We start from the raw sequence: 44,497 nt of genomic DNA on the forward strand, positions 1-44,497 counted from the left end.
GGAATGGCTCCGATCCAGGCCCGGGTCGCGCTCGCCCGCAACGCTTGCCGCCTGATCTACCGCATGCTCGTGACCCAACAACCCTTCGACGAACAGGCGCATCTTCGAGGAAGGCTCAGCCGCGGACGGTGACGGCCACGTTAGCTATGCCGCTCGACGGCGCAACCTAGCTTGCCGCCCGCCCGCGCTGGGCCGCCCTCACGGCGCACACGAAAGCCTGCCGCAGCACGGCGCCTGATCAGCCTGCCGGACCCCGGGCGGCCCACCTTCCAAAGACGAGCACCTCTCGTCGCGATCACAGCCCAGCTACTCGGCGGGGCCGCTCCCGCACGCCCAAACTCAGGGTTGACTCGCGCCGTGAAAGCTAGCGCGCCTTCCTCAACCAGCGAGTCGGCTGAATTGCTCGGCCCGCTCCTCGCGCTCCTCGCGGTGCAGAGCGCGCACCGCGTTGAAGGTCCAGACCTTGTTGAGCACGAACGAGAGCGGCATGACCATGCCGATCACGATCAGCTGCGCCCAGTAGAGCCGGGTGCGCAAGCCCGAGGAGTCGTCGAAGACCGAGGTCGGCAGGGCGACGGGGGACTGCGGGTGCATCAGGGCGGTCAGCAGCAGCAGGCCGACGGCCTGGCCGAGCAGTCCCACGGCGAGGAAGGGCCAGTACTCCTTCCACCAGCCGGCGTGCCGTGAGGACTGGAAGGCCCAGGTGCGGTTGAGCTGGAAGTTCCAGAGGTTGGCGACCAGGAAGGCCAGGGTCGAGTAGACGTGGTACCAGCGCACGTTGAAGTCGCTGAGCGGCAGGCCGACGACGGGGGTGTCGTGTCCGGGGCCGAGCTTGTAGGCGACGATCAGGGCGATCATGTTGACGATCACCCCGGACAGCCCGACGGCGCCGAAGCGGGCGAGCAGGATGAGGTTGCGGCGGTGCCTCACCAAGACGAGGTCGCGCAAGCCGGTCACAGTCCGAGGCTATCCGGGCCCGCCACGTCGGCGAGGCGATACGTTCGGAAACATGGCGTCGACCCTGCGTGTCCGAGGACCGGTGCTCCCCGACGGCGAGGTGCGCGATCTCTACCTCGTCGACGGGCACGTGACCCTCGAGCCGCAGGCCGGGGCCGAGACGGTCGCCGAAGGCTGGGTGGTGCCGGGGCTGGTCGACGCGCACTGCCACATCGGGCTCGACGACCACGGACCCGTCAGCGACGAGGAGTCCGAGGCCCAGGCCCTCCAGGACCGCGATGCGGGGGCGTTGCTGATCCGCGATGCCGGGTCACCGGCCGACACCCGCTGGGTCCAGCAGCGTGACGACCTACCGAGGCTGATCAGGTGCGGACGTCACCTGGCCCGCACGAAACGCTACATCCGCAACTACGCCGACGAGGTCGAGCCCGTCGACCTCGTGGCCGCCGCGGTCCGCGAGGCTCGCGCGGGCGACGGCTGGGTCAAGCTCGTGGGCGACTGGATCTCTCGTGAGGAGGGCGACCTGGCGCCGTCGTTCCCGCCCGAGGCGTTCGCTGCCGCGATCGCGGCGGCCCAGGCCCAGGGGGCCCGCGTCACGGCGCACTGCTTCGGAGCGGCAGTCCTGCCAGGCCTGATCGAGGCCGGCATCGACTGCATCGAGCACGGCACCGGTCTCGACGCCGGCCTGATCGAGACGATGGCATCTCGCGGCACCGCGCTGGTCCCGACCGTCATGCAGCTCGACAAGTTCCCCGAGTACGCCGAGGCGGGCGCCGAGCGGTTCCCGGCCTACTCCGCGACGATGAGCGACCTCTACGAGCGGCGCCGGGCCACGCTGATGGCTGCCCACGACGCCGGAGTGCCGATGTACGCCGGGTCCGACGGTGGCGGCGTCAGCCGTCACGGCAACCTGGCCGGAGAGGTGGTCGCGATGGCCGAGCTCGGGATGCCTGCCGACTACGCCCTGGGGGCAGCCTCGTGGCGGGCTCGCGAATGGCTGGGCTGGAACGCCGCTCTCGACGAAGGTGCACCCGCCGACCTGGTCGTCTACGACCGCGACCCGCGCGAGGACCTGTCGGTGCTGTTCACCCCGGCCCGTGTCGTGCTGCGCGGCAACGTGGTCGGCTGATGGCCGACCCCACCACGCTGACGCCCGCCCAGGCGGCCGCTCTCATCCGTCCGGGCCAGCGGGTCTTCGTGGGATCGGCCTGCGCCACGCCACGCGCGCTCATGCGCGCCTTGGAGGAACTGGCGGAGCCGCCCGCCGGCGTCACCTTCGTGCACGGCCTCACCGACCGCGTCGGTCTGTGGTCCGACGAGGGACCGCCCACGACGTCGTACCGGCACCGGGTCTTCTACGTCGGCAGCGACGTGCGCGACCTCCGGCCCCGCGACGCCGTCGAGTACGTCCCGGTCTCGCTGCCCGACGTACCCGCGATGTTCACCGACGGTCACCTCCCTCTCGACGTCGCCCTCGTCCAGGTGGCGCCACCGGACAGCGACGACACGTGCAGCCTGGGCGTCTCCGTGGACATCACCCGGGCAGCCGTGCTGGCTGCGCGAACGGTGATCGCCGAGATCAACCCGGCGATGCCGCGCACGCGCGGCGACAGCCGCATCCCCCTCGACCGCATCGACCACTTCGTGCCGGTGGACACACCCGTGACCGAGTACGTCCACCCGCCGGTCGAGGGGGTCGCCGAGCAGATCGCCCGCTACGTCGCGCGCCTGATCGATGACCGGTCCACGATCCAGGTCGGGCTCGGCCGCGTCCCCGACCGGATGGTCCGGCACCTGGGCAACCGACGTGACCTCTCGGTCCACTCCGAGGTGCTGACCGACGCCGTCGTCGACCTCGTCGAGCAGGGCGTGGTCACCGGCGCAGTGGTCGGCAGCTGGGCGATGGGCACGCGTCGTCTCTACGACGCCCTCGATGCCGACGAGAGGTACTCCCTGCTGAGCATCGAACAGGTGTCCGACCCGGACGTGATCGCCCAGCACGAACGCATGGTCTCGGTCACCCAGGCGTTCACGATGGACCTGTCTGGCCAGGTCTGCACCGAGCGGCTCGACGGGCAGCTGTACGGCGGACTGTCGACGGGGCCCGACTTCCACCGCGGCGCCCTCAAGGCGCACCGCGGAACCCCCGTCATCTGCATGGCCTCGCGCACGCCGGCGGGTGACTGCGCGCTCCGTGTCGTGCTGAGGCCCGACGAGCCCGTGGCGCTCGCGCGGGCACTGGTCCGTTGGGTGGTCACCGAGTACGGCACGGCATACCTGTTCGGCAAGACCCTCGCCGAGCGCGCCCTGGCCCTGATCGGGATCGCCCACCCCGATGATCGCGAGTGGCTCCTGACGGCTGCGAGGGAGCAGGGCATCGTCGCGCCGGGTCAGGAGCTGCGCAGCACCTCGGCCTACCCCGTCGACGAGGAGCGGGAGATCGCCCTGCGCGACGGGCGGCGCGTGCTGCTGCGACCGACGCGCGCCGTCGATCGCGGAGCGCTGCAGGAGCTGTTCCACCGGCTGCCCGAGAAGGACGTGCAGACCCGCTTCTTCCAGAAGCTGCGGTCGCTGACCGACAGCGCGGCCGACCACCTGTGCAACGTCGACTACCACGACGACATGGCGTTCGCCGCCGTGGTGGGGGAGGCCGAGCACGAGCAGATCGTGGCGACCAGCAGCTACCACCTCGACCCGCGCGACGGGCTCGCCGAGGTCGCCTACATGGTCGAGCCGAGCTGGCAGGGCACCGGTCTGGCCACGACCCTGCACGCGAGAACAGCCGAGTACGCCCGCGCCCACGGTGTGCGTGGCTTCACCGCCGACGTGCTCATGGAGAACCTGGCCATGATGAAGGTCTTCCGCCGCGGCGAGGGGTACGACCTGCGGCGCGAGCTCGACGACGGCATCTATGAGGTGCGGATGCTCTTCACTCCCGAGACGTAGCCCGCGCAGTGGCCCGTGGTCACTCGTCGCGACCTTCGAGGAAGGCTCAGCGGGAGCGGTAGTGACGCACGCCGGTCACGGCCAGGACCGCCGCCCCGGCAGCCCCGAACACGAACGGCGCCAGCACCGCGCCGAGGATCGAGCCGACCAGTCCCCAGGTGTTGAAGACGTTGGCCACGCGGATGGCACCCGGTGGGCCGTCGCAGTCGAGGATCACGTGGCCGTTGCCGGTCGAGAAGGTGCCTACGCCCACCCACTCGTCGTCGTTGATGCTCACGGTCACCGACCCGCTGGGCTCCAGCGGCAGGTCGCGCCCCGAGGTGTCGGTCGTCGTGCAGGACCGGCTGTCTCCCGGCCGGGCCCAGACCATCTTCTCCTCGCCGGGCGGTAGGTCGACCTGGCTGCTGCCGGGTACGGCGACGTCGATGGCCCCGGAGAACACCCGCAGACCCGAGGTGACGGCCACCCCGATCAGCACCAACATCAGCACGAAGCCGAGGGCGATCAGGCCGGTGCCGATGAGGTACCAGGCCTTGCGCGAGACCCGGCGCTGCGTTGCTTCGGGATGTGGCGCGGAGGAGGTTGCGTGGCTGCTGGCGCCGCGAGCGGGCTGCGGTTCCGGGTCGCCGTACGGCCAGCCGGGCGGTGGCTGCGCGGAAGGCTGCCCCGGGGGGACCTCGGGGGCCGCGTCCTGGTGCGCCATGCCGGGAAGGTAGCGCCTTCACGCGCCGATTTAGCCGCCTTCCGGCCCTCTGGCAGAATGACGCGCTGAGTTCCGTGACGGGCTGGACCCTCTAACCACTACCCGCACACGGCGCCCCGAGGACTCTCACCCGGTTCCCCACCTGGCCGCGGAGTCCTCACCACGACAACTTCCGAGGAGACACCACAGACGTGGCCGTCAAGATCCGTTTGAAGCGCCTGGGCAAGATCCGGGTGCCGCAGTACCGCATCGTCGTCGTTGACGCCCGCAAGAAGCGCGACGGCAAGGTGATCGAGGAGATCGGCAAGTACCACCCCAAGGAGCACCCGTCCTACATCGACGTGGTCACCGACCGGGCCCAGTACTGGCTCGGTGTGGGCGCGCAGCCCACCGAGGCCGTCGAGCAGCTGCTCAAGATCACCGGCGACTGGCAGAAGTTCAAGGGCCTGCCGGGCACCGAGGGCACCTTGAAGGTCAAGGAGCCCAAGCGCGACAAGCTCGAGATCTTCAACGAGGCCCTCAAGGACGCCGCGAGCGAGCCCAAGGCTGGCGCGACCACCGCCCGCAAGCGTGCCGAGAAGAAGGTCGAGGAGGCTCCGGCCGCCGAGGAGACCCCGGCTGCCGAGGCTCCGACCGAGGCGCCCGCCGCTGAGGCTGTGGCCGAGGACGCGCCCGAGCAGGCGCCCGCCGACGAGGCCGCGGCTCCTGTGCCGGCCGACGAGACCCCCGAGGGCGCGGCCGAGGCTGCCGAGTCGGCGGAGACCGACGACGAGGAGGCCGGGTCCTGAGCGCGATGCTCGCCGAGGCGCTCGAGCACCTCGTCCGCGGCGTGGTCGACAACCCCGACGACGTCACGGTCCGCGACCGTCAGCAGCGTCGGGGCTCGGTGCTCGAGGTGCGTGTGCACCCCGATGACCTCGGCAAGGTGATCGGCCGCAACGGCCGCACCGCCACCGCGTTCCGCACGGTGATCAACGCCCTCGCCGGCCGCGGCGGGGCGCGCGTCAACTTCGTGGACGTCGACGGCGGCCGCTGAGAGCTTGACCTGAGAGCTTGACCTGAGAGCTTGACCTGAGAGCTTGACCTGAGACCTTGACCTGAGACCTTGACGACGACCGGGCGCCACCCAGACGGGTGGCGCCCGGTCGTCTGTCCTGGGGCCGTTCCTAGACTCCCCTCGTGAGCAGCACGGTCGAGGTGGTCGTCGGGCGCATCGGCAAGCCCCACGGCGTGCGCGGTGAGGTGACGGTCGAGGTGCGCACCGACGAGCCCGAGCGCCACTTCGTCGTCGGGGCCACCCTGAGCGCCCAGCCGCCACGAGGCTCGGCGAGCGGCCTGACCTCGCTCGAGCTGCAGGCCGTGCGGTGGCACGGGACCACGCTGCTGGTCAGGTTCGCCGAGCTGGGCGACCGCACCGCGGCGGAGGCCGCACGCAACACCCTGCTCGTGGTCGACGTGCCCGCCGACCGGGAGCCCGAGGATCCCGAGGAGTTCTACGACCACCAGTTGGTCGGGCTCGCCGTGGTCGACCTCGACGGGCAGCCGATCGGCGAGGTGACCGGCGTGGCCCACGGCGCCCAGGACCTGCTCGAGATCCGGGCCACCGACGGGCGCGAGACCCTCGTGCCGTTCGTCTCGGCGCTCGTGCCCGAGGTCGACGTACGCGCAGGACGCCTCGTGGTCGCCGACCGACCGGGACTCGTGGCCCGGTTCGAGGAGGACTGAGGTGCGGCTCGACCTGTTCTCGATCTTCCCCGCGTACTTCGACGCGCTGGAGCTCTCGCTGGCCGGCAAGGCACGCGAGTCCGGACTGCTCGACGTGCACGTCCACGACCTGCGCGACTGGACCCACGACCGGCACCGCACGGTGGACGACACCCCCTATGGCGGTGGCGCCGGCATGGTGATGAAGCCCGAGCCATGGGGCGAGGCACTCGACAGCGTGCCGATCGGGCCCGGGGGCGCGACGCTCGTGGTGCCGACCCCGGCGGGGGAGCGGTTCACCCAGGCTGTGGCGCGGAACCTGGCGACCCGCCAGCACCTGGTGTTCGCGTGCGGGAGGTACGAAGGGATCGACCAGCGGGTCATCGATGAGGCGTCGGCCCGGTTCGAGGTCCTCGAGCTGTCCGTGGGCGACTACGTGCTCAACGGAGGTGAGGTGGCCTCGCTCGCGATCTGCGAGGCCGTGGCCCGCCTCCTGCCGGGGTTCATGGGCAACCCGGGGTCGTTGGTCGAGGAGTCCCACGAGGACGGGCTGCTGGAGGCGCCGGTCTACACCAAGCCAGCGCTGTGGCGCGGTCACCAGGTCCCGCCGGTCCTGCTCAGCGGTGACCACGGCGCGATCGCCCGGTGGCGCCACGAGCGGGCTCTTCGGCGCACGGCCGAGCGGCGTCCCGACCTGTTGCGTCCGTCGGCAGTGCTCGACTCGTTCGTGGTGCGGCGCGCCGTGCCCGCCGATGCGGGGGAGCTGCTCACCTTGCAGCTGGCGTGCTGGGTCACCGAGGCTCACGACAACCCCGGCGTGCCGATACCCGCCCTGGACGAGACCCTGGCCGACGTCCAGGCCTGGCTCGGCGAGGGGTCGGTCCTGGTGGCTCGTGCGGAGGACCGTCTCGTCGGCGCCGTGCGCGCCGTGCAAGACGGCGAGGTGTGGCACATCGGCCGGCTGATGGTGGCGCCTGACCTGCGAGGGCGTGGGTTGGGGCGATCGCTTCTCGCGCGGATCGAGGGGGACGCGCCGCCCGAGGTCACGTCGTACGCGTTGTTCACCGGGAGGGGCAGCAAGCGCAACCAGCGGCTCTACAGGTCGGCCGGGTACCGCGTCACCGGAAGCCCCTCCACGGGCGTCGTCTCGATGGCGAAGCGACGGATTCGGTCACCGGGCTGATCTCTGGCAGACTTGTGCGTCGGCCCAGTCGGCCGAAGGGTCGCCCCGGAGAAAGGTCCGGAGGACCTGCGTCGGGCACCTGCCACAGGGGGCGCTGACGCCGCCGGCCACGAGCACCTCAACTGGGACCGCAACCAACTGCACACGCATCGATCCGCGGCTGACCTGTGGCAACCGTGAGGAGAGACCATGAGCCCCCAGAAACTGTCGCCCGGGAACTTCGCCGCCGTTGCCGAGCTCGGCAACGCCCTCAAGCGCGATGACCTGCCGGCCTTCCGTGCCGGTGACACCGTCAAGGTGCACGTCAAGGTCGTCGAGGGCAGCCGCTCCCGCGTCCAGATCTTCCAGGGCGTGGTGATCCGCGTGCACGGCTCCGGTGTCGGTCGCACTTTCACCGTCCGCAAGGTCTCCTTCGGCGTGGGTGTCGAGCGCACCTTCCCGCTCCACTCGCCGATCTTCGAGACCGTCGAGATCGTCACCCGTGGTGACGTCCGCCGCGCGAAGCTCTACTACCTGCGCAACCTGCGGGGCAAGGCCGCCAAGATCAAGGAGCGGCGCGAGGCCTGAGTCGGTCGACCAGGCATCTCGGACTACCACCCCCTGACTAGGCTCACCCGGTGACCAGCGAGCACCCCGACGGTTCGGTCGAGCTCGAGGCGAACAAGCCCAAGAAGCAGCTTCCGCTGTGGCAGGAGACGGCCCTGCTGCTGGTGGTCGCTCTCGGCTTGGCCATCTTGATCAAGGCGCTCCTGGTCCAGGCGTTCTACATCCCGTCGGAGTCGATGGAGCCGGGTCTGGTCCGCAACGACCGGATCCTGGTGCAGAAGGTCTCCTACTGGTTCGGCGGCACGCCCCAGCGCGGCGACATCGTGGTGTTCAAGGACCCCGGTGGCTGGCTGGGCGGCGCCGAGTCGGTCGGTCCGCCCAACGCCATCACCAAGGTGATGGCCAAGATCGGGCTCTATCCCTCGGGCGGTCACCTGGTCAAGCGAGTCGTCGGCGTTGCCGGCGACACCGTCAAGTGCTGCGACGCCAAGGGTCGCATCATCGTCAACGGCGTCTCCATCAACGAGAAGGGCTACGCCCGCAAGGGCGGTGCCGACTGCTTCGGCCCGCTGCGCAACTGCAACTGGGAGGTCGGCCCGGTGCCCGAGGGGCACATCTTCGTGATGGGCGACAACCGCAATCACTCGGCCGACTCCTCTGCCCACATCTGCGATGACGACTCGCCCACGTGCACTCCGGGCGAGGAGTTCGTGCCGGTCGACCTGGTCGTCGGCAAGGTGTTCGTCCTCCTGTGGCCGCGCCAGCACTTCACCTGGATCCATCGCCCCGACAGCTTCGACGACGTCCCCAGCCGCGGATGACCGCTGGTTAGGCTCTGCTGGTGACCACCGATCGCACCGGGGACGCCGCTGAGCGTGAGGTCGGGGGGTCGACGCCGGAGCCTTCTGCCCTCCGCGGACGCCCGCATCGCGAGCAGGCCCTGCAGCGCCGACACCTGCCGCTGTGGCAGGAGACGATCCTGCTGATGGTGGTCGCACTCGGCCTGGCCGTGCTGATCAAGGCGGTCCTGGTCCAGGCGTTCTACATCCCGTCGGAGTCGATGGAGCCGGGTCTGGTCCGCAACGACCGGATCCTGGTGCAGAAGGTCTCCTACTGGTTCGGCGGCACGCCCCGGCGCGGCGATGTCGTGGTGTTCAAGGACCCGGGTGGATGGCTGCCGCCGCAGGACTCGGCCGGTCCGACCAACACGGTCGCCAAGCTGATGGAGAAGGTCGGCCTGTATCCCTCGGGCGGTCACCTGGTCAAGCGGGTGATCGGCGTCGCGGGCGACACCATCACGTGTTGTGACAACCAGGGCCGGATCGAGGTCAACGGTGTCGCGATCGACGAGAAGGGCTACGCCGTCACCGACGGCCAAGCCTGCTACGGGCCGATGATCACCCGCTGCAACTGGCAGGCCGGCCCGGTGCCTGCCGGGCACATCTTCGTGATGGGCGACAACCGCGCCCATTCGGCCGACTCCTCCTGGCACATCTGCCAGGGCACCGACTGCACCCACGGCGACGAGTTCGTCTCGACCGACCTGGTGGTCGGCAAGGTCTTCGTGCTGCTGTGGCCACGCGACCACTTCACGTGGGTCCATCGGCCCCACAGCTTCGACGACGTGCCCGATCGGTCGCCGAGCTCGGCGGGCGCGCCGTGAGCAGCCTGCCTCGGGGCGCCACGGTCCGCAGCGACGCCGGCCTCTACGGCTACGAGCGGGCCCTGCGGCGCGCCGGTCTGGTCCGCATCGCGGGGGCCGACGAGGCCGGCCGCGGAGCCTGCGCCGGCCCGCTGGTCGCCGGTGCGGCGATCCTGTCCGACACCCAGGGTGGCCGGATCCCGGGGCTGGCCGACTCCAAGCTGCTCACCGAGAAGGCGCGTGAGCGCTGCTACGACCAGATCCTCAAGCGCGCGGTCTCGTGGTCGGTGGTGGTCGTGGAATCCGAGGAGTGCGACCGGCTCGGCATGCATGTCGCCAACGTCGAGGCCCTGCGCCGCGCGATCGCGCTGCTCGACGTGCCGGCCGACTACGTGCTGACCGACGGGTTCCCCGTCGACGGGCTGGGGGTGCCCGGCCTGGCGGTCTGGAAGGGCGACCGGGTGGCTGCGTGCATCGCCGCCGGCTCCGTGCTGGCGAAGGTGACGCGAGACCGCATCATGTGCCAGCTGCACGACCAGTGGCCGGCGTACGACTTCAAGACCCACAAGGGCTACATCACTGACACGCATGCTGCGGCACTGACCGAGCACGGGCCGTCGCCGGTCCATCGGATGCGGTTCGTCAACGTGCGCCGGGCGGCCGGGCTCGAGCCGCCCCTCGACCCGACGGTGGCGGACCTTGTCGAGAGCACTAACGTCGGGTCAGACCCTGGGACATCAGTCAGAGCCGAATGCGGGGAGTCAGCATGAGCGCCGAGGATCTCGAGAAGTACGAGACGGAGATGGAGCTGACGCTCTACCGCGAGTACCGCGACGTCGTCGGCATCTTCAAGTACGTCGTGGAGACCGACCGCCGCTTCTACCTGTGCAACCAGGTCGACGTGAAGGCACGCACCGAGTCGGGTGATGTGTTCTTCGAGGTGTCGATGACCGATGCCTGGGTCTGGGACATGTACCGCCCGGCGCGGTTCGCCAAGAACGTCAAGGTGCTCACCTTCAAGGACGTCAACGTCGAGGAGCTCAGTCCCTCCGAGATCGACCTGCCCAAGGAGTGACCCGGCAGTGACCATCGGGCGTGGTCCGAACGGGCCAGGCCCACTAGTCACAAAGGACTATGCGGTCCGTCTAGACCGATGATGTGCCTTCGGCGAATTACCCACCTGTTGCCTTCCCTACCGGCAGCATCGGTGGTGCGCGACCCCCCCCGAGGGTCGCCGACCTCGGAGGACCCCCCTGTGAGCACGTTCTTGAGTAGGTCTCGGCCACGCCGGACGGAGTCCGGAGCATCCGCCCTGGAGTTCGGGCTGATCGTCGGCACCATCCTCATCCCGCTGTTGTTGGGCGTCGTCCAGTACGGGTGGTACTTCTACGTCGCGCAGACCACCGGTGGTGCGGCGACACACGTCGCGCGCAGGCTCTCGGTCGGGGACTGCTGGGGGAGCAACGAGGCGCTCAACTTCGCCAAGGCCGAGGTCGCCTCGAAGCCGAGCCAGACCACACTGTCCAAGTCCCCGACGTCCAACTCCACAGCGGTCATCGGCACCACGCAGCTGACCGTCACGGTGACCGCCAACGGAGACCTGATCGGGTTCTTGCCGATGCCCAACGGCGGCACGATCACGCGGACCGTCAAGACCATGATCGAAGACACCACCTCGAGCGGCACATGTTGAGGCTCGGTGGGCGCCGCCTGCGCCTCCGCGTGCGTCCTCGCAGCGAGCGCGGCGCGACCGCGATCATCACGGCTTTCATGGTCGTCGTGCTGTTCGGCATCGCTGCGCTGTCGGTCGACCTCGGCAATGCCTTCGCCCGGCGCACCGACAACCAGACCCAGGCCGACTACGGGGCACTCGCCGCTGCTCGCAAGCAGACCACCACCGCCAAGTCGTCGATGACGATCACCACCGACATGGTCAACGCGGTCGTCACGGCGATGAACAACAACCAGCCCCAAGACGACACCAGCACGTGCTGGACGACCAAGACCTGCATCACCGCCACGATGCTCACCGACGGCCAGCTGGCCAACGGCGAGATCCGCTACTGCGGCACCGGTGGCCCGAGCTGCGGCACCAACTACGCCTCGACGGTCAAGGGCGTGCAGGTGTTCGCGCCAAGGAACAAGATCGACTACGGCTTCGCCAACCTGCTGGGCGTCAGCAGCGGACACGTCCAGGCAGACGCCCTGGTCAACGTGTTCACGGCCGGCAAGCGCGTGATGCCGATGTACGCCGTGCAGGGCTGCGACTACGGTCTGCAGACCCTGGCCGACCCCGCCAACAACGTCTCCACTCCCGTCGTCCCGACCTTGGCCTACAACGCCGACACCAACAACACCAACCTCGCGGCGGCGAGCGGTGTCATCAAGGATGCCTCCGGCACCGTCAGCGCCAACGTGCCGCTGAACTCGACCAACTACACGTTCACGTTCACGGCCGGCAAGTTCGCGAAGACCCGCTACATCGGGTTCTTCCGCGGCGACGACAGCGACCCGTTGAAGGTGCAGAAGACCAAGGTCTTCTGGCTGGACGGTGACGCCACCAAGACGCCGCTGAACCCGGTCCCTCCGGACACCGGCTACGACCCGGGCAACCAGAACCAGACGGTCACAGTGACCATCCCGGCAGCCGTGGCCCAGACGCCGGCGATCTGGTGGATCCGCGTGTTCGACGACCCGGACGCGACCGGCAAGTGGTCCAAGGCCTCGGAGGCTCTGCCGATCCGGGTGGGCGACACCGTTCTGGAATGCGCATCGGGCCCCAGTGCCGGCAACTTCGGCACCTTGAAGTTCCCTCGCACGGACGTCACCTCGTCCGAGGAGATCCCGGCCAACATCGCCAACGGCCTCCAGCCGCCGATGACCGCCGAGGTGCATCAGTGGGCGGTGCAGAACTCGACCTCGACGGGCTTGTGCACCGACGGCCTGGACGGCGCGGTGGTCTCGACGACCACGCTGCGCGCCGGAACGAACTGCGTCGACACCGACACCGGCCTGTCCGCACAGTTCGCCACCAAGGGCCTGGTGCAGGGCGGGGGCGCCGCCTACGCAGGGGTGCTGACCACCCAGAACACCCGCACCGGCTGCTCGCCCAACGGCAGCAACAGCAACCGCAACATCAACCTCAACAGCGTCGGCTACAGCATCAACGACGACGTGCTGAGCTGTTACTTCACCGACACCAGCACCTCGATCTACGACATCGCCAAGGCGAGCTACACCGCCGGCGTCAAGCTGGACCCCGCGATCCTCAGATCGCCCCGGTTCTTCTACGTGCCGGTGCTCAAGATCCAGCCCGGCAGCGGTGGCTCGCAGACCTACTCGATCATCGACTTCCGGGCGGCGTTCCTCACCGACGAGACCGCGACGACAAGCGCGACCAAGGGCTCCCACACGGGCACCAACAACAACGGCGTCGTGATCCAGGGGCAGGACATCAAGCAGCTCAAGGTCGTCTTCTTCAACGACGATGCCCTGCCCGTCGACGGCGACATCCCGCTCATCGACTACCTCGGCTCCGGCAACCGTGTCATCCGGTTGATCGACTGATCGAGGCAGTGCAATGTCCTTGTCCGCAGCCATCCCCGCATCGACCACGAAGGCTTGGTGAAAATCCCCCGATACCCCCCCCAAAAACCCGGTTCGGGCCGGTCACACAGTCCCCCTGCTGGGGGTGACACGCCCCACCTCGGTCTGGTAAAAGGTCTAGACCGAGGCTAGGCGGCATTTCAGTTTCGTCTCTCGGAGCCTCTTCAATAGTCCTAGCATCCGTTCGGGCAGAGCCTGTCTCGGGCTTTGCTACGGGGGGTAACGGGGCTCGGAGGCAATGGTGTTGAGACGTTTGAGGACGCGCAGAGCCGCTGGTGAGCGCGGCGCTGCCGCGCTCGAGTTCGGGTTGATCTTCGGCATCGTGTTCATCCCGCTCGTGCTCGGGGTCATCTCCTACGGGTGGTACTTCTATGTCGCTCAGACAACGGGAGCCGCGTCATCGCACATTGCCCGTCGGCTGGCGGTAGGGGACTGCTGGACAGGCACGAAGGCCTCGGACTACGTCAAGGCCGCGATCGCTTCCCGGCCGAGCCAGACAACCTTCAGCAAGAGCCCCTCCAGCAACAGCGGTGCCGTCATCGGCACGACTCAACTCACCGTGACGGTGACGGCCGACGGTGACCTCATCGGGCTCTTCCCGATGCCCAACGGCGGGACCATCACTCGTTCGGTCACGACCATGATCGAGGACACCACGGACAGTGGTGCCGCATGCTGACGCGCCACGGTCGGTCGCCCGCGCGACGAGGCCGTCGGGATGAATCTGGCGCGTTCGCCATCATGTTCGCGCTGATCGTGACCTTCGTGGTGTTCCCGCTGGCGGCGTTGGGCGTGGACCTGGGCAACGCCTACGCGCGCATCACAGACACGCAGACGCAGGCCGACTACGGGGCCTTGGCCGCGGCCAGATTGCAGACCGAGAGCGCCAAAGCGGGCATGACGATTCCGACAGCCATGGTCGACGCTGTCCGCGACGCCATGAACACCAACCAGCCCCAAGACGACAAGAGCAAGTGCTGGACAACCAAGACCTGCATCACATCGGCTCAGCTGACCGACGGCAACCTGACCAACGGCGAGGTGCGCTTCTGTGCGGGCGCTACATGTGGCACCGGGTACGCCACGACCACCAAGGGCATCCAGGTTCTCGCGCCGTATAACAAGGTCGACTACGGCTTCGCCAACATGCTGGGAGTCGGCAGCGGGACCGTCGACGCCGACGCCCTGGTCAACGTCTTCACCGCTGGCAAGCGCGTGATGCCGATGTACGCCGTCACGGGCTGTGACTACGGCTTGCAGACGTTGGCCGACCCTGCGGGTGGCTTCGCCACCCCTGCGCCGCCGACCACCCTCGCGTTCCCGTCCGACAGCAACGGCTCCACCCTCACGTACAGCCAGACGTCGACGCCTCCGAGCCCCCAGTTGAAGGACTCGAGCGGCACCGTCGTGACCTCCCTGGTCCTCAACTCGACCAACAACACGGTCACGTTCTCGGCCTCGAAGTTCCGCAACGTGAGCAAGATCGGCTTCTTCCGGGAGGACGGGTCGGCACCCGTCGAGGTGACCGAGTTCCGGGTCGGCACCTCCCCAGGCCCGCCGTACCAGACGGTGCCCTGGGACCCCAACGCCGCAGGCACCATCACTGTTGCCGTGCCGAACTCCGTCGCGGCGATCGGCGAGGTGTGGTGGATCCGCGTCTACAGCAGCGCCAACCCGGGCGCCAACCAGTGGTCCGATCGCACCCAAGCCCTGCCGATCCGTGTCGGTAACGCCGTCCTGCAGTGCGCCTCCGGCTCCACGGCCGGCAACTTCGGCACCTTGAAGTTCCCTCGCACCGACGTGGCGACGGCCAACCAGATCCCGGCCAACATCGCGCTCGGCCTCCAGCCGCCGCTGTCGCCGGTCGTGCACCAGACGCCCGCAACCAACGGCCTGTGCTCCGACGGGGTCAACGGCGCCAAGACGGCACCGAGTGGTGGCGTGACCCTCGTGGTGGGGGTCAACTGCGTCGACACCGACACCGGTCTGGCAGCCAACGTCGCCACCGAGGGGTTGGTGACGGGCAGCACCTACGGCACTGGCGTCCTCAGGACCAAGAACACCCGCGCCGGCTGCGACCCCACGGGTGGCTCCTCCAACCGGACGCTTCCGATCACTGGTAACCCCAGCATCAACGACGACGTACTGACCTGCTACTTCACCGACGGCACGACCTCGATCCAGACCATCGCCCAGGCCGGCTACAACGGTGGACCGGTCCTCGACCCGGCCATCTTGAGCTCGCCACGGTTCTTCTACGTGCCCGTCCTCAAGGTCCAGCCGGGCTCGGGTGGTTCCAACCGCTACTCGATCATCGACTTCCGGCCAGCGTTCATCACCGACGAGACAGCGAGCACGGCGTCGGTCAAGGGCGCACACACCGGCACATCGGACAATGGCTTGACCGTGCAAGGCAACGACATCAAGCAGATCAAGGTGGTGTTCTTCAGCCTCAATGCGCTCCCGAGCGAGGGCGACATCCCGCTGATCGACTACCTCGGTGTCGGATCTCGCGTCATCCGCCTGATCGACTGAGTTTCCCCGCACCCCCCAACCCTGCACAACGCCGCTTCCCGCGGGCCTGATCCACAGGACCGCACCACGGGAGGCGGCGTTGTCCATTGCTGCGACCAGGCTGTTCCGCGAGGAGGCAGCCAATGGAAGAGAGACAGAAGGACAGGCGCAAGCAGGGACTCGGTGCCTACGGCGAGTCGGTGGCCGCGCGGCACCTGACGACGGGCGGCATGGTGCTGCTCGATCGCAACTTCAGCACGGCGACCGGCGAGGTCGACCTGCTGTTGCGCGACGGTGACGTGCTGGTGGCGTGCGAGGTCAAGACCCGCACGGGCGACACGGGCGGCCTCCCTCACGAGGCGGTCGACAACGCCAAGGTCGCGCGCCTGCGGCGGGTGGCCGAGGAGTGGGTCGCCTCCCACGTCGCCGAGCCGCGCGACCTGCGCGTCGACCTGGTCGCTGTCATCCGGCCGCCCAAGGGCCGGGCGCTCGTCGAGCACGTTCGGGGCATCGGCTGATGTCGGTCGCCACCGCCCACGCCACCTGGCTCCAGGGCGCTCAGGGCCACCTCATCGAGGTCCAGGCCGACGTCTCGAACGGGGTGGTCGGCACGACCGTCGTCGGCCGGGCAGACGTCGCCATCAACGAAGCCCGCGAGCGATGTCGGATGGCCGTGGTCAACAGCGGGCTCGAGTGGCCGGGGACCAAGCGGATCACGATCCTGCTCTCACCCGCCGACCTCGCCAAGCGAGGCACGCACTTCGACCTCGCGATAGCGGTCGCCGTGCTGGCGGCCTACGGCAAGGTCAAGACCGGAGAGCTCAGAGAGTCGCTGTTCATCGGCGAGCTGACGCTCTCAGGCGGTTTGCGATCGGTTCCGGGAGTGCTGCCGATGGTGCTGGCCGCCTCGCGCCACGGGATCCGCCAGGTCTTCGTCCCGGAGCCACAGGTGCGCGAGGCCGCCATGGTGCCCGGCATGGTCGTGTTCGGGATGCGCTCGCTCGCGCAGGTCTCGGCGCAGCTCAACGACGAGCCTGTCCCCGACGCGCCGCCCGTCGCCGGGCTCTCGCCCGGTGACCTGCTGACCTGGCGTGGCCAGTCGCGGCTCGACGAGCTCGACCTGATCGACGTCGACGGCGTGGCCGATGCCAAGTACGCCATCGAGGTGGCCGCTGCCGGTGGCCACCACCTGATGCTCATCGGCCCCAAGGGAGCCGGCAAGACCACGCTGGCCGAGCGGCTTCCGGGATTGTTGCCCGACCTGACCCCGGAGGAGTCGCTGGAGCTGACGGCCCTGCACTCGCTGGCCGGTGCACTGGTCCCAGGCGATGACCTGATCGTGCGACCGCCGTTCTTCGCGCCCCACCACGACGTCAGCAAGGTGGGCTTGCTCGGCGGAGGCAGCGGACGGGTCAGGCCCGGTGACGTGAGCCGCGCCCACAACGGGGTCCTCTTCCTCGATGAGTTTCCCCTGTTCCGCTCCGATGTGATCGAGTCCTTGCGGCAGCCTCTCGAGAGCGGTGAGGTCACCATCACCCGAGGTGAGGACAGCGCCACCTATCCCGCGCGTGGACTCGTCGTGATGGCGTGCAACCCGTGCCCGTGCGGCAACTACCACCCCCAGCACGGTCGCAACAGGTGCGAGTGCCTCGAGCCCGCGCGCAAGCACTACCGCGCCAAGATCACCGGGCCGATCACTGACCGTGTCGACATCACTCGTCAGGTCGAGCCGGCTCTGCCCCACGAGCGCAACGACAGGTTCGCGCTGCGAGAGACCTCCGAGCTGGTCCGACTGCGGGTCTCGGCCGCCCGTGCTCGTCAGCATGAGCGCTACTCCGACCGCAGCTGGCGGCTCAACTCGCAGGCCCCCGGTCCTGTGCTCCAGCGGGAGTGGCCACTGGCACCGGAGCTGCAGCACAAGGTCGACGACGAGATCTTCCGTGGCCGTCTCACCCGTCGTGGTGCGACTCGCGTGCATCGCCTGGCCTGGACGATCGCCGACCTCGACGGGGTCGACGCTCCGGGCTTCGCGCAGCTCGACGCAGCGATCCGGCTCCGCTCGGGGGAGCCATTGCTCGACGCCCACCTGCGACGGAGGGCGGCTGGATGAGCGAGACCGGAGATCGCGAGCCCGAGCGGCTCGCCCGGGTGGCTCTCGGCTCGCTGGGCGAGCCCGGCGACCCGCGGATGGCCTCCCTCGTGGCCCAGCTGGGTGCCGTCGCGGTGCACGACCACCTCGCCCGTGAGCGCGACCCCGGACACGGGATGCTCGCAGACGTGGCCCTTCGCCTCGCCGCCACCCAGCCGGCTCGGGACCTCGAGCAGGCTGACCGCGACGGCATCCGGTTCGTGGTCCCGGGTGACGACGAGTGGCCGGCGCGTCTCGACGACCTGATGTCGGCCGGGCTGCTCCACGGTCGCGGGGGACCGCCACTGGGACTGTGGGTCAAGGGGCCGTTGCGCCTCGACGAGCTCGAGGAGTCCGTCGCGGTCGTGGGCTCACGCTCCGCGACCTACCAGGGCTCGTCGGCGGCGAGCGAGATCGCGGCCCGCGTCGCGCGCGCGGGCTACACCGTGATCTCCGGCGCGGCGTTCGGCATCGACCATGCGGCCCACCGAGGCGCCCTCGCCGCCGCGGGCCGCACGGTCGCCGTCCTCGCGTGCGGGGTCGACCGCAGCTACCCCAAGGCCCACCACAAGCTCCTCGAGCACCTCGGTGAGACCACCGCCGTGGTCTCCGAGCTGGGCCCGGGTCGCTCGCCGACCCCCTCGCGGTTCCTGACCCGCAACCGGCTGATCGCCGCGTTGGCACGAGGCACCGTCGTCGTCGAGGCCGCGATCCGCAGCGGCGCTCTCAACACCGCCACCTGGGCCTCGCGCCTGCATCGACCTCTCATGGGTGTGCCGGGAGCTGTCAATGCCGCCCAGTCCGAAGGCGTGCACCAGCTGCTTCGCACGGGGGCCGCGACCTTGGTCACCAACGGCGAGGAGGTGCTCGAGATGCTCGGTCCCAGCGGCGAGCACCTGGCGACCCGGCGCCGTGCGCGCAGCCGCCCCCGAGACGACCTGCCGGAGCGTCAGCGGCTGGTGTTGGAGGCGGTGCCGCTGCACAGTCCGGCAGGGTCCGACGCCATCTCCCGCACGGCGGGCGTCGGCCTCCTGGAGACGCAGTCGACCCTCAACCGACTGCAGGCGGGCGGGTTTGTCGAGCACACCCCGCGCGGCTGGGTGATCAACGACGACGAAGGTGCTCATTCGGCTGCGAAAAGTCGTGAAGTTCCTACGATTGACCCATGACCTCTGCGCTCTCCCCCCGAGCACGGTCTGAGTACGTCGCCACCGTTCTGCAGTCCGGCGCTGCCGGCGAGGTGACCCCCGGATCGACCCTCCACCGGACAGGACCGATCGCACGCGCGCTCGGCACCGTCCGGCACGCCACCGCGCGCATGCGCGGCCGGCAGTCCAGTGTCGGCTTCCTGGCCGTCATCCGCCGCGCCGACGGGGCCTTCGTGGTCAACGTCGACGCGGGCACCCGTGACCACGCCGCTGACCTGCTGCACCTGGTGCGCGAGCAGCTCGCGACGATGACCGTGTCGCAGTTCGAGCGGGCGTGGGGGATCGACAAACGGGCCGAGACGATCATCCAGCGCCACCTGGACCGTCAGGAGCTGGGTGCGCCGATCCGCGGTCGCCGCTCGCTACGCTCGGCTGGGTGAGCCGCGCCAGCACCCAGACGCCGGACGGCGAGCGATCTGCTGACCTGTCCGAGACGATGGCCGCGACCCTCGCGGCCTTCGAGACCCACCTGGCGGTCGAGCGCGACCTCAGCGCGCACACGGTGCGTGCCTACCTCGCCGACGTCACCAGCCTGGTGGTCCACGCATCGCGGCTCGGGATCACCGATCCGGGCGCGCTGCAGTTGCGCACCCTCCGCAGCTGGCTGGCCAACCAGCAGGTGACCGGTCGCTCGCGGACCACCTTGGCGCGCCGTGCCACCGCGGCACGGGTCTTCACGGCCTGGCTGGCACGCACCGGACGTGCGGAGTGCGACCGCGGGGCCAGCCTGGGATCACCCAAGGCCCACCGCACCCTGCCGCCCGTGCTGCGTGCCGACGAAGCGGCCCAGCTCGTGAGTCGTGCGGTCGAGGCTGCCGACGACGGCACACCCCTGGGGTTGCGGGACGCGGCGATGCTCGAGCTGTTGTATGCCACGGGGATCCGCGTAGGGGAGCTCGTGGCCCTCGACGTCGATGACGTCGACCGAGAGCGCAACCTGGTGCGGGTCTTCGGCAAGGGCCGCAAGGAACGCAGCGTGCCTTTCGGCCACCCAGCCGCTCGTGCGCTGGACCGCTGGCTCGTGCAGGGCAGGGCGGCCCTGTGTGCGGATGATGCGGGCGCGGCGTTGTTCGTCGGCGCACGGGGTCGACGCGTCGACCAGCGCGCGGTGCGGACCCTGGTGCACCGGCGCATCGCGGAGATTCCGGGAGCACCTGACATCGGCCCGCACGGCCTGCGTCACACCGCGGCGACGCACCTGCTCGAAGGAGGCGCCGACCTGCGAGCGGTGCAGGAGATGCTGGGCCACGCAAGCCTGGCCACCACCCAGCTGTATACGCACGTCAGCTCCGAACGGCTGCGGCGGGCCTACCAGCAGGCGCATCCTCGCGCCTGAGCCAGATCGGGGGACCAGCGGGTCAGCCGCGAGAGCTGGTCGAGGATTGCCTGATAGGGGTTGGCCCGCGCCAGCACGCTCGCTGACGAGCGCGCCATGCTGGACGCCACGGGCTGGCCGCGCCACAGGGGCAGCAGGCGAACGGGTCCCGCTCCCACGAGATCGAGGGGATCGAGGTAGGTCCGGCCCCGCAGCCACCCCCAGTGCAGACAGGTGCGCGGCAGGCAGTGGGACCCGAAGTAGGTCAACCTGCCGAGCACCTCGCCCTGGCCCACCGACGTGCCGACACGCACCGAGGCAGAGACCGGCTCGTAGGTCGTGCGAGTCTCGCCATGGCTGAGCACGACCACCCCTCTGCCGGCCAGCATGCCGGCGAAGGTCACCGTGCCGGGCAGAGCCGCGTGGACGCGCTGGCCGAGGTGGCCGAGCAGGTCCACACCGCGATGACCCGAGCCCCAGGCCACCTCGGGAGGGTCGAAGCCGCGCACCACCTCGGGACGAGGCTGCAGCGGCCAGACACCGACCGGCTCGGTGTCGGCAGCCGCAGGCGAGGTGAGCAGCGCGCTGGCCATCACGGACACCAGGAGGACCAGGGGTGAGCGTCGTCGGGGAGCGTTCATCGAGCCATCGTCACCACCTGAGCGACCAGGGTGCGCCAGCGAGACGGAGGGCTGTGGAGCCGCCGTACGTGAAGTCGTCGTGTGGACGATCGGCGGGCACGGCGAGCAGCGGGTTAGCGCGATTGGCGACCGTCACCGCGCTCGCGTACCCTGGTCCGAGCAGCTCCTCCGGGAGCTGACTTCGCACGTCCGCAGACCACGACGGCGCTCTGACTTCTGGGGCACCGACCACCCGTGGGCGAGCTTCCTCGGTCCCGGCCTCCTTTGGCCGGGTCGGAGCTCGCGCTGGCGTCAGGGCGATCGGCACCCGCCGGCTCGCAAGAACTGAAAAACAACCGGAGAGCGTTCGCCGGCCCCCCCTGCACGCAGGACGGGGCAGATGCAGGCGCCTCCCACCACAGGAGAAAACTTCATGGCAGTCGTCACCATGCGCCAGCTCCTCGAGAGCGGCGTGCACTTCGGGCACCAGACCCGACGCTGGAACCCGAAGATGAAGCGCTTCATCATGACCGAGCGCAACGGCATCTACATCATCGATCTGCAGCAGTCGCTGGCCTACATCGACCGCTCCTACGCCTTCATCAAGGAGATCGTCGCCAAGGGCGGCACGATCATGTTCGTCGGCACCAAGAAGCAGGCCCAGGAGGCCATCGCCGAGCAGGCGACCCGCGTCGGCATGCCCTACGTCAACCAGCGCTGGCTCGGCGGCATGCTCACCAACTTCTCGACCGTGCACCAGCGGATCAACCGCCTCAAGGAGCTCGACGAGGTCGACTTCGACGACGTCGCCGGCTCGGGACGCACGAAGAAGGAACTGCTCCAGATGCGACGCGAGCGCGACAAGCTCGACAAGTCGCTCGGTGGCATCCGCGAGATGACCCGCACGCCCGCCGCCGTCTGGATCGTCGACACCAACAAGGAGCACCTCGCCGTCGAGGAGGCGCGCAAGCTGCGCATCCCGATCGTGGGCATCCTCGACTCCAACTGCGACCCCGACCTCGTCGACTTCCCGATCCCGGGCAACGACGACGCGATCCGGGCGGTCGGCCTGCTGACCCGCGTGGTCGCCGACGCCGTCGCCGAGGGCCTGATCGCCCGCTCGGGAGTCAAGACCGAGGGTGCCGAGGCCGGCGCCGAGGAGCCCCTGGCCGAGTGGGAGCGCGAGCTGCTGGGTGGCGACGCCGACCAGGCCGCTGTTGCCGCCACCGGTGGCGACGAGTCCGCCGAGGCCCCCGCCGCGGAGTCCACCGGAGCCAGCTCCGAGGCGGTCGAGGTCCCTGAGGCAGCCACCGACGAGCCGGCTGCCGAAGCCGTGACCGAGGAGCCGGCTGCCGAGGCAGCCGCCGACGAGCCGGCCGCCGAGGCCGTTTCGGCGGACGCTCCGGAGGCCGAGGCCCCTGCCGAGGAGCCCGTCGCCGCGGAGCCCGTCGCCGAGGAGCCCGTCGCTGAGGAGACCCCGGCTGAGGACGCCCCGGCGGAGGACGCCCCGGTCGATGAGGCCGCAGACGAGGACAAGGCCTGAGGGTCCACCACCGACCCTGAGGCATTCGAGAGAAGTCGAGGAAGACAGAGACATGGCTAGCTTCACCGCTGCAGACGTCAAGAAGCTCCGGGAGATGACCGGCGCCGGGATGATGGACTGCAAGAAGGCCCTCGAGGAGGCCGACGGCGACTTCGACGCCGCCATCGACATCCTGCGCACCAGGGGCGCCGCCAAGGCGGCCAAGCGAGGTGCCGAGCGCGAGGCGTCGGCAGGGCTGGTCGCCCACGCTCCCGGCGTGCTGGTCGAGCTCAAGTGCGAGACCGACTTCGTGGCCAAGGGCGAGGACTTCGTCGCGACGGCGCAGCGCATCGCCGACGCGGCCTCGGAGGCCAAGGCGGCCGACCTCGAGGCGCTCAAGGGCGTCGCCCTGGACGACCAGACCGTCGGCGAGGTCGTCGAGGGCCTGGCCATCTCCATCGGCGAGAAGATCGAGCTCGGCCAGTACGCCTTCTTCGACGGCCCGGTCGTGGCCTACCTCCACAAGCGTGCCGCTGACCTGCCCCCGGCGGTCGGGGTGCTCGTCGAGTACTCCGGCGACGCCGACGCCGCCCGAGGAGCGGCGATGCAGATCGCGGCCATGCGCCCGCAGTACCTCACCCGCGACGAGGTCCCGGCTGACGTCGTGGCCAAGGAGCGTGAGATCGCCGAGGCCACCTCTCGCGAGGAGGGCAAGCCGGAGCAGGCGATCGCCAAGATCACCGAGGGCCGGCTCAACGGCTTCTTCAAGGACGTCGTGCTGCTCGAGCAGCCGTCGGTGACCGAGAACAAGAAGACCGTCAAGGCGGTGCTCGACGAGTCCGGCACCTCCCTGAAGCGGTTCGCGCGTTTCGAGGTCGGGGCCTGAGCAGGTAGGTTCCTCCCTGACCCATGAGGAGGCCGGTTGCGATGACTCAGCGAGCATCGGGACCGGCCTTTTCCGTGCCCCCTCATGGGACCAGGCACCGACCGACCGGAAGGAACACCGCCGCGTGACCCAGTACCGACGCGTCCTGCTCAAGCTCTCGGGTGAGGAGTTCGGGGGTGGCAAGCTCGGGGTCGACCCCGACGTCGTCTCGCGGATCGCCCGGGAGATCGCCTCCGTCTCGGCCGCGGGCTTCCAGATCGCGGTCGTCATCGGCGGCGGCAACTTCTTCCGTGGCGCCGAGCTCCGCCAGCGCGGCATGGACGGCGTGCGCGCCGACTACATGGGCATGTTGGGCATCGTGATGAACTGCCTGGCCCTGCAGGAGTTCCTCGAGCAACGCAACGTGGTGACGCGGGTGCAGACCGCGATCGCGATGGGCCAGATCGCCGAGCCCTACATCCCGTTGCGGGCGATCCGGCACATGGAGAAGGGCCGGGTGGTCATCTTCGGTGCCGGCATGGGCCTGCCGTTCTTCACCACCGACACGGTGGCGGTCCAGCGGGCGCTGGAGACCCACTGCGAGGCCGTGCTGTTCACCAAGAACGGCGTCGACGGGGTCTACTCCGCCGACCCCCACAAGGACCCGTCCGCGACGCGCTTCGACACCTTGACCTACGACGAGGCGATCAGCCGTGACCTCAAGGTCGTCGACCAGACGGCCTTCACCCTGGCCGCCGAGAACAAGCTGCCCATGATCGTGATGGGCCTGGAGCCCGAGGGCAACATCCTGCGCGCGGCACAGGGTGAGAAGATCGGCACGCTGGTCAACGCCGGCTGACACCCAGCCGACCGATAGGAGCTCGACGTGATCAACGACATCCTCAACGAGGCCGACGCCAAGATGGACAAGTCGGTGGAGTCGACGCGTGAGGAGTTCGCCGCGATCCGGGCCGGGCGGGCCAACCCGACGATGTTCAGCAAGATCATGGTCGACTACTACGGCACACCGACACCGATCCAGCAGCTCGCGTCGTTCACCTCACCCGAGGCGCGCATCATCCTGGTCGCCCCCTACGACATGGGCGCGATCGGCAACATCGAGCGCGCCATCCGCGACTCCGACCTCGGCGTCAACCCCGCCAACGACGGCAAGGTCTTGCGCTGCGTCTTCCCCGAGCTCACCGAGGAGCGCCGCAAGGAGTACATCAAGGTCGCCCGCCACAAGGCAGAGGAGGGCAGGGTCGCCATCCGCAACCTGCGCCGTCACGCCAAGCAGGGGCTGGAGAAGCTGGAGAAGGACGGCGAGGTCGGCAAGGACGACGCTGCAGGCGCCGAGAAGCGACTCGACGGCATGACCAAGAACCACACCGACAAGATCGACGACCTGCTCAAGCACAAGGAAGCCGAGCTGCTCGAGGTCTGAGAGCGAGAGGGCTCGAGATGACCCAGGCCGGTACTCCGACCGGGCCGGCCGCCGAGCCGGCCAAGAAGGACCACGGCCGCGCCGGCCGGGACCTGCCGGCAGCGGTGGCCTCGGCCGTCGTGTTGCTGGCTGCGATCGCGCTGTCGCTGGCCTTCTGGAAGCCGGCCTTCATGCTCATCGTCGCGGCCGCGGTGGTGGTCGCCATCTGGGAGCTGCACCGGGGTCTGTCCGCCAAGCAGATCGACATCCCCGAGCAGCCGTTGATGGCCGGCGGCGTGGTGATGGTGGGCCTGGCCTACTCCTTCGGCGCGCCCGCCCTGGTCACCGCAACCGCCGTGACCGCGCTCGTCACGATGCTGTGGCTGCTGCGCAGGGGAGTCGCCGGCTACGTCCAGAACGCCTCGGCGTCGGTCTTCGTGCTCGTCTACGTACCCTTCCTCGGCTCGTTCGTGGCCCTGCTCCTGGCCGAGGGTGGCGCCTGGGAGTTCGACCGCTGGGACGACGGCGTCAAGGGCATCGTGGTCTTCATCCTGGTCACCATCGCCTCCGACATCGGCGGCTACATCGCGGGTGTGCTGTTCGGCCGGCATCCGATGGCGCCGGTGATCTCGCCGAAGAAGTCGTGGGAGGGCTTTGCCGGATCCGCGGTGTTCTGCGTCGCCGTCGGGGTGGGGCTGGTCGTCTGGCTGCTCGACGGCGACTGGAGGGTCGGGGTCGCGCTCGGACTGATCGCGGTGGTGATGGCGACCTTGGGCGACCTGTGCGAGTCGGTCATCAAGCGCGACCTCGGCATCAAGGACATGAGCCAGGTGGTGCCGGGTCACGGCGGCCTGATGGACCGCCTCGACTCCTTGCTCGCCACGATCGCCCCGATCTGGCTGCTGCTCCACTATGCGGTCTTCTAGGGCCGTCATCTGAGACGCTGTCGGCGTGAGCAATCCCTATGCCGGCGGGCCGGACGAACCCGGCCGCATCCGGGCCGGACTGGTCGTCGTCGGCATCATCGTGGGCTTCGTCGTCACGATCGTCTGGATCTTCCTGGTGTTCTTGCTGGCCATCAGCCAGGAGAACGCGCCTGGGTTCCCGAACTGGCTCGGCGTCGTCCTGCTGTTCCTCCCGCTACCGGTGGCCGTGGTGCTCTTGTGCCTGCGACGAACCCGCCAGGCGGCCGCCGGACTCGTGATGGGCCTGGCCATCGGTGCGATCGTCTTCGCCGGGGTGTGCGGGTCGCTGATCGCAGCCGTCAACGGCGGCGCCTGAGCTCGCGTGTACCCGACACTCGGTGACCTCCTGGGGTTCGGGCTTCCGGTCGACACCCACGGGTTCTTCGTGCTGCTGGGCGTGCTGGCGGCCGCGGCCGTCTTCGTCCACGAGGCCCGCAGGCGCGGCCAGACCGACGAGCGGATCCTCTACGTCGTGATGGGTGCGCTCGTGGGTGGCGCCGTCTTCATGCGGCTCGGCACCTGGCTGCAGCACGTCGACCTCCGGCAGAACGCGAGCCTGGCCGAGCAGTGGCTCTACGGCAACAGGTCGATCCTGGGCGGACTGGTCGGCGCGTGGCTGGGTGTCCACGTCGCCAAGCGCCTGACCGGCTACCGAACGCGCACCGGCGACCTGTTCGCGCCGGCGGTGGCGCTGGGGATGGCCATCGGGCGGGTCGGCTGCCTGCTCACCGAACAGCCCGGCACGCCGACCGGCCTGCCGTGGGGCATCACCCTCGACGATGCTGCCGCCGCCCGGACCGGCATGCCTGCCGGCGTACCTCTGCACCCGTCGTTCGCCTACGAGATCGCCTTCCACCTGGTCGCCTTCGCGGCCATCTGGTGGTGGCTGCGTCGCCGCAGCCTGCCGCCGGGGGAGACCTTCGTCTGGTACGTCGCGGCCTATGCGGTCTTCCGCTTCCTGGTCGAGTTCGTGCGCGGCAACGAGGTCGCCTGGGCGGGACTGACGCGGCCACAGCTGTTCTTGCTGGCGACGATCCCGCTCGTACTCGCCCGCATCCTCTGGCAGGTACGACGCGGCGCCTATCGTGGCGCGACGGTCTCGACAGGCTCGACCACCGAGGGGGTGCCGGTATGAGCGGGATGCCGCTGCGAGGTGACCGGATCCATCGCTACGTCAACGCGTTCTGTCCGGTCTGCCACGAGGAGCGGCCCGACCGGCCCCTGGCCGAGGTGCAGCGGCTCTCGGGCTGGCTGGTCGAGCGTGACGACCGCATCTGGCTCGAGCGCGGCTGCCGCGTGCACGGCCTCGTGCGGACGATGTACGACGAGTCGCCCGAGATCCTGACCTACCTCGAGCAGTGGACCGCCCCGACCAAGCGGCACGAGCCCGACCTGCGCGGCAACTTCAAGCCGGTGCCCGCGGCCTACGCCGACGGGCTGCCGGAGATGCAGACCCAGCACACCTGCATCCTGCTCGAGGACCTCCTCGACCACTGCAACCTGAAGTGCCCCACCTGCTTCGCGGAGTCGTCCCCGGCGCGAGCGTCGGTCGCGCCGCTCGAGCAGGTGCTCGCCTCGATCGACACGCGGCTGTCGCGCGAGAACTCCCGCATCGACGTGCTGATGCTCTCGGGCGGTGAGCCGACGCTCTACCCGTGGCTGACCGAGCTGCTGCGAGCGGTCGCGAACCGGCCGATCGTCCGCGTCCTGATCAACACCAACGGGCTGCGTGTCGCCCAGGACGACGACCTGCTGGACCTGCTGACCGAGCACCGCGAGCGCGTCGAGGTCTACCTCCAGTACGACGGTGAGTCGGCCGAGGCCTCGGCCTACCACCGCGGCGCCGATATCCGGCGCTTCAAGGACAAGGCGATCGAGCGGCTCTCGTCGCGGGGGATCTTCACCACCTTGACCATGACGGCCGCCCTCGGGGTCAACGACGACGAGATCGGCAAGGTCGTCAAGCGAGCCCTGGACACGCCGTACGTCGGTGGGGTGACGATCCAGCCGGTGTTCGGCTCGGGGCGGACCGGGGCCATCGACCCGCTCGAACGACTCACCCACACCGGCGTGCTGGCGCGCCTGGAGGAGCAGACGGCCGGCGAGGTCACCTGGCGCGACCTGACCGCGCTGCCGTGCTCGCACCCGCACTGCTGCTCGGTCGGCTACCTGCTGCGCGACGACTCGGGCACCTGGCAGTCGCTGACCAACCTGATCGGGCACGACCGGCTCAAGCAGTGGCTGGACCTCGAACCCGACCTGCTGGCCAACCGGATCGCCGACGACACGATCCCGGAGGCGATGAAGCAGGTCGTCAAGAACTCCCTGCTCGACCTCCTCTCGGAGCAGTCGAGCCTCTCGCATCCGTCGATGGCCTCCATCTGGCGCGACATCTGCACCAACTGCGACATCGGCATCGGCACCTTGACCACGCTGGCGACCGGTGCGCTGCCCGGCCAGCGTCGCCGGTTGCGAGCGCTGCTGGGCGAACGGATCCTGCGCGTGACCGTCAAGCCCTTCATGGACATGAACACGATGATCGAGGAGCGCCTCACCCAGTGCTGCGTCCACGTGGCGACGGTCAACAGCGCGACCAGCGATCACCAGTGCGCACCGTTTTGTGCCGTACAGGCCTGGGCCCCGCTGTCGGCCAGCCGTCTCTCCACGGCTGTGGGGCTGCCCCTGATCGAGGCGACATGAGTGACCCTCGGCTCGTCGAGCCGGACCGGGCGCCGGCCCCCACGCCGTACGACCCCCTGCGGCTGTGCATCTTCGCCACCATCGCCTTGCTGGGGTGGCTGCTGGGCCCTGCGGCGCTCGCGTTCTTCGCCGTGCTCGGCATCGTGGGCTACACCAGAGCGCGGCGAGCTGGTCTGCTGCGCTCGCGGTGCCTGCTCGGCGACACTCGCAACGTGCTGGCCTATCTCGGGGTGCTGGCCGGACTCGGCGTCGCCGGCCTGGTCTGGGCGGTCGCCTCGGACTCGCTGTGGGTGCCCTGGGTCCGGTGGTAGCTCTTGTGCCTGCCGATCACCTCGCCGCGAAATGCCCGCCAGCACGGGGGAGTGGGCCTACTGTGGGCAGGTACCCCGAGCGCGTCTTCCGGGAAGGAGCAGCGCCGATGAACGCGAGCATCCGCGCGCACGCCGAGGCTCCCGGGGCTCCAGGCGCTCCAGGCCAAGGTGAGTCACAGCCGCAGCCGAGCTGGTGGCACCGCGACCATCCGACGTTCAGCGCCCTGACCGGATTCTTCACCGGGCTGGCCTTCGTGGCCGTCGTCCCGGCTGTCTTCGTGGGCCTGCTGCACCTGCTGGTCGACGACGAGACCACCAACGACCTGTTCCCCTTGGTGCTCCTCAGCCTCATGGTGCCGCTCGGCCTGATGGGGCCGGCGCACACGCGACGGTTCGGCCGTTACATGCTGATCGGCATCGTGGTGACCGCCCTGGTCGTCGGTGGCGTGGCCTCCCTGGTCGTGTGGGCGATGATGGAGCGCGACCTCTAGCAGGTGCGGGATTATCTCCTCGCCGCTCGACCACGCGATACTCGGGTGATGCCCGATGTCCCCGAGGGAGCCGTGAGTCTCCCGCTCGTCTTCGATGCCCCGCGCGGCAGAGCCAAGCCGCCGCGGCATCTGGCCGACCTCGACGAGCCCGGGCGCAAGGCCCTGCTCGAGGAGATGGGGCTCCCGGGCTTCCGGGCCAAGCAGCTCTCCCACCACTACTTCGGGCGGCTCGCCGACGACCCGTCCGAGATGACCGACCTGCCGGCCGGCCGACGCGACGAGCTCGTCGCCGCCCTGCTGCCCGACCTGATGACGCCGCTGCGGACGCTCGAGGCCGACCGGGGCACGACGCGCAAGACGTTGTGGCGGCTCTTCGACGGCGCCCTGGTCGAGTCGGTGCTGATGCGCTACCCCGACCGCGTGACCATCTGCGTCTCCAGCCAGGCCGGCTGCGGGATGGCCTGCCCGTTCTGCGCCACGGGGCAAGGCGGCCTGCAGCGCAACATGTCGACCGCCGAGATCGTCGAGCAGGTCGTGGCAGGGGCTCGCTCCCTGGCTCGAGACGAGGTGCCGGGCGGTCGCGGCCGCGTCTCCAACGTCGTGTTCATGGGCATGGGCGAGCCGCTGGCCAACTACCGGGCCGTCATCGGCGCCGTACGCCGGCTGACCGACCCCTCGCCCGCGGGTCTGGGCATGTCGGCGCGGGGGATCACGGTCTCCACGGTCGGGCTCGTCCCGCGGATCAAGCAGCTCACCGACGAGGGCATCCCGGTCACCTTGGCCCTGAGCCTGCACGCACCCGACGACGAGCTGCGCAACGAGCTGGTGCCGATCAACACCAGGTTCTCGGTCGACGAGACCGTCGCGGCGGCGTGGAACTACGCCAAGGTCACCAAGCGCCGGGTCTCCATCGAGTACGCCATGATGCGCGGCATCAACGACCAGGCCTGGCGCGCCGACCTGCTGGCCGAGGTGCTCAACGGGTACGGCGACTGGGGCTGGGTCCACGTCAACCTGATCCCGCTCAACCCGACGCCCGGATCGAAGTGGACGGCGTCCGACCCCGCCGACGAGCGCGAGTTCGTACGCCGGTTGGAGGCGCACGGCATCCCGACCACCGTCCGTGACACCCGCGGTCGTGAGATCGACGGAGCGTGTGGGCAGCTGGCTGCCACCGAGACCTAGGGTCGAGGCATGAGCGTTCCCCCCGACGTCGTCGCGGCCGAGAGCAGGGCCTGGGTCTGGGTACCTCCCAACGCGACGAGGGTGGAGACCGACGAGTACCTCCTGGTGCGGATGCCGGAGTGGTTCGCGATCCCACTCGAGCTGTTGCGCTTCGACCCGGAGCGTCCGGCGGAGGTCGTGGTCGACGAGATGCTGACCAGGGCCCGTGCCTTCGACCAGCCGTTCGTGAACTGCTGGGTCAAGCTGCACAACGACCCCGGGCTCGACGAGGTGTTCTCGGCGCGTGGGGGAGAGCTCGACGAGACCCTCGACGTCTTGGCCCTCGACCTCGCGGACGGGCTGCCCGACCTCGGCCCGATCGGTCACCTGGAGCTGCGCTGGGCGCTCGATGTCGCGACGATGCGCGACAACCTCCAGGTCAGCGCCGACGTGTTCGGTGACTCGATGCCCCCTGCGGACGAGATCGCCGAGGAGACCCAGCGGGCACTCAAGGACTTCGAGGTCGGCAGCGGTTCGGTGGTGGCCTACCTCGACGGCGTGCCCGTCGGTTCGGGCGGGATCTCGCTGGTCAACGGCGTCGCCCGGCTGTGGGGTGGCGCGGTGCGCGAGGAGGCTCGCGGACAGGGTGCCTACCGCGCGATCCTCGATGCCCGCCTGCGTCGCGCTGCCTCACGTGGCGCGCACATGGCGCTGGTCACCGGTCGCGTGCAGACCTCCGGCCCGATCCTGCGGCGCGCGGGCTTCGAGCGCTACGGCGAGGAGCGCTCCTATCGCGTTCCGCTCGGCTGATCAGTCAGACGAACAGCGCGCTCGCCTCCTCGACCGTGTCGACGAGATGGACGTGCTCCTCCATCGGCCGGCCCCGGGCGAGAGCTTGCAGCAGTGGCCACGCCGGCAGCTGCTCGGTCCAGTACCGACGACCGACGAGCACCATCGGCGCCACCGAGGACTCGTCGGCGTAGTAGTTCTCGCACCCGTCCTGGAAGACCTCCTGCACGGTGCCCCCGACGCCGGGCAGGAACACGATGCCGGCACTGCACACCTCCAGCAGGATCGCCTCACGCTGGGCGTTGCGGACGTACTTGGCGATGGGGCCGGCCATCACGTTGGGCGGCTCGTGGCCGTAGAACCAGGTCGGGATGCCGAGGGAGTCGGCGCCTCCCGGGAACCGCTCGCGCACCGCGAAGGCCGCGCGTACCCAATCGTCGACCGACGGCCGAAACGACGGGGTGACCGCCAGCAGCGCGAGCGCTTCGTCGAGTGAGCCCTGGTCGACGCCGGAGAGGTAGCCGCCGAGGTTGGCCGCCTCCATCGCACCCGGCCCGCCACCGGTCGCCACGACGTACTGCGCACCAAGACGCAGCGCCATGGCCGCGGCGTCGCGATACGCCGGCGTGCCCCGCTCGAGGGCATGGCCCCCCATCACCCCGACGAGCCGTCGTCCTGCCACCCAGTCCTGGAGCGCTTCGTCGATGGCGTGGTCGTGCAGCGCCTTGGCCATCGAGGCGGCGCGGTCGTGTGCGGTCTGCGACCAGGCGTAGGTGCGGGCGTCGAGGCTGCCGGCGTACGTGGGGGCGTCGTACAGGTCCCAGGGGCGGTACAGGCGGTCGAGGTGGATGTCGACGGGGGTCGGGGGCAGGTCCGGCAGCACGACTGCCCCTCTGGACTCGACCAGCTCCGCCGCGCCGTCGGCGAAGCCACACCCGAGGAACAGCGCGCCGCCGACGCGAAGGTCGGTGAGCTCGGCGGTCCGGCCGGTCAGGTCGACGCCCCGGATCCGCCACCCGCGCAGCGTCGTCGCTCCCGCCGCCATCCGCCGGTCGAAGTCGGCCAGCGAGTCGACCTGGATCCCGCGACCGCGGCTGCGCCTCACAACCGGTGAACCTAGCCGGAGCCGATCGTCCGATCACCCCAGTGGGCCCGTAGTCCGATCGGGTCATTTCCTGGCCGTTCGGGCGATGCTCGCGCGCACCCGGGCGGGTCATGCTGTTGACAGCCCGCCTGGTAGTCCGGCGCGCTGAATGGTTCGTCCCCGGGTGCGGCGTGGAGCTTCACATACATGGTGTACGGGGGTATGCCGCACCCGGGCGAACCGAGTCAGAACGCGTGTGCCATCAGCTCGCCGAACAGCTCCTGCTCGTCGACCGCGAGGCCCCTGGCCTTGAACCACGAGCACACGTTCGTGCAGTCGCGCAGCAGGAAGTCCATCCCGTTGGGGTTACCCACCAGGTCCACGATCTGGGGAAGGTCGATGACGACCAGCCGTTCGCCGGCGGCCAGGATGTTGAACGGCGACAGGTCGCCGTGCACGATCCCGTCGTGCACCAACAGGGCCAAGAAGTCGCGCACCTGGTCGTAGTACGACTCCAGCAGCTCGGTGTCCGGTCGGGTCTGCGCGAGCCGCGGTGCTGTCTCGCCGTCGACGTTGATCCACTCCATCAGGATCTCGGTGCCGTCGATCTGGACCGGGTAGGGGACTGCCGCACCCAGCTGCCAGAGCCGCTTGAGCGCGTCCCACTCGGAGATCGCCCACTCGCCGGAGGCCACGATCCGGCCCCAGGTGCTCTTGCGCTTGAGGGCTCGCTCGTCGCGGGAACGCTTGACGCTGCGCCCTTCGGAGTAGACCGAGGAGCGGTGGAAGCTGCGGTGGTCGCGGTCGCGGTAGCGCTTGGCGGCCATCACCACGCCGCTGTCCGGGTCGTGAGGGTCGGCGCGTTCCAGCAGGAAGACGTCGGCCTCCTTGCCGGTCTTGAGGATGCCGAGCTCGGTGTCGATGGCACCGCGTGACTCCACCACCCATGCGGGGCGTGGCTCGGGACCTCGGCTCAGTGGCTCCACGTCGAACCAGGTGGTCCAACGCTGACCGTCGCCGATCTCGTCGTAGGTACGGAAGTCGAAGACGAAGCTGGGGTCGATCCCGTCGAGGGGATCGGGGCCTGGACGATACTCGTCAGGCGACGGCCAGAAGGCCGGGAAGTCGGCTGGGAACTCCGGTGTCGAAGACATTGCTGTAAGTGCTCCAAGAGTGAGAAGAAGAACGGCTTGTCGAGGACAGGCCAAGGACGGCGATCGACATGTCACGCTCCTCTCCACTGGTGGCACTCACGCGGTGTGCGGTCCGCCCGCGATTGTGGCAGGACGTCCGGTTGTTGGCCAACCGAATAAGCCCGTGGGCTAGCCTCCCCGGGTGAGTTCTCGCTGGGTACGACGGGGTGCGACGGCGGCGTTCGTGCTCGCGCTGGTGACGGGTTCGGCCGCAGCCACGGGTGTGGAGCCGGTGACCGAGAGTGCGGTCAAGGGGGGTCCCGGCATCGGTGACCCGTACTTCCCGCTCGATGGCAACGGCGGCATCAACGTCGTGCGCTACCGCATCTACGACACCTACCGCTTCGGTGACCGGCACCTGTCCGGTCGGACCCGGATCACGTTGAAGGCGACCCAGAACCTCTCGACGTTCAACCTCGACTTCCTGCTACCGGTGCGCAGCGTCGTCGTGGCGGGCCGCAAGGCGTCCTTCGACCAGACGAGCCGCCACCACGAGCTGGTGGTCAAGCCGGCGCAGCCGCTGAAGACCGGCCAGAAGGTCGACGTGGTCGTCCGCTACGCCGGCTTCCCGGGCCGGTTCGGCTACTGGGGCGAGCACAACTGGCTCGCGAGCGGCCGCGAGGTCGTCACGATGAACCAGCCGCACATGGCGCCGTGGTGGTTCCCGGCCAACGACCACCCGCAGGACAAGGCCTACATGGACATCACCGTCACCGTGCCGCGGGGCAAGAAGGTGATCGCCAACGGGCGTCGCGTCGGGCGTTGGGTCCATGGCCAGCACGTGACCTACCGCTGGAAGGCCGACGAGCCGATGGTGCCCTACCTGGCCTTCTTCGCGGCCGGTCAGTTCGCGGTCGCCCAGGGCACTCGCGACGGGCTGCCATGGCTGGTCGCCGTGTCGCGTCAGCTCTCGTCCGGTGCCCAGGAGCAGTCGATGCGCCTGATGAAGCGCACCCCCGGCATCGTCGCCTGGCTCGCGTCGGTGCTCGGCCCCTACCCGTTCAGCCAGACCGGCGGCCTGGTCACCTCCTTGGAGCCGGGCTTCGCGCTGGAGAACCAGACCCGGCCGACCTACCAGGTCACCAGCCTCAGCACCGTCGTGCACGAGCTGGCCCACCAGTGGTTCGGCGACTCCGTGTCGGTGCACCAGTGGCGCGACATCTGGCTCAACGAGGGGTTCGCCACGTTCATGGAGCAGGCCTACGCAGAGGCTCACGGTGGTCAGGATGCCCAGGAGTGGCTCGAGGGCATGTGGAGCGCCTACGGCGCCAACGACTCGCTGTGGACTCTCGACATCGCTGACCCCGGCCCGCACCAGATCTTCGCCGCGCCGGTGTACTACCGCGGCGCGATGACCCTGCAGGCCCTGCGCCACCGCATCGGCGAGGACGACTTCTGGACGACTCTGCGCACGTGGGCATCCGACCGGGCCAACCGCAACGGCAGCACCGAGGACTTTACGGCCCTGGTCGAGCAGATCTCCGGCGAGGACCTGACCGCGTTCTTCGACGCCTGGCTGACCACGGGCACCAAGCCGGCGCACACGACCGACAACGGCTTCTGAGCGAACCGGCTACGGGGCGTCGGCCGTCCAGCGGCGTCCCCACCCGCGCGAGAGCACCTTCTCCAGGATCCTGGCGTTGAGCCAGGCCGTCATCGACCACACCACCACCCAGACCAGGTTGACCGCCCACGACAGCGAGTCAGGACCGTGACCGAGCAGTGCCCCGGTCGCGAGCGCGGCGTAGAAGCCGACCCAGAGGGCGACCGGGGTGAGCGGCAAGGTGAGCAGCACCAGCGCGACGTACCAGGCACGGCCGTCGGTCGTCGTGCTCAGTGCGGCGAGGATCGCGACGATCGCGATGTAGGTCTGACCGGCCGAGGACAGACGGACGACGGGCAGCGTCGGGTGCGGGCCCATCGTGCCGGTCGGTTCCTCCACATGCCCATGATGGCCCAGGCGGGGGCCTTGCGGGGGCCTTGCGGGGTCAGCCGCGGCCACGGGCCCGCATCGGGCTCAGTGGCCGCCCAGGAGCGGTGCCATCAGTTCGGCGATCATGCTCGGGCGGCCCGTCACCCGCTCCTCGACGTCGGCCAGGCGCATCGCTCGCAGGCCGCCGTTGGCGCCGAGCCAGCGCAGCGGCTCGGGCTCCCACGTCCGCGAGGAGTGCCCGACCCACGGCAGGCGCGTGAGCTCGGTGTCGTGGCCGAGGATCAGGTCACGCAACGTGCGGCCGGAGAGGTTGGTCGTGCTCACGCCGTCACCGACGTACCCGCCGGCCCAGGCCACCCCGGACTCGCGGTCCAGGCCGACCGAGGCGCACCAGTCCCTGGCGACGCCCAGCGCCCCTCCCCACGAGTGGGTGATGCGGGCCGAGGCCAGCGCTGGGAACAGGTCGACCATGGTGGCGCGCAGCATGCCGAAGACGCGCTCGTCGCGGTCGAAGCCCGGCTTGATCGCCGACCCGAAGTGGTACGGCGCGCCCCGGCCGCCGAAGACCAGTCGATCGTCGGCGGTGCGCTGGCCGTAGATGATCACGTGGCGGTGGTCGGAGAACGTCTCGCGCCGCCTCAGGCCGATGCGCTCCCACGTCTCGGCAGGCAGCGGCTCCGTGGCGATGATCAGCGAGTAGACCGGCACCAGCTCGCGTCGGCGCCCCTCCAGCGTGCGTGTGTAGCCCTCGGTCGCGCGGACCACGACGTCGGCTCGCACCGTCCCGTGTGCGGTGTGCGCCCGGCCCTGGGCGATCCTGGTCACCGGGGTGCGCTCGTAGATCGTGACGCCACGACGTTCGACGGCAGCCGCGAGGCCCGTCACGAGGCGGCCCGGGTGGATGGCCGCACAGTCGGGGGTGTACGTCGCGCCGCGCACGCGGGTTGCACCCAGGACGCCGCGGGCCTCCTGACCGGCCATCAGCCGGACTTCGTCCTCGCCGAGACCCCACCGCCGGGCGTGCGCGATGTCGGCCTTGGCCCGGGTCAGCTGCGCGCGGGTGCGGGCGAGCACGATGGTGCCGCCCTTGGCCCAGTGGGCATCGATGCCCTCGGCGACGGCTGCTCGCCCGACCTCGTCGACCGTCGCGCGCATCGCCGAGTGGAGTGCCAGTGCGCCATCGCGGTCGGGAGGGCCGCCGCGCAGGTGGGCGAGCTTGTCGAGAGACGCGGGGAACAGCGCCGAGCACCAGCCGCCGTTGCGGCCCGATGCGCCGAAGCCCGCGACCTCGGACTCCAAGACGGCGATCCGCAGGGTCGGGTCGGCCTCTGCCAGGTAGTAGGCGGTCCACAGTCCGGTGAAGCCGGCGCCGACGACGGCCACGTCGACGTCGAGGTCACCGGTCAGCGGGGCTCGCGGCGTCCAGTCGGTCAGGCCCGAGGCTTGGGCGGACTCGTGCCACCACGAGAGCGACCGGTAGTCGAGGGGGCTCAGCGCACGCCCCAGGAGTAGGTCTGCTTCTGCAGCTTCAGGTACATGAACGTCTCGGTGCTCTCGACGTTGGGGACCGTGCGGATCTTGTGGGAGATGAGCTCGAGCAGGTGGTCGTCGCTCTCGGCGACGACCTCCGCGAGGATGTCGTAGGTGCCGGCGGTGATCACGACGTAGTCGACCTCTTCGAGCTCGCTGAGCGCCTCGGCGACCAGCTCGAGCTCACCGTGCGCCCTGATGCCGACCATCGCCTGGCGGGCGAACCCGAGCTGGAGCGGGTCGGTGACGGCGACGACCTGCATCACGCCGCTCTCGGTCAGGCGCTGCACGCGCTGGCGAACCGCTGCCTCCGAGAGGCCCACGACCTTGCCGATGGCGGCGTAGGAGCGACGGCCATCTTGCTGGAGCTGCTCGATGATCGCCTTCGAGACGTCGTCGAGCACGACATGGCCGCGCCGGGACCTGCTCATGACGAACCGCTGGCGAGGGGGCGCATGGGGCTCACCCTACCCACGAAGGACACGGGATTCGTTGCAATCGTGTCAACTCCATGCGGATTCGCTTGTTTGACCCGGGTGAGCGTGACACGATCCGACCGACAAGGCGGGGGGCCGGACATCACATCACCATGCAACCAGAACGAGGAGTCGGCATGACGAGGCGACGCATCCACCCGAACGGCGACTCTGCGGCTGACCGCTTGGCGCTGCAGATCGCCCAGACCTTCGGGGCCGGCACCGGTCGGGCCCTGAGCCGTCGCACCGTGTTGCGAGGCGCCGGCGTATCGGCCCTGGCGCTGTCGTCGACCGGCTGGCTCACCGCGTGCGGCACCGAGGGCACGGTGCAGACCAAGGACGAGTGCAAGAGCACCGACAAGAGCGACACCGAGAAGACCCTGAACTGGTCCAACTGGCCGCTCTACATCGACGAGAAGGGCAAGAAGTACCCCACGCTCGAGGACTTCCAGAAGCAGACCGGCATCAAGGTCACCTACACGACCGACGTCAACGACAACAACGAGTTCTTCGCCAAGGTGCGCAACCAGCTCGGCGCCTGTGATTCCACCGGACGCGACATCTTCGTCCTCACCGACTGGATGGCCGCACGTGTGATCAGCCTGGGCTGGACCCAAGAGCTCGACCACGCCAACATGCCCAACGTCGACGCCAACCTGGTCGAGTCGCTGAGCAACCCCGCCTGGGACGAGGGCCGCAAGCACTCCGTGCCGTGGCAGAGCGGATTGACCGGCATCGCCTACAACGCCAAGTACACCGGCGAGGTGACCAGCTTCGAGGAGCTCCTCACCCGTCCCGACCTCAAGGGCAAGATCAGCCTGCTCAGCGAGATGGGCGACACGATGGGCTTCATGCTCAAGCTCACCGGCGCCGACCCCGCCAAGTTCTCCGAGGACGAGTGGCAGGCCGCCCTCGACAAGATGCAGCAGGTCGTCGACTCCGGCCAGGTGCGTCAGTTCACGGGCAACGACTACACCAGGCCGCTCAACAAGGGCGACATCGTGGCGTGCGAGGCGTGGTCCGGCGACGTCATCGCGATGCAGTACGACAACCCCGACATCAAGTTCGTGCTGCCGGAGGAGGGCACCTCGCTGTGGAGCGACAACATGATGGTGCCCAACAAGTCCGAGCACAAAACCAACGCCGAGAAGCTGATGAACTACTACTACGACCCCGAGGTGGCGGCCCGTCTCGCCGCGTGGGTCAACTACATCTGCCCGGTGCAGGGTGCCGAGGAGGCGATGGCCAGCATCGACGAGTCGCTGGTGGGCAACCCGCTGATCTTCCCGACCTCGGAGGACCTCGCCACGACGTTCGCCTTCGCCAACGTCGACACCAAGACGCGCGAGGAGTACGACAAGGCCTTCAACGCGATCATCGGAGCCTGACCCGGTGGCCGACAGCGACGCTGAGGACCTGGTCCTCACCGGCGTCACCAAGAAGTTCGGCACGTTCAAGGCGGTCGATGACCTCGACCTGACCGTGCCCCAGGGTTCGTTCTTCGCGCTACTCGGTCCCTCGGGCTGCGGCAAGACGACGACCCTGCGGATGGTCGCGGGGCTCGAGGAGCTGACGGCGGGCGCGATCACGCTGGGTCCCCAGGACATCAGCTACCTCAAGCCCTACAAGCGGCCCGTCAACACGGTGTTCCAGAGCTACGCGCTGTTCCCGCACATGACGATCTTCGAGAACGTCGCGTTCGGGCTGCGGCGCCAGGGCAAGAAGGACGTCAAGAAGCAGGTCGAGGACATGCTCGAGCTCGTCGAGCTCGCGCAGTACGGCGCTCGCAAGCCCACGCAGCTCTCGGGCGGCCAGCAGCAGCGCGTCGCCCTGGCGCGTGCGCTGATCAACCGTCCGCAGGTGCTGCTGCTCGACGAGCCCCTCGGTGCGCTCGACCTCAAGCTGCGCCGGGCGATGCAGATCGAGCTCAAGCGCATCCAGACCGAGGTCGGGATCACCTTCGTGCACGTCACCCACGACCAGGAGGAGGCCATGACCATGGCCGACACCGTGGCCGTGATGAACGCCGGGCTGATCGAGCAGATGGGTGAGCCCAAGGAGCTCTACGAGCACCCTCGCACCACGTTCGTGGCCAACTTCCTCGGTCAGTCCAACCTGATCAAGGCCAAGGTCAACGGGACCGACGGTGACCAGATCCGCGCCGAGATCGAGGGCAGCACCTTGCGCGTCCCGCGCGACCGGGCCGCCGACGACGCAGCGGTGCGGTCGGGATCGGTGTGGGTCGGCATCCGTCCGGAGAAGGTGTTCCTGGCAGCGGGCGGCACCGAGACCAGCGACGGGTCCAACGTGCTGCGCCGAGGACGGGTGACCGACGTCAGCTTCATCGGCGTCAGCACGCAGTACCTCGTCCGCATGCCGTGGGGCCAGGAGCTGATGGTCTTCGAGCAGAACACCGGGGCCCGTGAGGACTTCCGGGTCGGCGACGAGGTCGACCTGCACTGGCTGCCCGACCACACCTTCCTGCTCGACGCCGACCAGGACGCTACCGCCGGCGTCGAGCGCGAGGACCTCGGATGAGCACCGCCGCAGCCCCGGTCGGTCCCGCCGAGGCAGTGGCGGCACCGGCGCCCGAGGAGCGCAAGCGCGGCTGGACCGGCTACCTGCTGCTGGCACCGGCGATGCTGTGGCTGCTGGTGTTCTTCATCATCCCGATGGTCAGCCTGGTCAGCACCTCGCTCTACGACCCGAGCGGGTCGCTCGAGACCGGCTACTCGATGACCGGCCACATCGCCAACTACGTCGACACCCTCTCGGAGTACTCCAAGCAGTTCATCCGGTCGATCATCTACGCCGGTATCGCCACGCTCGCCTGCCTGTTGCTGGGCTACCCGCTGGCCTACGCGATCGCATTCAAGGCCGGGCGCTGGAAGAACCTGATGCTGGTCGCGGTGATCGCCCCCTTCTTCACGTCCTTCCTGATCCGCACGCTGTCATGGCAGCTGATCCTCGGCGACCAGGCCTGGGTGGCCGACATCCTGCGCGGCATCGGGCTGCTGGGGGAGGAGGGCCACCTGATGGCGACGCCTCTGGCTGTCGTCACCGGCATCACCTACAACTTCCTGCCGTTCATGGTGCTGCCGCTCTACGCCTCGCTGGAGAAGATCGACCCGCGACTGCACGAGGCGGGCGCCGACCTCTACGCCTCGCCGTTCACCACGTTCCGCAAGGTCACCGTGCCCTTGTCGATGCCGGGAGTCGTGGCCGGAACGCTGCTCACCTTCATCCCTGCGGCCGGTGACTACATCAACGCACAGCTGCTGGGCAACCCGCAGACCACGATGATCGGCAACGTCATCCAGAACCTGTTCGACGGCGGGTCCTACCCCGAGGCGGCCGCGCTCTCGGTGACCCTGATGGCCGCGATCGTGGTGATGGTGCTCGTCTACATCAACCGGGCCGGCACCGAGGAGCTCGTATGAACGGCCGGCTCGGCAAGTGGGTCGGCGACCACATCGTGCTGTTGGTCGGCCTGCTGGTGCTGCTCTACATGTTCATGCCGATCTTCATCGTGGTGCTGATGTCGTTCAACGACCCGGCGTCCAAGAACAGCTACAGTTTCGACGGTTTCACCTGGCACAACTGGCTCAACCCGTGCGAGCCGATCGGCATGTGTGACGCGGTGACCCTGTCGATCCGGATCGGCTTCCTGGCCACGATCGGCGCCACGGCGCTGGGCACGCTGATGGCCTTCGCGCTGGTCCGCCACCGGTTCAAGGGCCGCTCGGTGGCCAACATCTTCACGTTCTTGCCGATGGCCTCGCCCGAGATCGTGATGGGCTCCTCGCTGCTGGCGCTGTTCGTCAGCGCAGGGTTCGCCGGCACCCTCGGGTTCTGGACGATCCTGATCGCCCACATCATGTTCTGCCTGTCGTTCGTCGTGGTCACCGTCAAGGCTCGGCTCGCGGGGCTCGACCCACGCCTCGAGCAGGCCGCGATGGACCTCTACGCCAACGAGTGGCAGACGTTCTGGCGGGTGACCTTCCCCCTGGTCTTCCCGGGCATCCTGGCCGCGGCGCTGCTGAGCTTCTCGCTGTCCTTCGACGACTTCATCATCACGAACCTGAACTCCGGCCAGGAGGTCACCTTCCCGATGTATGTCTGGGGCGCTGCCCAGCGCGGCATCCCGCCCCAGATCAACGTGATCGGCAGCGTGATGTTCTTCCTGGCGCTGTTCCTCGTGATCAGCAGCGAGGTCTTCCAGCGGCGCAGGGCACGCGTCACGGCCTAGCGGGTTGCTCGATCAGGGACGGGGGAGGCACGGGCTCGTCGACGGGTCGCTCGCTCGCCGTGGCGGCGGCCAGCTCGTCAGCTGGTACGTGGCGCTCGAGGAACCTTCGGGCTGCGCGGGTCGACGGGTGCAGACCCGCAGCAGCGACGGTGACGATCGCAGCGATGAGCAGCCAGCCCGCGGCGCCCCAGTTCATGGCGAGGAAGGTGTAGAGCGCGGGCGCCCACACGCGGCCCAGGGTCGAGCTGAATTCGGCGGCGCCCTGGTATTCGCCGCGGCGGCGTGGATCCATCAGCTCGGCCTCGAAGGACCAGCTGGCCGCTGATAGGTAGAGCTCGGCGCCGGTCACCGTCACGTGGCCGAGCCACACCAAGGCGATGGTCACCCAGCCGACCGTGTCGTGTGTGGCCAAGGTGATCAGGCAGGAGACCACGAAGAACGACGTCGAGACGCGGATCGCGCGCAGTGCGGTGGTGACGTCCTTGATCCCGCGGGCAGCCGCCATCGGCAAGAAGATGCACATCACGGTGTTGGTGCCGAACAGGAACGCCAGCAGCACGCGGGGTGCGTCGGTCTTCTCGACCAGCCACAACGGGATCACGATGTTGAGCAGCACCTGGTTGGTCCAGAGGACACCGCCGAAGAAGGTGGTCAACATCCAGCCCAGGTTGCGTAACGGGCCGGGTCCGGGTGGCTTCTCACGACGCTGCTCGGGCGTGCGCTCGTCGTGGGAGGCGTTGGGCAGGCGCAGGATCGCTGCGGCGTTGACGAGGAACACCACGCCGGTGAACCAGGGCAGGCTGTGGAGCACGACGTTGGACTCGAACGCCAAGGCGATGCCACCCATCAGCGCGCCGAGCGTGAAGCCGAGGTTGAGCGCGGAGTACATGTAGGCGCGCGACTTCACCCGCTCGCCCGGCGGCAGTACGTCGATCGTGTAGGCCCCGTGGGCAGCACCGCCCAGCGACCCGACGACCTCCATGGTCACCGCCATCGCGACGTAGCCGGTGAAGCTGTCGATGAACGGCCAGAAGGCGAACAGGCTTGCCTGCCCCGCCGCGCTCAGCGCCCACATCCGCTTGGGTCCGTAGCGGTCGACCAGCTTGCCCGCCGGCAAGGCTGCGATGAAGGCGGCGACGCCCGCGATCGTGAGGCCCAGGCCGACCTGGGCCGCACTGAGTCCGACGATCTGTGTGAAGAAGACCGCAGATCCGGTCATGAAGGTGCCCTCGCCGAGCGCGAAGAGCAACGACTGGGTCGCCAGCCGGCCTGCCAGGGGCGAGGGCGGACGGAAGCGGTGGACGAGGTTGGCTCCGAGTGACGTCATAACTCGCGCGAGTGTTCCACCGGTCGCCGACATCGTCGCCCCAATATCGCCGTCGTTGCCGTTGTGTGACCTGTCTCGGAGGATCGAGGCCGCACGGTGACCCATCCTGTCGCTCGGCCCGGTTGAAGCGAGCGGTCCAGGTCGCTGGTTGAGGCGCGAGCGGAAGCCCTGTCGCGGGTTGAGGAGGTTGCGCTAGCAACCGTCTCGAAACCTGTCGGGGCGTGCCGGTAGCCCGCCCGTGGTGGTGCTTGGGCGGGTGCGGAAGCTGTCGCTGGTTGAGGTGTGAGCGGAAGCCCCGTCGCTGGTTGAGGCGTGAGCGCAAGCCCTGCCGCTGGTTGAGGCGTGAGCGGAAGCCCCGTCGCTGGTTGAGGAGGTTGCGCTAGCAACCTCACTCGTTACCAGGCCGGGCGTGCCGGTAGCCCGCCCGTGGTGGTGCTTGGGCGGGTACGGCGGTCGAGGGGTCAGGCTGGTGGTCTCAGGCTGCTGGTGGTGGGTGTCGGCGGCGTTGTCTGTCGTGAGACACGTCGAGGGTGCCGGTGTGGTCGCGGAGGTAGTGGTAGCCGTGGGGGCTGGTCCACAGGTAGCTGCCGGGGGTGAGGATCAGGTATCGCCAGTGTCCGTGGGTCTTCAGCCGGTGATGCTTGCGGCACAGGGCCGCGATCTGGCAGGTGCAGGTGGCCCCGCCTTCGGCGTAGGGGTGGTTGTGGTCGCAGTCGGCGGCATGGGCGCCGGGTTTGAGTTTCCGGGCTGGTTTCGTGCACCAGGGGAACACGCAGGTGTGGTCCCTGAGGGCGACGGGTTCGCTGATCCGGCCGTCGATCTCATAGGCCCCGTGGTGGACGTGCGCTGCCACATCGATCACCGGTTTCACGGTGATCTTGGCCTCGGGGTGGCCGCACCAGGTCCGGATGGTCTGGGCCAGCACCGGGGTGGCGGTGTTCTCCACCCGCCCCACACTCCAGCCACCCATGGAGCCGGTGGTTGAGCCAGCGGTGGTGGCGGGGTCGGCGAGGTGGAGGTAGAGCACCATGTCCCGCGGCTTGCTCGGCTTGCTCGGCTTGCTCGGCTTGCTCGGCTTGGTCTGGGGTTGGTGTTCGTCGTCGACCATCTGGGGGTAGTCGAGGGTGAGGTCGCGGCGGGCGATGTTGCCGACCGCTACGGAGCGGCGTTGGTCCAACGTGAGGGGGGAGCCGAGGTCGGCCTGGACCTGGGCGTCGGCGGTGAGGGCGTTGTGGAGGTCGATGGCGTCGGCCAGGTCGAGCTCGCCGGTGACCTGGCAGGTTCCGGCGATCGCGACGGTGTCGAGTCGATGTCGAAGCGGCGTTGGTCCCAGGCCTGTTTGCGGTCGGCTTCGGCTTGGTCGGGCATGTGCCGGGCGACCGCCTCGGCGATGAGCCGGTCGA

Annotated in this window: 46 protein-coding genes and 1 pseudogene; 37 read left to right on the forward strand and 10 right to left on the reverse strand. The window is 69.2% G+C overall.

Annotated features, from left to right (window positions below):
- Window positions 1-378: 378 nt before the first annotated feature.
- Complete coding sequence (locus ISU10_RS19515) at window positions 379-957, reverse strand: GtrA family protein (RefSeq protein WP_194698115.1); 579 nt, start codon at window positions 955-957, stop codon at window positions 379-381.
- 52 nt (window positions 958-1,009) lie between these two features.
- On the opposite strand from ISU10_RS19515, the gene ISU10_RS19520 reads away from it, so the two are divergent.
- Both ISU10_RS19520 and ISU10_RS19525 read left to right on the forward strand, forming a co-directional pair.
- Window positions 1,010-2,086 carry an amidohydrolase family protein gene (locus tag ISU10_RS19520; RefSeq protein WP_194698116.1) on the forward strand — a complete coding sequence of 359 codons (1,077 nt, stop codon included), beginning with the start codon at window positions 1,010-1,012 and terminating at the stop codon, window positions 2,084-2,086.
- The gene (locus ISU10_RS19525) at window positions 2,086-3,903 is read left to right on the forward strand and encodes a GNAT family N-acetyltransferase (RefSeq protein WP_194698117.1); all 1,818 of its coding nucleotides are present in this window, start codon (window positions 2,086-2,088) and stop codon (window positions 3,901-3,903) included. The genes ISU10_RS19520 and ISU10_RS19525 overlap by 1 nt, the downstream gene beginning before the upstream one ends.
- Before the next feature lie 46 nt (window positions 3,904-3,949).
- Here ISU10_RS19525 and ISU10_RS19530 read toward each other — a convergent pair whose 3' ends face one another.
- On the reverse strand, window positions 3,950-4,606 hold the full coding sequence (locus ISU10_RS19530) for a hypothetical protein (RefSeq protein WP_194698118.1): 657 nt from the start codon (window positions 4,604-4,606) through the stop codon (window positions 3,950-3,952).
- A gap of 191 nt (window positions 4,607-4,797) precedes the next feature.
- On the opposite strand from ISU10_RS19530, the gene rpsP reads away from it, so the two are divergent.
- The 18 genes from rpsP (at window position 4,798) to ISU10_RS19620 (ending at window position 20,473) form a co-directional block, all read left to right on the forward strand.
- Window positions 4,798-5,394, forward strand: a complete 597-nt coding sequence (gene rpsP / locus ISU10_RS19535) for a 30S ribosomal protein S16 (protein ID WP_194698119.1) — start codon at window positions 4,798-4,800, stop codon at window positions 5,392-5,394.
- Between the two features lie 5 nt (window positions 5,395-5,399).
- Entirely contained in the window at window positions 5,400-5,642 is a 243-nt protein-coding gene (locus ISU10_RS19540; protein ID WP_194698120.1) for an RNA-binding protein, read from the forward strand.
- 143 nt (window positions 5,643-5,785) lie between these two features.
- Window positions 5,786-6,331 carry a ribosome maturation factor RimM gene (rimM, locus tag ISU10_RS19545; protein WP_194698121.1) on the forward strand — a complete coding sequence of 182 codons (546 nt, stop codon included), beginning with the start codon at window positions 5,786-5,788 and terminating at the stop codon, window positions 6,329-6,331.
- A gap of 1 nt (window position 6,332) precedes the next feature.
- Window positions 6,333-7,493, forward strand: coding sequence for a tRNA (guanosine(37)-N1)-methyltransferase TrmD (trmD, locus tag ISU10_RS19550; RefSeq protein WP_194698122.1), 1,161 nt, complete (start codon window positions 6,333-6,335; stop codon window positions 7,491-7,493).
- A gap of 189 nt (window positions 7,494-7,682) precedes the next feature.
- Window positions 7,683-8,060, forward strand: a complete 378-nt coding sequence (gene rplS / locus ISU10_RS19555; protein WP_194698123.1) for a 50S ribosomal protein L19 — start codon at window positions 7,683-7,685, stop codon at window positions 8,058-8,060.
- A 50-nt stretch (window positions 8,061-8,110) separates the two neighbouring features.
- Window positions 8,111-8,860 (forward strand): signal peptidase I, encoded by a 750-nt coding sequence (gene lepB / locus ISU10_RS19560; protein ID WP_194698124.1) that lies wholly within the window; start codon window positions 8,111-8,113, stop codon window positions 8,858-8,860.
- Between the two features lie 20 nt (window positions 8,861-8,880).
- A complete protein-coding gene (gene lepB / locus ISU10_RS19565; protein ID WP_370865736.1) occupies window positions 8,881-9,702 on the forward strand; it encodes a signal peptidase I in 822 nt (273 codons plus the stop codon).
- Window positions 9,699-10,451, forward strand: a complete 753-nt coding sequence (locus ISU10_RS19570; RefSeq protein ID WP_194698125.1) for a ribonuclease HII — start codon at window positions 9,699-9,701, stop codon at window positions 10,449-10,451. The genes lepB (ISU10_RS19565) and ISU10_RS19570 overlap by 4 nt, the downstream gene beginning before the upstream one ends.
- Complete coding sequence (locus tag ISU10_RS19575) at window positions 10,448-10,756, forward strand: DUF2469 domain-containing protein (protein WP_194698126.1); 309 nt, start codon at window positions 10,448-10,450, stop codon at window positions 10,754-10,756. The genes ISU10_RS19570 and ISU10_RS19575 overlap by 4 nt, the downstream gene beginning before the upstream one ends.
- 180 nt (window positions 10,757-10,936) lie before the next feature.
- Complete coding sequence (locus tag ISU10_RS19580; RefSeq protein ID WP_194698127.1) at window positions 10,937-11,374, forward strand: TadE/TadG family type IV pilus assembly protein; 438 nt, start codon at window positions 10,937-10,939, stop codon at window positions 11,372-11,374.
- A gap of 29 nt (window positions 11,375-11,403) precedes the next feature.
- Window positions 11,404-13,248 (forward strand): TadE/TadG family type IV pilus assembly protein, encoded by a 1,845-nt coding sequence (locus tag ISU10_RS19585; protein WP_194698128.1) that lies wholly within the window; start codon window positions 11,404-11,406, stop codon window positions 13,246-13,248.
- A gap of 292 nt (window positions 13,249-13,540) precedes the next feature.
- Window positions 13,541-13,966 carry a TadE family protein gene (locus ISU10_RS19590; RefSeq protein ID WP_194698129.1) on the forward strand — a complete coding sequence of 142 codons (426 nt, stop codon included), beginning with the start codon at window positions 13,541-13,543 and terminating at the stop codon, window positions 13,964-13,966.
- Window positions 13,967-14,028: 62 nt separating this feature from the next.
- Window positions 14,029-15,822 carry a Tad domain-containing protein gene (locus tag ISU10_RS19595; protein ID WP_194698130.1) on the forward strand — a complete coding sequence of 598 codons (1,794 nt, stop codon included), beginning with the start codon at window positions 14,029-14,031 and terminating at the stop codon, window positions 15,820-15,822.
- 122 nt (window positions 15,823-15,944) lie between these two features.
- Window positions 15,945-16,319: a YraN family protein gene (locus tag ISU10_RS19600; protein WP_194698131.1), complete on the forward strand. Its 375-nt coding sequence runs from the start codon at window positions 15,945-15,947 to the stop codon at window positions 16,317-16,319.
- Window positions 16,319-17,911 (forward strand): YifB family Mg chelatase-like AAA ATPase, encoded by a 1,593-nt coding sequence (locus ISU10_RS19605; RefSeq protein WP_194698132.1) that lies wholly within the window; start codon window positions 16,319-16,321, stop codon window positions 17,909-17,911. Before ISU10_RS19600 ends, ISU10_RS19605 begins: the two co-directional genes overlap by 1 nt.
- On the forward strand, window positions 17,908-19,098 hold the full coding sequence (gene dprA / locus ISU10_RS19610; protein ID WP_194698133.1) for a DNA-processing protein DprA: 1,191 nt from the start codon (window positions 17,908-17,910) through the stop codon (window positions 19,096-19,098). The genes ISU10_RS19605 and dprA overlap by 4 nt, the downstream gene beginning before the upstream one ends.
- Window positions 19,095-19,517 (forward strand): hypothetical protein, encoded by a 423-nt coding sequence (locus ISU10_RS19615; protein ID WP_194698134.1) that lies wholly within the window; start codon window positions 19,095-19,097, stop codon window positions 19,515-19,517. Before dprA ends, ISU10_RS19615 begins: the two co-directional genes overlap by 4 nt.
- A gap of 56 nt (window positions 19,518-19,573) precedes the next feature.
- Window positions 19,574-20,473 carry a tyrosine recombinase XerC gene (locus ISU10_RS19620; RefSeq protein WP_194698156.1) on the forward strand — a complete coding sequence of 300 codons (900 nt, stop codon included), beginning with the start codon at window positions 19,574-19,576 and terminating at the stop codon, window positions 20,471-20,473.
- Here the strand turns inward: ISU10_RS19620 and ISU10_RS19625 are convergent.
- Window positions 20,446-21,093 (reverse strand): M23 family metallopeptidase, encoded by a 648-nt coding sequence (locus tag ISU10_RS19625; RefSeq protein WP_194698135.1) that lies wholly within the window; start codon window positions 21,091-21,093, stop codon window positions 20,446-20,448. The genes ISU10_RS19620 and ISU10_RS19625 overlap by 28 nt on opposite strands.
- A gap of 412 nt (window positions 21,094-21,505) precedes the next feature.
- Between ISU10_RS19625 and rpsB the strand changes: the two genes are divergently transcribed.
- From rpsB to ISU10_RS19685, 12 genes are all read left to right on the forward strand, one after another.
- On the forward strand, window positions 21,506-22,615 hold the full coding sequence (gene rpsB, locus ISU10_RS19630; RefSeq protein WP_194698136.1) for a 30S ribosomal protein S2: 1,110 nt from the start codon (window positions 21,506-21,508) through the stop codon (window positions 22,613-22,615).
- A gap of 52 nt (window positions 22,616-22,667) precedes the next feature.
- Window positions 22,668-23,480, forward strand: a complete 813-nt coding sequence (tsf, locus tag ISU10_RS19635; protein WP_194698137.1) for a translation elongation factor Ts — start codon at window positions 22,668-22,670, stop codon at window positions 23,478-23,480.
- A gap of 124 nt (window positions 23,481-23,604) precedes the next feature.
- Window positions 23,605-24,318 (forward strand): UMP kinase, encoded by a 714-nt coding sequence (gene pyrH / locus ISU10_RS19640; protein ID WP_370865738.1) that lies wholly within the window; start codon window positions 23,605-23,607, stop codon window positions 24,316-24,318.
- A 30-nt stretch (window positions 24,319-24,348) separates the two neighbouring features.
- Window positions 24,349-24,903, forward strand: coding sequence for a ribosome recycling factor (gene frr / locus ISU10_RS19645; protein ID WP_370865740.1), 555 nt, complete (start codon window positions 24,349-24,351; stop codon window positions 24,901-24,903).
- 17 nt (window positions 24,904-24,920) lie between these two features.
- Window positions 24,921-25,808: a phosphatidate cytidylyltransferase gene (locus ISU10_RS19650; protein ID WP_194698139.1), complete on the forward strand. Its 888-nt coding sequence runs from the start codon at window positions 24,921-24,923 to the stop codon at window positions 25,806-25,808.
- 25 nt (window positions 25,809-25,833) lie between these two features.
- Window positions 25,834-26,163 (forward strand): hypothetical protein, encoded by a 330-nt coding sequence (locus ISU10_RS19655; RefSeq protein WP_194698140.1) that lies wholly within the window; start codon window positions 25,834-25,836, stop codon window positions 26,161-26,163.
- Window positions 26,164-26,169: 6 nt separating this feature from the next.
- Entirely contained in the window at window positions 26,170-26,982 is an 813-nt protein-coding gene (locus ISU10_RS19660) for a prolipoprotein diacylglyceryl transferase (RefSeq protein WP_194698141.1), read from the forward strand.
- Complete coding sequence (locus tag ISU10_RS19665) at window positions 26,979-28,547, forward strand: radical SAM protein (RefSeq protein WP_228501389.1); 1,569 nt, start codon at window positions 26,979-26,981, stop codon at window positions 28,545-28,547. Before ISU10_RS19660 ends, ISU10_RS19665 begins: the two co-directional genes overlap by 4 nt.
- Complete coding sequence (locus ISU10_RS19670; RefSeq protein ID WP_194698142.1) at window positions 28,544-28,858, forward strand: hypothetical protein; 315 nt, start codon at window positions 28,544-28,546, stop codon at window positions 28,856-28,858. The genes ISU10_RS19665 and ISU10_RS19670 overlap by 4 nt, the downstream gene beginning before the upstream one ends.
- 107 nt (window positions 28,859-28,965) lie before the next feature.
- A complete protein-coding gene (locus ISU10_RS19675) occupies window positions 28,966-29,349 on the forward strand; it encodes a hypothetical protein (protein WP_228501390.1) in 384 nt (127 codons plus the stop codon).
- A gap of 48 nt (window positions 29,350-29,397) precedes the next feature.
- Window positions 29,398-30,534 carry a dual-specificity RNA methyltransferase RlmN gene (rlmN, locus tag ISU10_RS19680; protein WP_194698143.1) on the forward strand — a complete coding sequence of 379 codons (1,137 nt, stop codon included), beginning with the start codon at window positions 29,398-29,400 and terminating at the stop codon, window positions 30,532-30,534.
- 9 nt (window positions 30,535-30,543) lie between these two features.
- Window positions 30,544-31,323, forward strand: coding sequence for a GNAT family N-acetyltransferase (locus ISU10_RS19685; RefSeq protein WP_194698144.1), 780 nt, complete (start codon window positions 30,544-30,546; stop codon window positions 31,321-31,323).
- A 4-nt stretch (window positions 31,324-31,327) separates the two neighbouring features.
- Here ISU10_RS19685 and ISU10_RS19690 read toward each other — a convergent pair whose 3' ends face one another.
- Window positions 31,328-32,407: an LOG family protein gene (locus tag ISU10_RS19690; RefSeq protein ID WP_194698145.1), complete on the reverse strand. Its 1,080-nt coding sequence runs from the start codon at window positions 32,405-32,407 to the stop codon at window positions 31,328-31,330.
- Window positions 32,408-32,631: 224 nt separating this feature from the next.
- Window positions 32,632-33,540 carry a serine protein kinase RIO gene (locus tag ISU10_RS19695; protein ID WP_194698146.1) on the reverse strand — a complete coding sequence of 303 codons (909 nt, stop codon included), beginning with the start codon at window positions 33,538-33,540 and terminating at the stop codon, window positions 32,632-32,634.
- A gap of 181 nt (window positions 33,541-33,721) precedes the next feature.
- Between ISU10_RS19695 and ISU10_RS19700 the strand changes: the two genes are divergently transcribed.
- The gene (locus ISU10_RS19700; protein WP_194698147.1) at window positions 33,722-35,143 is read left to right on the forward strand and encodes a M1 family metallopeptidase; all 1,422 of its coding nucleotides are present in this window, start codon (window positions 33,722-33,724) and stop codon (window positions 35,141-35,143) included.
- Window positions 35,144-35,152: 9 nt separating this feature from the next.
- Here the strand turns inward: ISU10_RS19700 and ISU10_RS19705 are convergent, their stop codons facing one another.
- The 3 genes from ISU10_RS19705 to ISU10_RS19715 all read right to left on the reverse strand — a co-directional run bounded on the left by ISU10_RS19705 (window position 35,153) and on the right by ISU10_RS19715 (window position 37,473).
- Window positions 35,153-35,521: a hypothetical protein gene (locus ISU10_RS19705; RefSeq protein ID WP_194698148.1), complete on the reverse strand. Its 369-nt coding sequence runs from the start codon at window positions 35,519-35,521 to the stop codon at window positions 35,153-35,155.
- Between the two features lie 75 nt (window positions 35,522-35,596).
- Window positions 35,597-36,895 carry an NAD(P)/FAD-dependent oxidoreductase gene (locus ISU10_RS19710; protein WP_370865739.1) on the reverse strand — a complete coding sequence of 433 codons (1,299 nt, stop codon included), beginning with the start codon at window positions 36,893-36,895 and terminating at the stop codon, window positions 35,597-35,599.
- Window positions 36,896-37,002: 107 nt separating this feature from the next.
- Window positions 37,003-37,473 (reverse strand): Lrp/AsnC family transcriptional regulator, encoded by a 471-nt coding sequence (locus ISU10_RS19715; protein ID WP_194698149.1) that lies wholly within the window; start codon window positions 37,471-37,473, stop codon window positions 37,003-37,005.
- Window positions 37,474-37,655: 182 nt separating this feature from the next.
- On the opposite strand from ISU10_RS19715, the gene ISU10_RS19720 reads away from it, so the two are divergent.
- From ISU10_RS19720 to ISU10_RS19735, 4 genes are read left to right on the forward strand one after another with little or no spacing between them, the layout of a single operon-like run.
- Window positions 37,656-38,906: an ABC transporter substrate-binding protein gene (locus tag ISU10_RS19720; protein WP_194698150.1), complete on the forward strand. Its 1,251-nt coding sequence runs from the start codon at window positions 37,656-37,658 to the stop codon at window positions 38,904-38,906.
- Between the two features lie 4 nt (window positions 38,907-38,910).
- The gene (locus tag ISU10_RS19725; RefSeq protein ID WP_194698151.1) at window positions 38,911-40,056 is read left to right on the forward strand and encodes an ABC transporter ATP-binding protein; all 1,146 of its coding nucleotides are present in this window, start codon (window positions 38,911-38,913) and stop codon (window positions 40,054-40,056) included.
- Window positions 40,053-40,958, forward strand: a complete 906-nt coding sequence (locus tag ISU10_RS19730; RefSeq protein WP_194698152.1) for an ABC transporter permease — start codon at window positions 40,053-40,055, stop codon at window positions 40,956-40,958. Before ISU10_RS19725 ends, ISU10_RS19730 begins: the two co-directional genes overlap by 4 nt.
- Window positions 40,955-41,767: an ABC transporter permease gene (locus ISU10_RS19735; RefSeq protein WP_194698153.1), complete on the forward strand. Its 813-nt coding sequence runs from the start codon at window positions 40,955-40,957 to the stop codon at window positions 41,765-41,767. Before ISU10_RS19730 ends, ISU10_RS19735 begins: the two co-directional genes overlap by 4 nt.
- On the opposite strand, the gene ISU10_RS19740 is transcribed toward ISU10_RS19735, so the two are convergent.
- Window positions 41,757-43,094 (reverse strand): MFS transporter, encoded by a 1,338-nt coding sequence (locus ISU10_RS19740; RefSeq protein WP_194698154.1) that lies wholly within the window; start codon window positions 43,092-43,094, stop codon window positions 41,757-41,759. The two genes, ISU10_RS19735 and ISU10_RS19740, sit on opposite strands and share 11 nt — an antisense overlap.
- 475 nt (window positions 43,095-43,569) lie before the next feature.
- Window positions 43,570-44,497: pseudogene (locus tag ISU10_RS19745) on the reverse strand (hypothetical protein); the annotation flags it as partial.

Origin of the sequence: Nocardioides agariphilus (assembly GCF_015352445.1) — a bacterium.
GTDB lineage: Bacteria > Actinomycetota > Actinomycetes > Propionibacteriales > Nocardioidaceae > Nocardioides > Nocardioides agariphilus.

Excerpts from the sequence above, each read along its gene's own strand:
- ISU10_RS19520 (WP_194698116.1), top strand. The coding sequence starts at position 1,010 with ATGGCGTCGACCCTGCGTGTCCGAGGACCGGTGCTCCCCGACGGCGAG.
- ISU10_RS19525 (WP_194698117.1), top strand. The coding sequence starts at position 2,086 with ATGGCCGACCCCACCACGCTGACGCCCGCCCAGGCGGCCGCTCTCATC.
- ISU10_RS19530 (WP_194698118.1), bottom strand. The coding sequence starts at position 4,606 with ATGGCGCACCAGGACGCGGCCCCCGAGGTCCCCCCGGGGCAGCCTTCC.
- ISU10_RS19540 (WP_194698120.1), top strand. The coding sequence starts at position 5,400 with ATGCTCGCCGAGGCGCTCGAGCACCTCGTCCGCGGCGTGGTCGACAAC.
- rplS (WP_194698123.1), top strand. The coding sequence starts at position 7,683 with ATGAGCCCCCAGAAACTGTCGCCCGGGAACTTCGCCGCCGTTGCCGAG.
- ISU10_RS19575 (WP_194698126.1), top strand. The coding sequence starts at position 10,448 with ATGAGCGCCGAGGATCTCGAGAAGTACGAGACGGAGATGGAGCTGACG.
- ISU10_RS19595 (WP_194698130.1), top strand. The coding sequence starts at position 14,029 with ATGTTCGCGCTGATCGTGACCTTCGTGGTGTTCCCGCTGGCGGCGTTG.
- ISU10_RS19600 (WP_194698131.1), top strand. The coding sequence starts at position 15,945 with ATGGAAGAGAGACAGAAGGACAGGCGCAAGCAGGGACTCGGTGCCTAC.
- ISU10_RS19605 (WP_194698132.1), top strand. The coding sequence starts at position 16,319 with ATGTCGGTCGCCACCGCCCACGCCACCTGGCTCCAGGGCGCTCAGGGC.
- dprA (WP_194698133.1), top strand. The coding sequence starts at position 17,908 with ATGAGCGAGACCGGAGATCGCGAGCCCGAGCGGCTCGCCCGGGTGGCT.
- ISU10_RS19615 (WP_194698134.1), top strand. The coding sequence starts at position 19,095 with ATGACCTCTGCGCTCTCCCCCCGAGCACGGTCTGAGTACGTCGCCACC.
- ISU10_RS19620 (WP_194698156.1), top strand. The coding sequence starts at position 19,574 with ATGGCCGCGACCCTCGCGGCCTTCGAGACCCACCTGGCGGTCGAGCGC.
- ISU10_RS19625 (WP_194698135.1), bottom strand. The coding sequence starts at position 21,093 with ATGAACGCTCCCCGACGACGCTCACCCCTGGTCCTCCTGGTGTCCGTG.
- rpsB (WP_194698136.1), top strand. The coding sequence starts at position 21,506 with ATGGCAGTCGTCACCATGCGCCAGCTCCTCGAGAGCGGCGTGCACTTC.
- tsf (WP_194698137.1), top strand. The coding sequence starts at position 22,668 with ATGGCTAGCTTCACCGCTGCAGACGTCAAGAAGCTCCGGGAGATGACC.
- ISU10_RS19650 (WP_194698139.1), top strand. The coding sequence starts at position 24,921 with ATGACCCAGGCCGGTACTCCGACCGGGCCGGCCGCCGAGCCGGCCAAG.
- ISU10_RS19665 (WP_228501389.1), top strand. The coding sequence starts at position 26,979 with ATGAGCGGGATGCCGCTGCGAGGTGACCGGATCCATCGCTACGTCAAC.
- ISU10_RS19670 (WP_194698142.1), top strand. The coding sequence starts at position 28,544 with ATGAGTGACCCTCGGCTCGTCGAGCCGGACCGGGCGCCGGCCCCCACG.
- ISU10_RS19675 (WP_228501390.1), top strand. The coding sequence starts at position 28,966 with ATGAACGCGAGCATCCGCGCGCACGCCGAGGCTCCCGGGGCTCCAGGC.
- rlmN (WP_194698143.1), top strand. The coding sequence starts at position 29,398 with ATGCCCGATGTCCCCGAGGGAGCCGTGAGTCTCCCGCTCGTCTTCGAT.
- ISU10_RS19685 (WP_194698144.1), top strand. The coding sequence starts at position 30,544 with ATGAGCGTTCCCCCCGACGTCGTCGCGGCCGAGAGCAGGGCCTGGGTC.
- ISU10_RS19695 (WP_194698146.1), bottom strand. The coding sequence starts at position 33,540 with ATGTCTTCGACACCGGAGTTCCCAGCCGACTTCCCGGCCTTCTGGCCG.
- ISU10_RS19715 (WP_194698149.1), bottom strand. The coding sequence starts at position 37,473 with ATGAGCAGGTCCCGGCGCGGCCATGTCGTGCTCGACGACGTCTCGAAG.
- ISU10_RS19720 (WP_194698150.1), top strand. The coding sequence starts at position 37,656 with ATGACGAGGCGACGCATCCACCCGAACGGCGACTCTGCGGCTGACCGC.
- ISU10_RS19730 (WP_194698152.1), top strand. The coding sequence starts at position 40,053 with ATGAGCACCGCCGCAGCCCCGGTCGGTCCCGCCGAGGCAGTGGCGGCA.
- ISU10_RS19735 (WP_194698153.1), top strand. The coding sequence starts at position 40,955 with ATGAACGGCCGGCTCGGCAAGTGGGTCGGCGACCACATCGTGCTGTTG.
- ISU10_RS19740 (WP_194698154.1), bottom strand. The coding sequence starts at position 43,094 with ATGACGTCACTCGGAGCCAACCTCGTCCACCGCTTCCGTCCGCCCTCG.